Source organism: Curtobacterium sp. P97, from assembly GCF_023712445.1.
Lineage (GTDB): Bacteria > Actinomycetota > Actinomycetes > Actinomycetales > Microbacteriaceae > Curtobacterium.
Window position 1 is genome coordinate 1 of record NZ_JAMAYF010000014.1, and the last position, 56,727, is coordinate 56,727.

54 protein-coding genes and 2 tRNA genes (1 of these 56 only partly in view) are annotated in these 56,727 nt (G+C 72.4%); 15 read left to right on the forward strand and 41 right to left on the reverse strand.

Annotated features, from left to right (window positions below):
* Window positions 1-582: 582 nt before the first annotated feature.
* The 15 genes from tyrS to infC form a co-directional block, all read right to left on the reverse strand.
* Window positions 583-1,896: a tyrosine--tRNA ligase gene (gene tyrS, locus M3677_RS14310; protein ID WP_209685498.1), complete on the reverse strand. Its 1,314-nt coding sequence runs from the start codon at window positions 1,894-1,896 to the stop codon at window positions 583-585.
* Window positions 1,897-1,946: 50 nt separating this feature from the next.
* Window positions 1,947-2,642 carry a DNA-3-methyladenine glycosylase gene (locus M3677_RS14315; protein WP_251160880.1) on the reverse strand — a complete coding sequence of 232 codons (696 nt, stop codon included), beginning with the start codon at window positions 2,640-2,642 and terminating at the stop codon, window positions 1,947-1,949.
* Complete coding sequence (gene argH, locus M3677_RS14320) at window positions 2,639-4,087, reverse strand: argininosuccinate lyase (protein WP_066656404.1); 1,449 nt, start codon at window positions 4,085-4,087, stop codon at window positions 2,639-2,641. The genes M3677_RS14315 and argH overlap by 4 nt, the downstream gene beginning before the upstream one ends.
* A 111-nt stretch (window positions 4,088-4,198) precedes the next feature.
* Complete coding sequence (locus M3677_RS14325) at window positions 4,199-5,302, reverse strand: argininosuccinate synthase domain-containing protein (RefSeq protein ID WP_251160881.1); 1,104 nt, start codon at window positions 5,300-5,302, stop codon at window positions 4,199-4,201.
* A 20-nt stretch (window positions 5,303-5,322) separates the two neighbouring features.
* Window positions 5,323-6,267, reverse strand: coding sequence for an ornithine carbamoyltransferase (argF, locus tag M3677_RS14330; RefSeq protein WP_251160882.1), 945 nt, complete (start codon window positions 6,265-6,267; stop codon window positions 5,323-5,325).
* Entirely contained in the window at window positions 6,264-7,487 is a 1,224-nt protein-coding gene (locus M3677_RS14335) for an acetylornithine transaminase (protein WP_066656412.1), read from the reverse strand. Before M3677_RS14335 ends, argF begins: the two co-directional genes overlap by 4 nt.
* On the reverse strand, window positions 7,484-8,563 hold the full coding sequence (argB, locus tag M3677_RS14340) for an acetylglutamate kinase (RefSeq protein ID WP_251160883.1): 1,080 nt from the start codon (window positions 8,561-8,563) through the stop codon (window positions 7,484-7,486). The genes M3677_RS14335 and argB overlap by 4 nt, the downstream gene beginning before the upstream one ends.
* Window positions 8,563-9,762, reverse strand: coding sequence for a bifunctional glutamate N-acetyltransferase/amino-acid acetyltransferase ArgJ (gene argJ, locus M3677_RS14345; RefSeq protein ID WP_251155764.1), 1,200 nt, complete (start codon window positions 9,760-9,762; stop codon window positions 8,563-8,565). The genes argB and argJ overlap by 1 nt, the downstream gene beginning before the upstream one ends.
* The gene (locus M3677_RS14350) at window positions 9,759-10,856 is read right to left on the reverse strand and encodes an N-acetyl-gamma-glutamyl-phosphate reductase (protein WP_251155763.1); all 1,098 of its coding nucleotides are present in this window, start codon (window positions 10,854-10,856) and stop codon (window positions 9,759-9,761) included. The genes argJ and M3677_RS14350 overlap by 4 nt, the downstream gene beginning before the upstream one ends.
* 74 nt (window positions 10,857-10,930) lie before the next feature.
* A complete protein-coding gene (gene pheT / locus M3677_RS14355) occupies window positions 10,931-13,423 on the reverse strand; it encodes a phenylalanine--tRNA ligase subunit beta (protein WP_251155762.1) in 2,493 nt (830 codons plus the stop codon).
* On the reverse strand, window positions 13,423-14,463 hold the full coding sequence (pheS, locus tag M3677_RS14360) for a phenylalanine--tRNA ligase subunit alpha (RefSeq protein ID WP_251155761.1): 1,041 nt from the start codon (window positions 14,461-14,463) through the stop codon (window positions 13,423-13,425). The genes pheT and pheS overlap by 1 nt, the downstream gene beginning before the upstream one ends.
* A gap of 71 nt (window positions 14,464-14,534) precedes the next feature.
* Complete coding sequence (locus M3677_RS14365) at window positions 14,535-15,398, reverse strand: RNA methyltransferase (protein ID WP_251155760.1); 864 nt, start codon at window positions 15,396-15,398, stop codon at window positions 14,535-14,537.
* 71 nt (window positions 15,399-15,469) lie between these two features.
* Window positions 15,470-15,853, reverse strand: coding sequence for a 50S ribosomal protein L20 (gene rplT, locus M3677_RS14370; protein WP_066656427.1), 384 nt, complete (start codon window positions 15,851-15,853; stop codon window positions 15,470-15,472).
* Window positions 15,854-15,880: 27 nt separating this feature from the next.
* Entirely contained in the window at window positions 15,881-16,075 is a 195-nt protein-coding gene (gene rpmI, locus M3677_RS14375) for a 50S ribosomal protein L35 (RefSeq protein ID WP_022903519.1), read from the reverse strand.
* Window positions 16,076-16,137: 62 nt separating this feature from the next.
* Window positions 16,138-16,797, reverse strand: coding sequence for a translation initiation factor IF-3 (gene infC / locus M3677_RS14380; protein WP_081985092.1), 660 nt, complete (start codon window positions 16,795-16,797; stop codon window positions 16,138-16,140).
* A gap of 387 nt (window positions 16,798-17,184) precedes the next feature.
* On the opposite strand from infC, the gene M3677_RS14385 reads away from it, so the two are divergent.
* Window positions 17,185-17,487 carry a DUF1844 domain-containing protein gene (locus M3677_RS14385; protein WP_066658711.1) on the forward strand — a complete coding sequence of 101 codons (303 nt, stop codon included), beginning with the start codon at window positions 17,185-17,187 and terminating at the stop codon, window positions 17,485-17,487.
* A 98-nt stretch (window positions 17,488-17,585) separates the two neighbouring features.
* On the opposite strand, the gene M3677_RS14390 is transcribed toward M3677_RS14385, so the two are convergent.
* Window positions 17,586-18,854 (reverse strand): phosphotransferase, encoded by a 1,269-nt coding sequence (locus M3677_RS14390; protein WP_251160884.1) that lies wholly within the window; start codon window positions 18,852-18,854, stop codon window positions 17,586-17,588.
* Between the two features lie 117 nt (window positions 18,855-18,971).
* On the opposite strand from M3677_RS14390, the gene M3677_RS14395 reads away from it, so the two are divergent.
* On the forward strand, window positions 18,972-20,822 hold the full coding sequence (locus M3677_RS14395; RefSeq protein ID WP_251160885.1) for a glycoside hydrolase family 2 protein: 1,851 nt from the start codon (window positions 18,972-18,974) through the stop codon (window positions 20,820-20,822).
* A gap of 106 nt (window positions 20,823-20,928) precedes the next feature.
* On the opposite strand, the gene M3677_RS14400 is transcribed toward M3677_RS14395, so the two are convergent.
* Entirely contained in the window at window positions 20,929-21,780 is an 852-nt protein-coding gene (locus M3677_RS14400) for an alpha/beta fold hydrolase (protein ID WP_251160886.1), read from the reverse strand.
* A 121-nt stretch (window positions 21,781-21,901) separates the two neighbouring features.
* Here M3677_RS14400 and M3677_RS14405 point away from each other — a divergent pair, with 121 nt between their 5' ends.
* Window positions 21,902-23,137 carry a mannosyltransferase family protein gene (locus M3677_RS14405; RefSeq protein WP_251160887.1) on the forward strand — a complete coding sequence of 412 codons (1,236 nt, stop codon included), beginning with the start codon at window positions 21,902-21,904 and terminating at the stop codon, window positions 23,135-23,137.
* Window positions 23,138-23,426: 289 nt separating this feature from the next.
* On the opposite strand, the gene M3677_RS14410 is transcribed toward M3677_RS14405, so the two are convergent.
* Complete coding sequence (locus tag M3677_RS14410) at window positions 23,427-24,488, reverse strand: amidase domain-containing protein (protein WP_251160888.1); 1,062 nt, start codon at window positions 24,486-24,488, stop codon at window positions 23,427-23,429.
* Between the two features lie 74 nt (window positions 24,489-24,562).
* Between M3677_RS14410 and M3677_RS14415 the strand changes: the two genes are divergently transcribed.
* Window positions 24,563-24,946 carry a hypothetical protein gene (locus tag M3677_RS14415; RefSeq protein ID WP_209685475.1) on the forward strand — a complete coding sequence of 128 codons (384 nt, stop codon included), beginning with the start codon at window positions 24,563-24,565 and terminating at the stop codon, window positions 24,944-24,946.
* A 57-nt stretch (window positions 24,947-25,003) separates the two neighbouring features.
* On the opposite strand, the gene M3677_RS14420 is transcribed toward M3677_RS14415, so the two are convergent.
* The 4 genes from M3677_RS14420 to galU form a co-directional block, all read right to left on the reverse strand.
* A tRNA-Ala gene (locus tag M3677_RS14420) sits at window positions 25,004-25,079 on the reverse strand.
* An 82-nt stretch (window positions 25,080-25,161) separates the two neighbouring features.
* Entirely contained in the window at window positions 25,162-26,310 is a 1,149-nt protein-coding gene (locus M3677_RS14425; protein WP_251160889.1) for a hypothetical protein, read from the reverse strand.
* A gap of 128 nt (window positions 26,311-26,438) precedes the next feature.
* The gene (locus tag M3677_RS14430; protein ID WP_066656446.1) at window positions 26,439-27,098 is read right to left on the reverse strand and encodes a GNAT family N-acetyltransferase; all 660 of its coding nucleotides are present in this window, start codon (window positions 27,096-27,098) and stop codon (window positions 26,439-26,441) included.
* Between the two features lie 89 nt (window positions 27,099-27,187).
* The gene (gene galU / locus M3677_RS14435) at window positions 27,188-28,078 is read right to left on the reverse strand and encodes a UTP--glucose-1-phosphate uridylyltransferase GalU (protein ID WP_066656448.1); all 891 of its coding nucleotides are present in this window, start codon (window positions 28,076-28,078) and stop codon (window positions 27,188-27,190) included.
* 113 nt (window positions 28,079-28,191) lie between these two features.
* Here galU and M3677_RS14440 point away from each other — a divergent pair, with 113 nt between their 5' ends.
* From M3677_RS14440 to mscL, 3 genes are read left to right on the forward strand one after another with little or no spacing between them, the layout of a single operon-like run.
* A complete protein-coding gene (locus M3677_RS14440) occupies window positions 28,192-28,776 on the forward strand; it encodes a 5-formyltetrahydrofolate cyclo-ligase (protein ID WP_066656450.1) in 585 nt (194 codons plus the stop codon).
* Between the two features lies 1 nt (window position 28,777).
* On the forward strand, window positions 28,778-29,077 hold the full coding sequence (locus tag M3677_RS14445) for an FmdB family zinc ribbon protein (RefSeq protein ID WP_251160890.1): 300 nt from the start codon (window positions 28,778-28,780) through the stop codon (window positions 29,075-29,077).
* Window positions 29,078-29,133: 56 nt separating this feature from the next.
* A complete protein-coding gene (gene mscL, locus M3677_RS14450) occupies window positions 29,134-29,634 on the forward strand; it encodes a large conductance mechanosensitive channel protein MscL (RefSeq protein WP_251160891.1) in 501 nt (166 codons plus the stop codon).
* 123 nt (window positions 29,635-29,757) lie between these two features.
* Here mscL and M3677_RS14455 read toward each other — a convergent pair whose 3' ends face one another.
* Complete coding sequence (locus M3677_RS14455) at window positions 29,758-30,342, reverse strand: CDP-alcohol phosphatidyltransferase family protein (RefSeq protein ID WP_251160892.1); 585 nt, start codon at window positions 30,340-30,342, stop codon at window positions 29,758-29,760.
* A gap of 372 nt (window positions 30,343-30,714) precedes the next feature.
* Window positions 30,715-34,542, reverse strand: a complete 3,828-nt coding sequence (locus M3677_RS14460) for an AAA family ATPase (RefSeq protein WP_251160893.1) — start codon at window positions 34,540-34,542, stop codon at window positions 30,715-30,717.
* 112 nt (window positions 34,543-34,654) lie between these two features.
* Between M3677_RS14460 and M3677_RS14465 the strand changes: the two genes are divergently transcribed.
* The 3 genes from M3677_RS14465 (at window position 34,655) to M3677_RS14475 (ending at window position 37,045) form a co-directional block, all read left to right on the forward strand.
* Window positions 34,655-35,542, forward strand: coding sequence for a CoA ester lyase (locus tag M3677_RS14465; protein ID WP_200884115.1), 888 nt, complete (start codon window positions 34,655-34,657; stop codon window positions 35,540-35,542).
* A gap of 9 nt (window positions 35,543-35,551) precedes the next feature.
* Window positions 35,552-36,043: a DUF6264 family protein gene (locus tag M3677_RS14470; protein ID WP_209685471.1), complete on the forward strand. Its 492-nt coding sequence runs from the start codon at window positions 35,552-35,554 to the stop codon at window positions 36,041-36,043.
* A gap of 126 nt (window positions 36,044-36,169) precedes the next feature.
* A complete protein-coding gene (locus tag M3677_RS14475) occupies window positions 36,170-37,045 on the forward strand; it encodes an aldo/keto reductase (protein WP_251160894.1) in 876 nt (291 codons plus the stop codon).
* A gap of 71 nt (window positions 37,046-37,116) precedes the next feature.
* Here the strand turns inward: M3677_RS14475 and M3677_RS14480 are convergent, their stop codons facing one another.
* Entirely contained in the window at window positions 37,117-37,614 is a 498-nt protein-coding gene (locus tag M3677_RS14480; protein ID WP_251160895.1) for a hypothetical protein, read from the reverse strand.
* A 132-nt stretch (window positions 37,615-37,746) separates the two neighbouring features.
* Here M3677_RS14480 and M3677_RS14485 point away from each other — a divergent pair, with 132 nt between their 5' ends.
* Window positions 37,747-38,712, forward strand: coding sequence for an NAD(P)H-quinone oxidoreductase (locus M3677_RS14485; protein ID WP_251160896.1), 966 nt, complete (start codon window positions 37,747-37,749; stop codon window positions 38,710-38,712).
* 24 nt (window positions 38,713-38,736) lie between these two features.
* Here M3677_RS14485 and M3677_RS14490 read toward each other — a convergent pair whose 3' ends face one another.
* The 6 genes from M3677_RS14490 to M3677_RS14515 all read right to left on the reverse strand — a co-directional run bounded on the left by M3677_RS14490 (window position 38,737) and on the right by M3677_RS14515 (window position 44,907).
* Window positions 38,737-39,477, reverse strand: coding sequence for an amino acid ABC transporter ATP-binding protein (locus M3677_RS14490; RefSeq protein ID WP_066656477.1), 741 nt, complete (start codon window positions 39,475-39,477; stop codon window positions 38,737-38,739).
* Entirely contained in the window at window positions 39,474-40,352 is an 879-nt protein-coding gene (locus tag M3677_RS14495) for an amino acid ABC transporter permease (protein ID WP_066656480.1), read from the reverse strand. The genes M3677_RS14490 and M3677_RS14495 overlap by 4 nt, the downstream gene beginning before the upstream one ends.
* 4 nt (window positions 40,353-40,356) lie before the next feature.
* Entirely contained in the window at window positions 40,357-41,181 is an 825-nt protein-coding gene (locus tag M3677_RS14500; protein ID WP_066656483.1) for an ABC transporter substrate-binding protein, read from the reverse strand.
* Window positions 41,182-41,276: 95 nt separating this feature from the next.
* Window positions 41,277-41,801: a cupin domain-containing protein gene (locus M3677_RS14505; RefSeq protein ID WP_235426380.1), complete on the reverse strand. Its 525-nt coding sequence runs from the start codon at window positions 41,799-41,801 to the stop codon at window positions 41,277-41,279.
* A complete protein-coding gene (locus M3677_RS14510) occupies window positions 41,798-43,195 on the reverse strand; it encodes an amidohydrolase family protein (protein ID WP_308201985.1) in 1,398 nt (465 codons plus the stop codon). Before M3677_RS14510 ends, M3677_RS14505 begins: the two co-directional genes overlap by 4 nt.
* The gene (locus M3677_RS14515; RefSeq protein WP_251160897.1) at window positions 43,192-44,907 is read right to left on the reverse strand and encodes an adenosylhomocysteinase; all 1,716 of its coding nucleotides are present in this window, start codon (window positions 44,905-44,907) and stop codon (window positions 43,192-43,194) included. Before M3677_RS14515 ends, M3677_RS14510 begins: the two co-directional genes overlap by 4 nt.
* Before the next feature lie 134 nt (window positions 44,908-45,041).
* Between M3677_RS14515 and M3677_RS14520 the strand changes: the two genes are divergently transcribed.
* The 3 genes from M3677_RS14520 (at window position 45,042) to M3677_RS14530 (ending at window position 46,357) form a co-directional block, all read left to right on the forward strand.
* Window positions 45,042-45,305, forward strand: coding sequence for a glutaredoxin family protein (locus M3677_RS14520; protein ID WP_066656489.1), 264 nt, complete (start codon window positions 45,042-45,044; stop codon window positions 45,303-45,305).
* A 125-nt stretch (window positions 45,306-45,430) separates the two neighbouring features.
* On the forward strand, window positions 45,431-45,706 hold the full coding sequence (locus M3677_RS14525) for a GlsB/YeaQ/YmgE family stress response membrane protein (protein WP_066656492.1): 276 nt from the start codon (window positions 45,431-45,433) through the stop codon (window positions 45,704-45,706).
* A 168-nt stretch (window positions 45,707-45,874) separates the two neighbouring features.
* Window positions 45,875-46,357: a hypothetical protein gene (locus M3677_RS14530; RefSeq protein ID WP_251160898.1), complete on the forward strand. Its 483-nt coding sequence runs from the start codon at window positions 45,875-45,877 to the stop codon at window positions 46,355-46,357.
* Between the two features lie 32 nt (window positions 46,358-46,389).
* Here M3677_RS14530 and M3677_RS14535 read toward each other — a convergent pair whose 3' ends face one another.
* From M3677_RS14535 to M3677_RS18165, 4 genes are all read right to left on the reverse strand, one after another.
* The gene (locus M3677_RS14535; protein ID WP_066656505.1) at window positions 46,390-47,838 is read right to left on the reverse strand and encodes a flotillin family protein; all 1,449 of its coding nucleotides are present in this window, start codon (window positions 47,836-47,838) and stop codon (window positions 46,390-46,392) included.
* 235 nt (window positions 47,839-48,073) lie between these two features.
* Entirely contained in the window at window positions 48,074-48,901 is an 828-nt protein-coding gene (gene nadE, locus M3677_RS14540; protein WP_066656508.1) for an ammonia-dependent NAD(+) synthetase, read from the reverse strand.
* 76 nt (window positions 48,902-48,977) lie between these two features.
* Complete coding sequence (locus M3677_RS14545; protein WP_158407773.1) at window positions 48,978-49,145, reverse strand: hypothetical protein; 168 nt, start codon at window positions 49,143-49,145, stop codon at window positions 48,978-48,980.
* 114 nt (window positions 49,146-49,259) lie between these two features.
* Window positions 49,260-49,388 (reverse strand): hypothetical protein, encoded by a 129-nt coding sequence (locus M3677_RS18165; protein WP_268746754.1) that lies wholly within the window; start codon window positions 49,386-49,388, stop codon window positions 49,260-49,262.
* 409 nt (window positions 49,389-49,797) lie between these two features.
* Here M3677_RS18165 and M3677_RS14550 point away from each other — a divergent pair, with 409 nt between their 5' ends.
* Window positions 49,798-50,934, forward strand: coding sequence for an AI-2E family transporter (locus M3677_RS14550; protein ID WP_251160899.1), 1,137 nt, complete (start codon window positions 49,798-49,800; stop codon window positions 50,932-50,934).
* A 514-nt stretch (window positions 50,935-51,448) separates the two neighbouring features.
* Here the strand turns inward: M3677_RS14550 and argG are convergent.
* The 6 genes from argG to M3677_RS14580 form a co-directional block, all read right to left on the reverse strand.
* Window positions 51,449-52,888: an argininosuccinate synthase gene (gene argG, locus M3677_RS14555; RefSeq protein ID WP_209685453.1), complete on the reverse strand. Its 1,440-nt coding sequence runs from the start codon at window positions 52,886-52,888 to the stop codon at window positions 51,449-51,451.
* A gap of 130 nt (window positions 52,889-53,018) precedes the next feature.
* A tRNA-Arg gene (locus tag M3677_RS14560) sits at window positions 53,019-53,093 on the reverse strand.
* A gap of 13 nt (window positions 53,094-53,106) precedes the next feature.
* On the reverse strand, window positions 53,107-54,210 hold the full coding sequence (locus tag M3677_RS14565) for an epoxide hydrolase family protein (protein WP_251160900.1): 1,104 nt from the start codon (window positions 54,208-54,210) through the stop codon (window positions 53,107-53,109).
* A gap of 226 nt (window positions 54,211-54,436) precedes the next feature.
* Complete coding sequence (locus M3677_RS14570) at window positions 54,437-54,931, reverse strand: HNH endonuclease (RefSeq protein WP_066656516.1); 495 nt, start codon at window positions 54,929-54,931, stop codon at window positions 54,437-54,439.
* 377 nt (window positions 54,932-55,308) lie between these two features.
* Complete coding sequence (locus M3677_RS14575) at window positions 55,309-56,256, reverse strand: C40 family peptidase (RefSeq protein WP_251160901.1); 948 nt, start codon at window positions 56,254-56,256, stop codon at window positions 55,309-55,311.
* Window positions 56,257-56,546: 290 nt separating this feature from the next.
* Window positions 56,547-56,727 carry the 3' portion of a metal-dependent transcriptional regulator gene (locus tag M3677_RS14580; RefSeq protein ID WP_066656523.1) on the reverse strand. Its footprint extends 515 nt past the window's final position, so only the last 181 of its 696 coding nucleotides appear in the window; its start codon lies off the right edge, out of view; the stop codon is at window positions 56,547-56,549.

Genomic DNA, 56,727 nt, shown 5'->3' on the forward strand with positions numbered 1-56,727 from the left:
CTCTCCGTAAAAAATTACAGATCCGACACCCGAAAGCGCCGAACCGAGTTGATTCTGACTGTTGACTGTCTACTGACAATCTTCAATCCAAAAGGAATTGTCTCCGACGACCACAACCAAAGCTGCAGTCGCACGGGGTCAAAATAATTGGCATTGACAATGTGCACGCTGTTGAGTTCTCAAGGACCAGACGCACCCCCCACTCGACTCCACGAAGGAGCTCCGCCAGAGGGGCATTGTGTTCTCGGTACCACCGGCGTCGCGTCGGACCGAGGTCCTGTGGCTCATCCCGAGGGAGAGGGCCGGTGGAGTAGTCATCCTAAGCGTCGAAGCGATCGAGCACAAGGCTTGATCTGAACTTCGGTGGAGGATGGTCCCGCTTGAGGCCGGCAGGCTCTGGGCTCTCGCTCCAGCCGCTCCGCCGCACCTTTGGGGTGACGAGTAAGAACTCTACGCAGCGCTGGGCGGGAGCGCCAACCGCGCCCCACTCCCGGGCGTGTCGCACTGTGCAACTCCTCCGGACGCAGCGGTGCCCGGTCTCCGTCGGGAGACCGGGCACCGGGTGCACCGAGGGTGGATCGATCAGCCGAGCGTGACGCCCGCCAGGGTCTTCTTGCCGCGTCGGAGCACCACGACTCCGCCGGGCAGCGCGAGGCTCGCGAGCTGCGCGGTCGCGTCGTCGGCGCGGACGTTGTTCACGTACACGCCTCCCTGGTCGACCGCCCGGCGCGCTTCGCCGAGCGACTTCACGAGTCCGGTGTCGACGAGGGCGCGAGCGACGTCGGCCTCGCCCGGCAGCGACACCGTGCCGGGGAGCTCGGCGACCGCGGCACGCAGCGTCGCCTCGTCGAGCGCGGCCAGGTCGCCGTTGCCGAACAGCGCCGCCGAGGCGTCGATCGTCGCCCGGGTCGCCGCCGCTCCGTGCACCAGCGACGTGACCTCGAACGCCAGGGTCCGCTGGGCCTCGCGCCGGAACGGCTCGTCGGCGACCGCCTGCTCGAGTCGACCGATCTCCGCACGATCGAGGAACGTGAACTCGCGCAGCCGGGCGACCACGTCGGCGTCCGCCGTGTTGAGCCAGAACTGGTAGAAGGCGTACGGCGAGGTCATCTCGGCGTCGAGCCAGATCGCGTTGCCCTCGCTCTTGCCGAACTTCGTGCCGTCCGAGTTCGTGATGAGCGGGGTGCCGAGCGCGTGCACGGACACCCCCTCGGTGCGACGGATCAGGTCGGTGCCGGAGGTCAGGTTGCCCCATTGGTCCGAACCGCCGGTCTGCAGCGTGCAGCCGTACTGCCGGTAGAGCTCGCGGTAGTCCAGTCCCTGCAGGATCTGGTAGCTGAACTCGGTGTAGCTGATGCCCGCGTCGGAGTTCAGGCGTGCGGCGACGGCGTCCTTCTTCAGCATGGCGTTCACGCGGAAGTACTTGCCGATGTCGCGCAGGAAGTCGATCGCGGACAGCGGTGCCGTCCAGTCGAGGTTGTTGACGAGCCGCACGCCGTTCTCGCCGTCGGGGCTGAGGAACCGGGACACCTGCGCCTGCAGTCGGCTCACCCACTCGGCGACCGTCTCCGGGGTGTTCAGCGTGCGTTCCGCGGTGGGACGCGGGTCGCCGATCAGGCCGGTCGACCCACCGACGAGCGCCAGCGGCCGGTGCCCGGCGAGCTGCAGCCGGCGCATGGTGAGCAGCTGCAGCAGGTTGCCGCAGTGCAGCGAGGGTGCGGTCGGGTCGAAACCGCAGTAGTACGTGACGGTCCCGCCGTCGAGGGCCTCCTGGAGTGCCGTCTCGTCGGTGGAGACGTGCACCAGACCGCGCCAGCGCAGTTCGTCCCACACCGAGGCGAAGGTGGGGTCGTTCTGCTGGCGTGTCAGGACATCGGGATCGGTTGCGCTGGACACCCGACCATCGTAGCCACCGGGCGACGGCCGGGAGGATCGGCGCGGCCCCGTCAGTCGACCGCGCGCCGGTGCCGTCGGTACGGCGACACCGTCGGGTCACCGGTGCGCCAGGAGCGCCACGGGAAGGACGCGCCGCCGGCGACACCGGCGACGCCGGTGCGCGGTCCGCGCGAGATCCGCCGGACCGGAGCCGTCCCCGCGGGGCCGGCCACCGTCTCGGCGAGCAGCTCCGCGACCACGTCCGCCGGCTCGGCGGAGGCGAGCCGCGCCTCCAGGCCGGGTGCGAGCGCGAGCCGGAACGGTCCCGAGCCGTCGAGGAGCGACGTGCCGTCGTCCTCGCCGAGCACGGCACCGAGCGCCTGCCCGAGGTTGCCCGGACCGCGGGCCAGGGCGACGTCGGCGACCGACGGACCGCGGCGAGCCCGGGCGACCTCGATGCCGTCGACGACCTCGGCGGCGCGCAGGAGCGAGCCGGACGACGTGCCCTCCGGGCCGCTCACCACGTTCACGCAGGTGTGGATGCCGTACGAGCGGTACGCGTAGAGCGTGCCCGGCGGCCCGAAGAGGTGCCGGTTGCGCGGGGTCGGGCCGCGATGGCCGTGCGACCCCGGGTCGGTCGGGCCCCAGTAGGCCTCGACCTCGGTGATGCGCAGTGTCACACCACGCCCGGTGATCGTCGCGCCGAGCAGCGCCGGCGCGCACACCGGAGCCGGCTCGGCCAGGAGCGCGAGGAGCGCGTCGCTCATCGGGTGAAGGGCGCGCCCTCGGCCAGGTCGTGGACGCGACGGGTCAGGGCGGCGAGCTGCTCGGCGACGCGCTCCGGCGCCGTCCCGCCGACACCGGCGCGCGACGCGACGCTGCCCTCGATGGTCAGGACGCCGCGCACCTCGGGCGTGAGGTGCGCGGACACGGCGCGGTACTCGTCGTCGCCGGGCTCGTCGAGCTCGATCCCGCGCTCCTCGCAGTACCGGACCAGCGCCCCCGAGATCTCGTGCGCGTCGCGGAAGGGCACGCCCTGCCGGACCAGCCACTCCGCGACGTCGGTCGCGAGCGAGAAGCCCTGCGGCGCGAGCTCGGCCATCCGCTCCGTGTCGAAGGCGAGCGTGGCGACCATGCCGGTGAAGGCCGGCAGCAGCACCTCGAGCTGGGCGACCGAGTCGAAGACCGGCTCCTTGTCCTCCTGCAGGTCGCGGTTGTACGCGAGCGGCAGGCCCTTCAGGGTCGTGAGGAGGCCGGTGAGGTTGCCGACGAGCCGACCCGACTTGCCGCGCGCGAGCTCGGCGATGTCGGGGTTCTTCTTCTGCGGCATGATGCTCGACCCGGTCGAGAAGGCGTCGTGCAGCCGGACGAAACCGAACTCCTTGGTGTTCCAGAGGATGATCTCCTCGGCCAGACGGGACACGTCGATGCCCACCTGTGCGAGGACGAACGCGAACTCGGCGACGACGTCGCGGGCTGCCGTGGCGTCGATCGAGTTGTCGGCGGGGCGGGCGAAGCCGAGTTCGTGCGCGATCGCCGTCGGGTCGAGACCGAGCGAGCTGCCCGCGAGGGCGCCGGCCCCGTACGGGCTGACACTCGCACGGTCGGCCCAGTCGCGGAGCCGCTCGAGATCCCGGACGAGCGGCCACGCGTGCGCGAGCAGGTGGTGGGCGAGGAGCACCGGCTGGGCGTGCTGCAGGTGCGTGCGGCCGGGCATGATCGCCGCCGGGTGCTCGCTCGCCTGCTGCGAGATCGCGTCGACGAGGTCGATGACGAGGCGCCCGATCCGCCGGCCGTGGTCGAGCATGTGCATGCGGCCCAGGGTCGCGATCTGGTCGTTGCGGCTCCGGCCGGCGCGGAGCTTGCCGCCGAGTTCCGGGCCGAGGTCGGCGATGAGCAGGCGCTCGAGGGCGCCGTGGACGTCCTCGTCGCCGTCGTCCGGCTGCAGGGAGCCGTCGGCGTGGGCGGTCTCGAGGCGGTCGAGGCCGGCGGTCATGCGCCCGAGCTCGTCCTCGGTCAGGTAGCCGGCGGTGTGCAGGGCACGGGCGTGGGCGCGGGACCCGGCGATGTCGTAGGGGGCCAGCTGCCAGTCGAAGTGCGTCGACCGGGACAGCGCGGCGAGTTCGGCGCTGGGGCCGTCGGCGAAGCGGCCACCCCAGAGGGCGCCCGTGTTCGTGGCGTCGGTCTTGCTGGGCTGCGTCGCGTCGGTCATGTCGTCCTGCCTGGGGGTACGGGTCGGTCGTGCTCGGTTCGTGGGCGGTGCTTCGGGGGGTGGTACTGCGTGGTGCTGGTGGGGGCGGTGCTGCGTGGTGCCGGTGGGGCGTCAGTTCGCGCGGTCGCGCCGCGTGGCCGTCCGCGTCGGTCGGGCCCGGGCGCTCGCGAACGACACGCTCCCGGGGGCCGGTGCCCCGGCCAGCTCGAAGTCGAAGAGGCTCTGCTCCGACCGGCGCCCGGTGACACTCGCGACCCCGCCGTGCAACCGGAGCCGGACGTCACCGGAGACGTGCCGCTGCGTCTCCTCGATGAAGGCGTCGAGCGCGCGGCGGAGTCCGCTCGCCCAGCGACCCTCGTCGACCAGCTCCGCCCACTCGCGGTCCACGCCCTGCTTGCAGCGCAGGACCTCGCGTTCGAGGGTGATCCGTTCGAGGTCCTGGTGCGCGGCCACGAGCGCCGTCGCACCCGGTGTCTCCGCCACACGTCGGGCCTTGCGGCCGTCGAGCAGGTCGACGACCAGGTCGTGCCGACCGACCCCGTGACGGCCGGCGAGGGCGTCGAGCTCGCGCAGCAGCCGGAGGACCGGGAAGCGCTGCCCGTCGAGGGCGACCGGGACGCCGTGCTCGAAGGTCACGGTGACCTCGTCGGGCTCGGTGTCCGGCTGCGCGGAGACCTCCGCCGTGCGCGCCCAGTCCGCACGGTCGACCGCGGCCCACGGGTCCTCGAGGTCCGGCTCGGTGACGACACGGCCCCACACGTCGTGCTCGGTACCGCCGGCCGGCACGACGGCCGTCGGCACCGGGAGGACCCGGAGGTCGGGATCGTGCCCGGCGATCGTGGTCGTGAGGGCGACCTCGTCCGGGGCGCTCGTGAGGTGCGCGACGGCGACCGCGCCGAGCTGCCGGGCCGTGCGGACCAGGTGGTCGGCGACGATCGGCAGCCGCAGCGCCGGGACGAGCGGGCGACCCGGGCCGCCGGCGTTCGCCCGGACCGCCGCGACGACGTACCGGTCGGCGTACTCGGTCTTCGCGTCGACCACCACGGCGTCCACCGCACCGGCGGCCCGCATCCGGTTCCGCACGGCGTCGACCTCGCGGGACCGACCGCCGAGGTCGACCACCAGGGCCAGGACCTCGTGGTCGACGGCGAAGTGCTCGACGGCTGCCGCCGGGTCCACCCCGGCGGAGCAGGCGACGACGATGCGATCGGTCACGGGACTCCAGTCGAGCGGGGTCAGGCGGCCGGGCTGCCGGTCGCGTTCGCGGCCAGGAGCCAGGCGAGCAGGGCCTTCTGCGCGTGCAGCCGGTTCTCCGCCTCGTCCCAGATGATGCTGCGCGGCCCGTCGATGACCTCGGCGGTCACCTCGAACCCGCGGTCTGCCGGCAGGCAGTGCAGGAACACGGCGTCGTCGGCGGCGTGCCCCATCAGCTCGTCGTCCACCCGGTAGCCCGCGAAGGTGTCGAGTCGGGACTGCTTCTCGTCCTCCTTGCCCATCGACACCCACGTGTCGGTGACCACGACGTCGGCGCCGGCGACCGCCGCCACCGGGTCGGTGACGACCAGGACGGAGCCACCGGTCTCGGCCGCACGACGCTCGGCGTCGGCGACGACCGCGGCGTCCGGGCTGAACGCCGCCGGAGCGGCGACGCGGACGTGCATGCCCGCGGTCGCCCCCGCGAGCAGGTACGACTGCGCCATGTTGCTCGCGCCGTCGCCGATGAACGCGACGGTCTGCCCGGCGAGGGTGCCGCGGTGCTCGCGGATCGTGAGCAGGTCGGCGAGGAGCTGGCACGGGTGGAAGTCGTCCGACAGGGCGTTGACGACCGGGACGCGGGTGCCCGCCGCCATCTCCTCGAGTCCGGACTGGGCGTAGGTGCGCCAGACGATCGCCGACACCATGCGCTCGAGCACGCGGGCGGTGTCCGACGGGGTCTCCTTGCCGCCGAGCTGGCTGTTCGCCGTCGTGATCACGAGCGGGCTGCCGCCGAGGTCGGAGATCCCGACGTGGAAGGACACCCGGGTGCGGGTGGACGACTTGTCGAAGATCACCGCGACGGTCTGCGGCCCGGCGAGGGGCTTCTCGCCCCAGCGGTCACCCTTCATCTGGGCGGCGAGGTCGAGGATCGCGGACTGCTCGGCCTGGGTCAGGTCGTCGTCACGGAGGAAGTGGCGGGTCATGCGGAGGTCTCCTGCTCGGCGGCGACGGCCGCGAGGCTCTGGCCGAGGATCGACACGAACTCGTCGATCTCGGCGTCGGACACGATGAGCGGCGGCGCGATGCGCAGGCTCGACTCGTTCGGGGCGTTGATGATGAGGCCGCGCTCGAGGGCGGCGGCGTTGACGGCGGGGCCGACGGGCGCGGTCAGGCCGACGCCGACGAGCAGGCCCGTGCCCCGGACCTCCTGCACCAGCGGCGAACCGAGGGCCGCGATGCCGGCACGGATGCGCTCGCCCTTGGTGACCGCGCCGGCCACCAGGTCGGCGCGCTCGATCTCCTCGAGCACCGCGTTCGCGACGCGGGTGCCGAGCGGGTTGCCGCCGAAGGTCGAGCCGTGCTGGCCGGCCGAGAACAGCTCGGACGCCCAGCCGAAGGTCACGAGGGCGCCGATCGGGAACCCACCGGCGATGCCCTTCGCGATCGTGACGGCGTCCGGCGTGAACCCGTGGCCCTGGAAGGTGAACCAGTTGCCGGTGCGGCCGACCCCGGTCTGGATCTCGTCGAGGATGAACAGCGCGCCGTGCTCCTCGGTCAGGCGACGCGCGGCCTGCAGGAAGCCCTCGGGCAGGTCGACCACGCCGGCCTCGCCCTTGATCGGCTCGAGGATGAGCGCGGCGACGGTGTCGTCGACGGCCGCCTCGAGCGCCTCGACCGTCGAGTCGATGTGCTCGACGCCGGCGATCATCGGCAGGAAGTCCTCCTGCAGCGCGGGCTTGCCGGTGAGCGCGAGCGCACCCATCGTCCGGCCGTGGAAGCCCTGCTTCAGCGCGAGGATCCGGGTCTTGCGACCGTCCGCACCCTTGTTCAGCCGCGCGAGCTTGAACGCGGCCTCGTTCGCCTCGGCACCGGAGTTGCCGAAGTACACGCGGCCGGCGTCCCCCGCACCGGTGATGCGCTTGAGGCGCTCGGCGAGCTCGAGCTGCGGCGGCGTCGCGAAGTAGTTCGAGACGTGCACGAGCTTCGCCGCCTGGTCGGCGACGGCCTCGACGAGGGCCGGGTGGGCGTGGCCGAGGGAGTTCACCGCGATGCCGGCCAGGAAGTCGAGGTACTCGTTGCCGTCGACGTCCCACACGCGGCAGCCCTGACCGTGGTCGAGCATGATCTTCGGCGGGGTCAGGGATCGCATGAGCGACGCCCCGAACCGGTCGTTCCAGGTCTGGGTGTGCGTCTCGGTGCTCACTGCTCGTTCCCCTTCTGCGTCGTGGCGGTGTCGGTGACGGTGGTGTCGGTGACGGTGGTGTCGGTGACGGCGGCGTCGGTCGCCGCGTGTCGGCCCGGGTCCGCTGCGGACTCGGGCACCCGTCGGCCGACCTCGGCGTGGGTGTTCTGGTTCTCGGTGCGACGGCTCGGGTCCGGGATCACCTCGGTGCCCGCACCGCGCAGGGTGAAGACCTCGAGCAGGATCGAGTGCGGGATCCGCCCGTCGATGATCGTCGCGCCGCCGACCCCGCCGACCACGGCGTCGAGGCACGCGGTCATCTTCGGGATCATCCCCGACTCGAGGCTCGGCAGCAGCGCCCGGAGCTCGTCGACCGCGATCAGGTCGATGATCGAGTCGCGGTCCGGCCAGTTGCGGTAGAGGCCGGGGACGTCCGTCAGCATCATGAGCTTGGCGGCACCGAGCGCGATGGCCAGCGCACCGGCCGCGGCATCGGCGTTGACGTTCAGCGCCTGGTCCGGGTGGGCGTCGTCGATCGCGATGCTCGACACGATCGGGATGCGTCCGGCCTCGATCGCCGCGAGGACGCCGGACGGGTCGACGTGCGTGATGTCGCCGACGTGGCCGAGGTCGAAGTACTCGCCGTCGACGACGACGCCCTTCTTCTCACCGGTGAACAGCGAGCCGCCGTCGCCGGAGACGCCGACGGCCAGACCGTCACCGTGCTCGTTGACGAGGTCGACGATCTCGCGGTTGACCTCGCCGGCGAGCACGTCGCGGACGACCGTGATCGCCTCGGTCGTCGTCACGCGGTAGCCACCGCGGAACTCGGACGCGATGCCCTGTTCCTTCAGCGCCGCCGAGATCTGCGGCCCACCGCCGTGCACCACGACCGGGTGGAGTCCCGCGTAGCGCAGGTAGACCATGTCCTCGGCGAACGCCCGCTTGAGGTCGTCGTTCACCATGGCGTTGCCGCCGAACTTCACGACGACGGTCTTGCCCGAGAACCGCTTCAGCCACGGCAGGGACTCGATGAGCGTCGCGGCCTTGACGGCGGCGAGCTCGTGCTCTTCTTCCTTGGTCAGGTCGTCGCTCATCAGCTGGAGTACGCGCTGTTCTCGTGGACGTAGTCGTGCGTCAGGTCGTTCGTCAGGATCGTCGCCGCGTGCACGCCGACCCCGAGCTCGATCAGGACGTGGGTGTCGCGCGGCGTCAGGTCGACCTCGTCGATCGGCCGGTCCGGGGCGCCGGCGTGGCAGACGCGGACGCCGTTCATGCTGACGTCGACCGCGTACGGGTCGAACTCGGCGTCGGTGGTCCCGATCGCCGCCAGCACGCGGCCCCAGTTCGGGTCGTTGCCGAAGACCGCGGCCTTGAACAGGTTGTTCCGGGCGACACTGCGCCCCACCGTGACGGCCTCGTCCTCGGACACCGCGCCGGTGACCTCGATCGTGATGTCGTGGCTCGCGCCCTCGGCGTCCTGCTGGAGCTGCCGGGCGAGGTCCGCGCACACCGCGGTCAGTGCCTCCTGGAAGTCGCCGACCTCGGGGGTCACCCCGCTCGCACCGGAGGACAGCAGCACGACGGTGTCGTTGGTCGACATGCAGCCGTCCGAGTCGACGCGGTCGAAGGTCACGCGGGTCGCCGCGCGGAGCGCCTGGTCGAGCTGCTCCGCGGTCTGCACGGCGTCGGTCGTGATGACGACGAGCATCGTCGCGAGCCCGGGGGCCAGCATGCCGGCGCCCTTGGCCATGCCGCCGACCGTCCAGCCGTCCTCGGTCACGACGGACTGCTTCGGCGTCGTGTCCGTGGTCATGATCGCGACCGCAGCGTCGGGGCCGCCGTCGGCCGCCAGCGCGGCGCTGGCCAGGTCGACACCGCGCAGCACGCCGTCACGGAACGTCTGGTCACCGCGGCCGATCAGGCCCGTCGAGCAGACGACGACGTCGCCTGCACCGATGCCGAGCGCGGCACCCACCGCCTCCGCCGTCATGTGCGTGGTCTGGAAGCCGAAGGGTCCGGTGAAGCAGTTCGCGCCGCCGGAGTTGAGCACCACGGCCCGGGCGACACCGTCGCCGACGACCTGGCGCGACCAGATCACCGGGTGCGCCTGGGCGCGGTTGCTGGTGAACACGGCGGCCGCGGTCGCGTCGGGGCCGTCGTTCACCACGAGGGCGACGTCGGGCTTCCCGCTCGTCTTGAGTCCGGCGGTGACGCCGGCCGCGCGGAAGCCCGCAGCGGCGGTCACGCCCTGGAGGCCCGTGTCGGGCTGGTCCGTCGAGGTCTCGTCGGTCACGGTGCGACTCCGTCCACGCTGAGGCCGAGGGTCTCGGGGAAGCCCAGGGCGATGTTGGCCGACTGCACGGCCGCGCCGGCGGTGCCCTTGGCCAGGTTGTCGAGGGCGCTCACGGCGACCACCCGGCCCGCGGCCTCGTCCACGGCGATGCCGACGAGCGCGGTGTTCGCGCCGACGGTGTCCGCGGTGCGGGGGAACTCGCCCTCCGGGAGCAGGTGCACGAAGGGCTCGTCGGCGTAGGCCTGTTCCCAGGCGATCCGGACGTCGCGCGCGCTGACTCCGGGCGAGAGCCTGGCGGTCGTGGTCGCGAGGATGCCGCGCGACATCGGCACGAGCACGGGCGTGAACGAGATCCGGACGTCACCGGCCCCCGCTGTCACGAGGTTCTGCTGGATCTCCGGGATGTGCCGGTGGGTGCCGCCGACCGCGTAGGCGCTCGCGGAGCCCATGATCTCCGAGGCGAGGTAGGCCGTCGCGAGCTTCTTGCCGGCACCGCTCGGCCCGACGCTCAGCACCGCGACGAGGTCGTCCGTCTCGACGAGCCCGGCCTGGACACCGGGCTGGATGCCGAGCGTCACCGCCGTCACGTTGCAGCCCGGCACGGCGATCCGCTTCGTCGTCGCGAGCTCGGTGCGCTGCCGCCCGAGGCCCTCGATGTCGTCGACGTCCCGCCACTCCTCCGCCGTCCCGGGCGCCGGCGCGGCGTGCAGCAGCTCCGGCAGGCCGTAGGTCCACGCGCCGTGGTGCTCGCCGCCGTAGAACGCCTCCCACGCAGCCGGGTCCGTGAGCCGGTGGTCCGCGCCGCAGTCGACGACGAGGGTGTCGTCGTCGAGCTCGGCGGTGATCGCCCCGGACTGCCCGTGCGGCAGCGCGAGGAACACCACGTCGTGTCCGCGCAGGGTCGCCGCCGTCGTCTCGACCAGCGTCAGGTGTGCCAGCGACCGCAGGTGCGGCTGCGTCGCGATGAGCGGCTGCCCCGCGTTCGAGAAGGCCGTCACCGTCCTGACGTCGAACTCTGGGTGGGCGGCGAGCACGCGCAGGAGCTCTCCGCCCGCGTAGCCGGAGGCTCCCGCCACGGCGACGGATACGGACATGGGTTCCACCTTTGGTCGGACTGGTCGTCGAGAGAGTCGGAGGCGGCGGCCCCGGGCGGTGCTGATCCGGTGGATCAGTCGCGCAGGGTCGCCCCGAATCGCTCGCCGGCACGTCGGACGGCGCCGTCACGGGCCTCGGAGGCCTCGGCAGCGGTCAGCGTGCGGTCCGTGGCGCGGAAGCGCAGCGCGAACGTCAGGGACTTCTGTCCCTCGTCCACGCCCGTGCCCCGGTAGTCGTCCACGAGCCGAGCATACTCCAGCAGCTCTCCGGCGCCAGAGCGGACGACGTCCAGCACGTCACCCGCCGGGACGTCGACCGCGACCACGAGGGAGAGGTCCTGCGTCGCCGCCGGGTAGGACACGATCGGCGCCACCGACACGAGCTCCGGTGCCGCGGCGACCAGGGCGTCGAGGTCGAGCTCGACGACGGCGACGACGCGCGGCAGCACCGCGGCCTCGGTGAGGACGGGCAGCAGCTCACCGGCGACACCGACGACGGTGTCACCGACGAGCAGCGCGGCCGCACGCCCCGGGTGCAGGGACGGGTGGCTCGTCTGTGCGACCCGGAGCTCCACACCGACCGCCCAGGCGACGGCCCGGGCGACGTCGAGCGCGTCCGCGATGCCGTAGGGCTCCGGCTGCACGCCGGGCTGCTTCACGACGCGGTTGCCGGTCAGCAACGCCGAGACGTGGAACGGCTGCGGCGGGAGCGACGCGTCGAGCACACCGAGGGTGTCGGGGTCGGGCCGCTCGGCGCCGGCGGGCACGGCGTCGGTGCCGAGCTGCACGTCCGTCGTCGGCAGGAACACGCGCGAGGTCTCGTACAGGGCGACGTCGACGAGGCCGCGGGACACGTTGCGGCGGGCGGCGTCGACGAGCGCGGGGAGCCCGCTGCGACGGAGCAGCGACTGCTCGCTGTCCAGCGCGTTCGCGAGCACGACGCTCGGACCACCGTCGCCGTCGATGCCCGGGTAGGCGTCCTGCGTGGTCTGCGAGACGAACGGAGCGGTGACGACCTCGACGAGGCCGTCCGCTGCGAGGGCGGCGGACACGCGCCGACGGGCCTGCTGGTGCCGGGTCAGACCGCGTCCGGGCGGGGCGATCGGCAGCACGCTCGGGATGCGGTCGTAGCCGACGATGCGGGCCACTTCCTCGACCAGGGTGGTGTCGTCGGTCAGGTCCGGTCGCCAGGACGGCGGCGTGACGACGAGCACCTCGCCGTCGACGTCCACCGTCGCACCGATGGCGCGCAGCGTGTCGATGACCTCGGCGTCGGTGTACTCGACACCGACGAGGTCGGCCGGCCGCGACGCCCGCATCGTGATCGTCGGGCGGGGCTCGGCGTCGACGAGCGTGGAGCCGAGGGTGTCCGCCGTGCCGCCCGCGAGCTCGACGAGGAGCTCGACGGCACGGTTCGCAGCGGCCTCGGCCACGAGCGGGTCGACCCCGCGTTCGAAGCGCTTCGAGGCCTCGCTCGGCAGCTTGTGCCGGCGGGCCGTCCGGGCGATCGAGACCTGGTCGAAGCCGGCGGCCTCGATCAGCACGTCGGTCGTCGTGTCCGAGATCTCGGTGCGTGCACCGCCCATCACGCCGGCGAGACCGACGGGGCCGTCGTCGTCGGTGATGACGAGGTCCTCGGCGTCGAGCGTGCGGGTCGTGTCGTCGAGGGTGACGAGGGTCTCCCCCACCGCCGCGCGACGCACGCCGAGGCCACCGCGGACCTTCGCCAGGTCGTAGCCGTGCAGGGGCTGGCCGAGCTCGAACATGACGTAGTTCGTGATGTCGACGGGCAGCGAGATCGAGCGGACGCCGGCCAGCGCCAGGCGGGAGACCATCCACGCCGGGGTCGCCCGGGTCGGGTCGATGCCACGGACGACGCGGGTGACGAAGGTGTGCGCGCCGACACGGCCGCGGACCGGGGCCTGGTCGTCGATCGTGACGCGGAACCCCTCGCCCGAGCGGGGCGTCACACGCGCCGCCGGGTCGCGGAAGCCGGCACCGGTGGCGTGCGCGTACTCGCGGGCGACGCCGCGCATGCTCATCACGTACCCGCGGTCCGGCGTCACGTTGATCTCGACCGCGGCGTCGTCGAGGCCGAGCAGCGCGATCGCGTCGGCCCCGACCTCGGGGTCCATGCCGAGGTCGGCGAAGCGCAGGATGCCGTCGTGCTCGTCGCCGAGGCCGAGCTCACGGGCCGAGGCGATCATGCCGTCGGACACGTGGCCGTACGTCTTGCGCGCGGCGATCGGGAACGGCCCGGGCAGCACGGCGCCGGGCAGCGTCACGACGACGAGGTCGCCCACGTCGAAGTTGTGCGCACCGCAGACGATGCCGCGGGGCTCGGACTCGCCCACGTCGACCTGGCACCAGTTGATCGTCTTGCCGTTCTTCTGCGGCTCGGGCTCGCGCTCGAGCACGCGGCCGACGACGATCGGGCCGGTGAGGTCGTACGTGTGGACGTCCTCTTCCTCGAAGCCCACCGACACGAGGGCCGCGTGGACGTGCTCGAGGGAGACGTCGTCGGGCAGGTCGACGGACTCGCCGAGCCAACGGAGTGGGACGCGCATCAGACCACCGTTCCGAACTGCTGCGAGAAGCGGATGTCGCCCTCGAGGAAGTCACGCATGTCGTTCAGGCCGTTGCGGAACTGCAGGGTCCGCTCGATGCCCATCCCGAACGCGAAGCCCTGGTACTCGTCCGGGTCGATGCCGGCCGCACGCAGGACGTTGGGGTTCACCATGCCGCAGCCGCCCCACTCGACCCACCGCGCGCCGCCCTTGGCGTTCGGCTGCCAGACGTCCATCTCGGCGCTGGGCTCGGTGAACGGGAAGTAGTTCGGACGCAGGCGGATCTGCGCCCCGGCGCCGAAGACCTGGCGCGCGAAGTGCTCGAGCGTGCCGCGGAGGTGCGCCATCGTCAGGCCCTTGTCGATCGCGATGCCCTCGACCTGGGTGAACACCGGCAGGTGCGTGGCGTCGAGCTCGTCCGCGCGGTACACGCGCCCCGGGGCGATCACGTAGAGCGGCAGCTCCCGGGACAGCAGGGAGCGCACCTGCACCGGGGAGGTGTGCGTGCGCATGACCAGGTGCCGGTCGACCGGCTCGACGAAGATCGTGTCGGCCATCGCCCGTGCGGGGTGGTCCGGGTCGAAGTTCAGCGCGTCGAAGTTGAACCACTCGTGCTCGAGCTCGGGGCCCTCCGCCACCTCCCACCCCATGCCGACGAAGATGTCGGCGACGGTCTCGTTGAGGACCGAGAGCGGGTGGCGGGAGCCCGGCGTGCGACGGACCGGCAGTGCGGTGACGTCGACGCGCTCGGCCTCGAGCCGTGCGCGTTCCTCGGCCTCGGCGAGGACGGACTCCTGCTCGGCGACCGCCGCGTTGACCCGGCCGCGTGCCTGGCCGACGAGCTTGCCGGCCTCGGCCTTCTGCTCCTTCGGCACGCTGCGCATCGACGCGTTCATCCGCGCGAGCGTCGACTGCTCGCCGGTGTGCTCCGCCCTGGCCTGCTTCAGCTCGGCCACGGTCGTCGTCGCGCGGACCGCGGCGAGGGCCCGGTCGACCGCGTCGGCGACGGCCGCTTCGCTGATCTCGAGGTGTTCTGACACGAGGCCCAAGCCTACCGGCCCCCGGGATACCGCCGTCCTGCACTGGACGGACGGTGGAGGAGCAGGACGGGTCAGCGCGCTGTGGAGGAGGACGCCACCCGCTGCGCGAACGCCGACTCGTACAGGCAGACCGACGCGGCCGTCGCCAGGTTCATCGACTCGGCCCGACCGTAGATCGGGACCTTCACGGCCCGGTCGACGAGCGCCAGGTCCTCCGCCGTGAGCCCCCGGGCCTCGTTGCCGAAGACCCACGCGGTCGGCCCGTCGAGCATGCCGTCGGCGCGGACGTCCGGCAGGTCGTCGCCGGAGACGTCGGCCGCGAGGACCGTGTACCCGAGGGCCTTCGCGCGTGTGACGGCGTCGGCGAGCGTCACGCCCACCGAGACCGGCACGTGGAACAGCGAGCCCGTGGTGGACCGCACCACCTTCGGGTTGTAGGGGTCGACCGAACGACCGGTCAGCACGACCGCGTCAGCGCCCGCCGCGTCGGCGGCGCGGATGATCGTGCCGGCGTTCCCCGGGTCCCGGACCTGCTCGAGGATCGCGACCAGCCCGGGCAGCGTGCCGTCCGTGGCGGACGCGCCCTGCGCCTCCAGGCCGGGTCCGGCGTCCGGGAAGACGTCCTTCACCGACGTCGGGAACTGCTGGCACACCGCGACGACCCCCTGCGGCGTGACGGTGTCCGCCATCGTGTCGAGCACCTGCTCGGTGACGAACCACGTGTCGACCGGTGCGTCGTCGAGCCCGTACCGTGCGGCGGCGGTCGGCGTCACGTAGAGCTCGCGGAGCAGCTCCGGGCGGTACTCGATCGCCTCGCGCACGGCCTGCGGGCCCTCGAGCAGGAAGAGTCCGGTGTCGGCACGGACGTCCTTCTTGGCGAGTGCCGCGACGGCCTTGACGCGTCCGGACTTCGGGTTCTCGAGGAGATCGCTCACGCGTCAAGTGTCGCAGCATGCACGAAGCCCCCGCTCCGTGGACGGAACGGGGGCTTCGGGAGCTGGCGTGACTACGCGGCCTTGGGGGCCGAGGTGTCGGCCGGCAGGGCCTTCTTGGCGGTCTCGACGAGCGCCGCGAACGTCTCGGGGTTGTTCACCGCGAGGTCCGCGAGGATGCGACGGTCGACCTCGACGCCGGCCAGGGAGAGGCCCTGGATGAGGCGGTTGTAGGTCAGGCCGTTCGCACGCGACGCGGCGTTGATGCGCTGGATCCACAGGCGACGGAACTCGCCCTTCTTCGCGTGACGGTCACGGTACGCGTAGACGAGGGAGTGGGTGACCTGCTCCTTCGCCTTGCGGTACAGGCGCGAACGCTGGCCGCGGTAGCCCTCGGCGCGCTCGAGGATGACGCGACGCTTCTTGGCGGCGTTGACCGCTCTCTTGACACGTGCCATTGATCTGTTCCTTTACGTTCCGCCGGCTCAGTGGCCGAGAAGCTTCTTGACGTTCTTGGCGTCGGCCTTCGCGAGGACCTGGTCCTCGTTGAGGCGGGCCTTGCGCTTGGCGCTCTTGACCTCGAGGTTGTGACGCATACCGGCCTGCTGCTTCATGATCTTGCCGCTGCCGGTGACCTTGAAGCGCTTCTTCGACCCGGAGTGGGTCTTCTGCTTGGGCATCGTGGTGCCTTTCCGTGGGGTGGGTGGGGAGCCGCGTCGTCGCGGGGTGGTCCGGGGAGGACCTATTCGGCGGGAGCCTCGGCCGGCGCGGACTCGGTGGCCTCGTCGGCCTCCTTGCCCTTCGCCGCGTGCTCCGACGCACGACGCTCGGCCTTCTGCGCAGCACGCTTCGCGTTCTGCTCGCCCTTGACGTCGGACTTGTTCTTGAGGGGGGCGATGATCATCGTCATGTTGCGGCCGTCCTGGGTCGGACGCGACTCGACGACGCCGAACTCGGCGATCTCCTCGGCGAACTTCTGGAGGAGACGGACGCCCTGCTCCGGACGCGACTGCTCGCGCCCACGGAAGAGGATCATCGCCTTCACCTTGTCGCCGCCGAGGAGGAAGCCCTCGGCGCGCTTGCGCTTGGTCTCGTAGTCGTGCACGTCGATCTTCAGGCGGAACCGGACCTCCTTGAGGTCGGTGTTCACCTGGTTGCGGCGCGCTTCCTTGGCCTTCTGCGCTGCCTCGTACTTGAACTTGCCGTAGTCCATGATCTTGGCCACGGGCGGCTTCGAGTTCGGGGCGACCTCGACCAGATCCAGTTCGGCTTCCTGCGCGAGACGCAGAGCCATGGCGATCGGGACAACGCCGACCTGCTCACCCTGGGGGCCGACGAGTCGGACCTCGGGAACGCGGATTCGGTCGTTGGTGCGGGGATCGGTGATGCGGAGCTCCTTCAATCAAGTGGTGGCCGTCCGGCGCTGCTGCGCTGGACGACGGCACGAGAGAGGAGATCTGACGCACGGATCGGAACCCGTTCGGCAGCCGCCCGACACCGGCCCCGCGGGGCTGGCCTGCCGGGACGCGGTGCGGTCTGACGATCGCACTGCTGACCCGACGGAGCGGTTGGGACCCGGTAGCCTGTGGTGCACGGCCGCGGGTGGGAGAGACTCCTCTTCTACGACGCCGTCCGGGGCTCGGTCCGACTCCTGTGGAGACGATCTGGGCACACGGGCAGCATCTGCCGCCGATGAGCCTAGCAGAGGAGCACCGTGCCCGACACCCCCGAGAACGACACCCCGCAGGTCACGCAGGACGAGACCGCAGCCGGCGGCGAGGCCCGCGACATCGCCGAGGTGCCCGCGGTCGAGCTCATCAACACCGTCGCCGTGCACCTGCTCAGCGCAGCCGCCGTGAAGGTGGGGCTCGCCGACGACCCGCAGGAGCAGACCGACCTCGACGAGGCGCGGAAGCTCATCACGGCCCTCGCCGGGCTCGTGACGGCGGCGGCCACCGAGATCGGCGACCACCACGCCCGTCCGCTCCGCGACGGACTGCGCTCGGTCCAGCTCGCGTTCCGCGAGGCGTCGAGCATCCCGGACGCGCCGGGCAAGGGGCCGGGCGAGAAGTACACGGGCCCCGTCAACTGACGACGACGGTCGTCGTCACCACGTGACGGACGGGAGGCGCGGTGTCGGCCGGCACCGCGCCTCCCGTCCGTCAGCGGGTCACGCCGGGGGTCGGAGGATCAGGCCGCGCCGTCCGCCGCCAGCCGCGCGACCGCAGCCAGCGGGATGCCGGCCCAGTCGGGCCGGTTCCGCGTCTCGTAGACCACCTCGTACACGGCCTTGTCGAGCTCGAACGCGTCGAGCAGTGCGCGGTGGTCGGTCAGGTCGTCACCGGTCCCCCGGCGGTACCCGTCGAGGAACGCCTGCCGCGCCGCCTGCGCCCAGGCACCCGCGTCGACGAACTCGGCGTCGTGCGCGAGCGCGCCGGCGACGTAGTCGAAGGACCGGAGCATCCCGGCGACGTCGCGGAGCGTCGAGTCGGGCAGCGACCGCTCGGCGAGCGGGCGGAGCGGCTCGCCCTCGAAGTCGAGGAACACCCACCCGCGGGGCTCGGGCGCGGCGAGCACCTGCCCGAGGTGCAGGTCACCGTGGATGCGCTGCAGGTCCGGCCAGTGCGACGCGGCGGCACGGTCGTACACGGCACGGATCGCGTCGACGTGCGGCTCGACGGTCGGGGCCTCGCGCACGGCGGCGTCGAGCCGGCCGCGCATCGTCGCGATCGCAGCGTCCCGTCGTGCATCGTCGGCGGGCTCGGTCGACAGGGCGGTGGCGAGCGTGCGGTGCACCTCGGCGAGCGCCTCGCCGAGCGCGGCGGCCTGCTCGTCCCACGGGGTGCCGGTCCTGGCGTCGCGGAGGGCCACACGCCAGGCGTCCTCGAGGCCGGGCAGGAACTCCTGGGCGAACGCGAGGTGCCCGGTGGCCGTGCCGTCGGGGCGGCCGGGGTCGGGCCAGCTCGCCTGCTGGGCGCCGTACACGGTCGGCACGCGGGAGCTGCCCGCGGCGGAGAGTGCGAGCTGCGTGGTGACGTCGGGGTTGTCACCGTGGTGGAGCACCCGGAAGACCTTGGTGATGACCCGGTCGCCGGACGCGGTGTCGCAGATGACCGAGGTGTTCGACTGCTCGCCGGACAGCACCCGGGACGAGGTGACCTCGCCGATCGGCCGGAGGCTCGAGGGGTCGGCGTCGATGCGCGCCGCGAGCTGCTGCACCCAGACGGTGTCGGTGGTGGCGTCGACCGGGTCGACGGCTCCCCCGCCGGGGCCCGCGACGACCGGTACCTGGTAGAGGACGGGCCCGGTCGCGGCGTCGTCGAGGACCAACCGCGTGCCGTCGGTCTCGGCGATGGTGCGCAGCGCCGGGGTCCCACCCTTCGCGGCGTACCAGCGCTGGCGTGCGATCCAGCCCTCCAGCGTGCGGTCGTCGACGTGCTCGGGTGCCTCGGCGCTCATGCAGCGAACGGTACGCGCCGGTCCCGGGGCGCGCCCCGAGTCGTGGCGCACCGGTCGGCGCGCACCGGTTGGCGCGCGCCGCTTTACAACGATGTACGGAGCGGCCAGCATGGATGCATGACCTCGCTCGACGGCACCGTCGCCGCCCCATCGCACACGCTCCCTCGCGCCTCCGACCAGGACGGCTCGTACCCCCGACCGCAGATGCTGCGCGGCGCGTGGGCCGACCTCGACGGGACGTGGTCGTTCCGGAACACGGGCGACGACCCGACCTGGCGCTCCGGGTTCCCGGACGCCCGGGACATCACGGTGCCGTTCCCACCCGAGTCGCCGGCGTCGGGCATCGACGAGCCGGGGTTCCACCCCGTCGTCTGGTACGCCCGGACGATCACGCGCGCCGAGCTCGACGCCGCCGGGTACGGCGACGCGGCACCCCGGCTCCTGCTGCACTTCGGCGCCGTCGACCACCGCGCGCGGGTCTGGGTCGACGGGCAGTTCATCGGCGAGCACGAGGGCGGACACACCCCCTTCACGCTCGACGTGACCGAGGCGCTCGGCACCGAGCCGGACGCGACGCACACCCTGGTCGTCCGCGCCGAGGACGACCCCCACGACGTCACCCAGCCGCGCGGCAAGCAGGACTGGCACGAGCACCCGCACGCCATCTGGTACCGCCGCACGACCGGGATCTGGCAGACCGTCTGGCTCGAGGCCGTGCCGACCGCGTCGATCGGGGCCCTGCGCTGGACGAACGTCGACCACGCGACGGTGCGGCTGACCGTCCGGCTCGTCGGGGAGCGCCCCGCCGGCGCGCGGATCCGCGTCGCGGCGCACTGGTCCGAGGGCGACGAGGACCTGGCGACCGTCGAGACGGTCGTGCCCGTGGCCGCGCACGAGGTCGAGGTCGTCGTGCCCGTCGCCCGGCAGCAGAACGGTCAGGCCGAGGACGAGCTGGTGTGGTCCCCCGAGACCCCGCGCCTGGTCGACGCGGTCGTCACGCTGCTGCCGGCCGAGGGCGACGTGCCCCTGGACGCCGTGTCGTCGTACTTCGGCGTCCGCACCGTGGGCATCGACGGCGGCGCCTTCCTGCTGAACGGCCGCGCCTACGACGTCCGCAGCGTCCTCAACCAGGGCTACTGGCCGGAGTCGCACCTCGCAGCACCGTCACGGCAGGCCCTGCGCCGCGAGGTCGAGCTCATCAAGGAGCTCGGTTTCACCGCCGCGCGGAACCACCAGAAGATCGAGGACCCGCGGTTCCTGTACTGGGCGGACCGGCTGGGGCTGCTCGTCTGGGGCGAGGCACCCGGCGCGTACGCGTTCTCCCCGCTCGCCGTGCAGCGGCTCGTGCGGGAGTGGATGGACGCCGTCGAACGCGACGCCTCGCACCCGTCGATCGTCACCTGGGTGCCGGCGAACGAGAGCTGGGGCGTGCAGCACATCGCGACGGACCCGGCGCAGCAGGCATACGCCCGATCACTCGCCGACGTCACCCGGGCGCTCGACCCCACCCGGCCGGTGGTCTCGAACGACGGCTGGGAGCACACGAACTCCGACATCGTCACCGTGCACGACTACGAGGGCGACGGCCCCCGGCTCGCCGCGACCTACACCGACGACGCCGCACGGACCGCACTGCTCGGTGGGCGCGGGCCCGCTGATCGTCGGATCCTGGTGGGCGGCGCGACGGACCAGGGGCAGCCGGTCATGCTGACGGAGTTCGGCGGCGTGGACTTCCAGCCCGGGGCGAAGCGCGAGGACGGGTGGGGCTACACCTCGGCCGTCGACGGCGACGACTGGGTGGCGCGGATCACGGCGCTCTACGACGGCGTCCGGGCGAGCTCGTTCCTGGCCGGGTCGTGCTGGACGCAGCTGACGGACACGATGCAGGAGACGAACGGCCTGCTGAACGCCGACCGCACCCCGAAGGTCCCGATCGAGCGCATCCGCGCCGCGGTCACCGGGCGCTGAGGCCGCGGTCGGCACCCCGCGACCCGCGGAACGCAACGTGGGCGGTCCTGCGCAGCGGTACACCGCTGCGAGGAACCGCCCACGTTGCGTCTTGCGAAGCGGAGGGTCAGGACGCCAGGAAGCGCAGGACCGCCTCGTTCCACTCGTCCTTGTGCGAGGCGAGCACGCCGTGCGGGCCACCCTCGATGACGTGGGTCTGCGCGTTCGGGATGGCCGCCGCGGTGCGCTGACCGGACGCCTCGAACGGCACGATCCCGTCGGCGTCGCCGTGGATGACGAGCGTCGGGACGTCGACCTTCGTCAGGTCGTCGCGGAAGTCCGTCGTCGCGAACGCCGTGGTGCAGTCGAGCGTGCCCTTCGGCGAGGCGAGCTCGGCGATCGCCAGGTCGTAGGCGCGCTGGTCCTCGCTGACGAGCGGCTTCTTGAGCAGACCCGGCTCGCCGCCCGGCGTGTAGAACATGTCGACGAACTGGTGCAGGAACGCCGGACGGTCGCCCGTGATGCCGTTCGCGAACCAGTCGGCGAGGTCCTGGTCGACCGCGCCGTCCGGGTTGTCGTCCGACTTCCACAGGTACGGCGGCACCGCGCTGGCGAAGACGAGCTTCTTGATCTTCGCGGTGCCGTAGGTCGAGACGTAGCGCGCGAGCTCGCCGCCGCCCATCGAGAACCCGATGAGGGTGACGTTCGTCAGGTCGAGCTCGGTGATGAGCTTGTCGAGGTCCGCGGCGAACGTGTCGTAGTCGTAGCCGCCCCACGGCTGCGACGACTGCCCGAACCCGCGGCGGTCGTAGGCGATGACCCGGTGACCGGCCTCGACGAGTGCCGGGACCTGGCCCTCCCACGAGCGGCCGGACAGCGGCCAGCCGTGGATCAGGACGACCGGGTCGCCCGCGCCGAGGTCGTCGTAGTGGAGCTCGATGTCGTGGCCGTTCTCGGCGCCGACGGTGACGAAGGGCATGCTTCCTCCTGTTGGTGGTTTCCAGGGAACGCGCCCGATACAACGCCCGTCGCCCGGACGGATCCTGGAGGTGCGGTGACCGGACAGCGGGCGGCGGCTGCGGAGGTGGGAGACTCGGGCAGTGACCGACCTGGCGGAGACGACCCGTGCCTCCCGGCCGGGGCTGCCGTCCCGCGTCCGTCGTCTGCTCACGGTCGGCCTGGAGGGACGGCACGGCGGGTGGACCGCTCCGCTCGTCGTGTGGCTGGCTTCCCGCGTGGTCAGCACCGTCCTGCTGCTCACGGTCTGGCTGCTCGCCACCGCGCACGGGTGGCGGTTCGCGTCGGTCCGACGCGAGGGGACCTTCACGGCGTTCCTCGGGTCGTGGGACGCGTCGTTCTACCGGACCATCGCCGAGCACGGCTACCCGACGACGCTGCCCACCGACGCGGCGGGTCACGTGCTGCCGAACCCGTGGGCCTTCCTGCCGGTGTTCCCGGCGCTCGCACGGTTCGTCCAGCCGCTCGTCGGCGGGTCCTTCTGGGCCGCAGGCGTGCTCGTCGCCACGCTCGCGGGCGCCGGCACGTGCATCGTGCTCTGGCGTCTCGTACGCGCGGTGACCGACGACCGGCGGGCGACCCGGGCGACGGTGCTCTTCGCGTTCGCACCGACGGGGTTCCTGCTGCAGGTGGCGTACGCCGAGAGCACGTTCCTGCTCCTGCTCTTCAGCGCACTGCTCGCCCTGGTGCGCCGGCGGTACTGGCTCGTGCTGCCGCTCGGGCTCGTCGCGGCGTTCACGAAGCCGGGGGTGCTCGCGCTCGCGGTGGCCCTCGCGGTGCACCTGGTCGTGCGGGTCGTCCGGGAGCGCCGGGCGCTGCCGGTGCGGGATGCCGTGGCGATCGTCCTCGCGGGGCTCGGGGTCGCGGCGGCGGGGCTGGCGTGGCCCGTCGTGGCGACGGCGGCGACCGGACGGCCGGACGCGTACCTCGCGACCGAGCTGTCGTGGTGGGTCGGGTTCGTCGGCCGGCAGCACTTCGCGCCGCTCACGCCGTGGTTCACGATGGCCTCCACGTGGCTCGGCCCGCTCGGCGTCGTGCTCGTGGTCGTGGTCCTCGCCGGGGCGGTGTGGTCCTGGACCCGACCGGGCGTGCGGGCGCTCGGCGTCGACGTCGTGTCGTTCACCGCGGCGTACGCGCTGTACCTGGTGGCCGTGTTCCTGCCGCAGCAGAGCCTGCCGCGCCTGCTGATGCCGACGGCACCGCTGCTCGGGGCCGACGTGTTCACGGGATCACGGCGACGGACGACCGTGTGGCTGGTCGTCGGGGTGTGCCTGCAGCTCGTCGCGATCGTGCTGCTCTGGTTCCTCGGGTACCCCTGAGCGTCGGCGGGGCGGCCGGGGCGCGGCGGCAGCGGCCAGGGCGCGGCGCCGCGTCACGTCGCGTCGCGGCGGCCCGTCGGAACGCGGTGTCGGGTGCCGCCGCACAACGGCGAGCACCTCGCGCCACGTGATCACGTGGCGCGAGGTGCTCCCGGTTGTGCGCACGACCGGCGCCGGCGCGACGCGATCGGCCGGCATGACCGGCGCCGGCGCAACGCGATCGGCCCGCGGGACCGGCGCCGACCGGCGCCGACGGGGCGGCAGGGCGGGTGACCGCGCCGCGTCGCCGCTACGCGTCGAACGTGTGGAACCAGGCCGTGCCGCCGGGGTGCTGCACGGTGATCATCTCGTCCAGGTCGCGGTAGGGCCCGTCCTGGTTGTGGCTCGCCGACTTGATGCGGACCGTGCCGTCGGGCTCCGTGAACACCTCGGACACGATCGTCACGTGGTCGGGCGATCGGTTGTCGTTCCAGTCGTAGAACACGATGTCGCCGACCTTGACCTTGCTGCGCTCGTCGAGGGAGCGTCGAGTCAACCCGAAGGTCGCCGCGTTCGCCGTCATCCACGGGTCCATCGCCGGGCAGTACGTCCACGTGGCGCTGTGCTGCGCGCCGCCGGACCGGCTGTACCAGTCGTCGCGCTGTTCCCACCCACGGGCGATCAGCGTCTGGCTGACGTAGTTCGCGCAGTCCCCGCCGATCGGGTTCATCGTGCCGTACTCGGCGAGGTTGTAGTCCGCCCAGTACCGCATCGCGTACTCGAGCTGCCGGTCGACGTCCGTCAGTGCCGCGTAGGCCACCGAGGTCGTCGCGACCGCGGTCGAGGCGTCCGGGACCGGCGCGGCCGTCGGGGTGGGCGTCGCGGTGGCCTGGTCCTGCGTGGCGCCGGCCTGCCCGTCGTTGGCGGCACTGCCGTTGCCGTCCGACGACCGGTTCACCGACGGGCTCGGCTCGATCGCCGACGTGAAGAGCGCGACGTCAGCCGACCCCGCCGTGTACATCGCCTGGTGCGGCGCCGTGAAGGTCACGGTCGTCGCCGAGGCCTGCACGTCCCGCGCCGCGACCCCGCCGACCGTGACCCCCTGCACCGCGGCGAGCCCGGTCCCCGTGACCGTCACCGTGACACCACCGGCGAGCGGCACCTGCGCCGGCTCGACCGCGGTCGCCGCGGGGCGGGCGCTCGACGAGCCGGAGGACGACGGCCCGGGCGACGCGCCGCTCGGCCCGTCGGCGGCGCGGGTGGTCGCGCCCGACGACGCGTCGTCGGCGCGGGAGCAGGCCGCGACGGCGACCCCGATGCCGGCGACGCCGGCGAGCGACAGCAGGGAACGGCGCGTGAACGAGGCAGTCATGACCCGACCAGGGTAGGCGACGGTACGGCAGGATCGCTGGCAGCACACCATCCACCGGAAGGATCGACCCGCACATGCCCGAGAGCCACGACTTCTTCGTCGCCGCCGACCCCGAGTCCACCCGCACGATCGTCCGTGACGCCCTCGTCCGCGAGGGCTACACGATCACCGACGGCGACCAGGGCACGCTGCTGGGCACCCGCGGCAGCCTGGGCCTCACCCTGCTCGTCGGCGGTCTCCTGAACGACCGGACGTTCCACACCCGGCTCGACGTGCAGCTGATGGTCGCGCCCGACGGCCGGACCGTCGCACGACTGCTCCGCGGCTCGGGCCGGTCCGCGGTCAAGGGCGGCGCGCTCGGCGTGGCCCGCGGCAACCGGGCGTTCGAGCAGGCCGCGAACGCGATCCACGCGTCGCTCGCGCAGGCCGGCGTCCTGACGGACAGCGTGCCGAGCTGACGCGCTCGCGGAGGAACGACGAAGGGCCACCCGATCGGGTGGCCCTTCGCTGCTGCTTGGTGGAGCTAAGGGGATTCGAACCCCTGACCTTCTCATTGCGAACGAGACGCGCTACCAACTGCGCCATAGCCCCAAGTGCTCGACCACACTAGCACCATCGGGAGCGCGAACCGAAATCGGCCCGCCACGTCCGGGCGTGCCGCGCGTGGACGGTGTCAGACCGCGCGGCGTCGACGCATGACCGCGTCGAGGTCGGTCTGCCGGTACGCCTCGTCGTCGATGACCCCCATGCCGGCCCAGCGGCTCGGCGTCGCCGGCTGCTCGGGCTCGGCGGCGACGGGCTCGGCGGCGACGGCGGGCTCGGCGGTAGGCGATCCGGCGGCAGGCGATCCGGCGGGGCGGGACGGCGCCGCCTCCCCGGCCGGGGCACGGAGCCCGAGTCGCTCCGCCAGACGACCCTGGTCGTGGGCGGAGAGCGACGCGGCGGCTTCCTCGACGTCGGACCGCATCCGGGACACCCGCGCGAGCGTCGGGTCGGTCTCCCCCGCCCGGATGGCAGCCGCCTCGGCCTCGGCCTCGGCCTTCGCCTCGGCCACGCGCTCGCGCAGCCGGGCAGCGAGCTCGGCGGACGACTCCGGCGACGGCGCGGGCGCCGCGGGGCGCTCGACGTACAGGGGCTTCGGCACGCTGGCCGGCGTCCAGCTCCGGTCGCGCGTCGGCTCGGCGGGCTGCTCGGTGGACAGCGGCGGTGCCGGGTCCGTCCACGCGGTCGACGGCCGGGAGGCACGGGTCACCGCCGCAGCGCCCGCCGCGGCACGCGCCTTCCGCGCCTGGGCGACCTGGTGCAGCTGCGCCAGGACCGCCGCGGACCCACCGGCGGCGACGAGCCCGGCGACACCGACGAGCCAGGCGCCCGGGGCCGCGACGAAGACGACCGCCGCGACGAGGACACCGAGCGCGCCGAAGAGGGTCGCACCGAGCCGGGAGCGGCGCATCCGCATGGCCGTGAGTGCGGGGACGGACGACACCCGCTCGAGCTGGGGCTGCTGCTCCGCGAGGCGCCGGGTGATCTCACGCTGCCGCGCGGCCTCGTGCGCTCGGCCGATCGCGGCCCGCTTCGCCTCCTCCGACCGGGCGACGCGCTGCGCCTCGGCCAGGGACTTCGCGTTCATCTCGACCCGGACCTCGTCGGGGAGCTCGGCGGTCTGCGCGAGGATGCGCAGCGTCTGCTGCAGCCGGATCGCGTTCCGCTCGGTGGCGAGGTACTGCCGACGAGCCGCCCACGACGGCATGAGGTAGACGACCCAGAGCACGGCCGCGATGAGCAGGACGATGCCGCCGCCCCAGGAGCCGATACCTGCCATGGGGACACGGTAGGGGTGCGCGTTCCCCGGACCGCCCATTGCCGGACGCGTGTTGCGCGAGTCGCGACCGAATCCGTGGGACGCGGGTCGCGCCTCCAGGCCGACGTGACAGGACGACGGGACGACCGTCAGATGCGCGGTCGGGTGTCGAGCGGGGTCGCCGCCTCCTCACGGGCGGAGGCCGGGACGCTGCCCGCTCCGTGCGGGACGCGACCGGCGACCCAGCGGTCGAGGACGCCCTCGCGCACCTCCTCGGCGACGAGGGCGAAGCAGAAGTGGTCGCGCCAGTCGCCGTTGATGTGGATGTACCGGCGGCGCAGGCCCTCGAACCGGAAGCCGAGCTTCTCGACGACCCGCAGGCTCGGCGCGTTCTCCGGACGGATGCAGATCTCGATGCGGTGGATGCCGACGACCCGGAAGCAGTGGTCGACCGCCATCGCGACCGCGATCGGCGTGACGTTGTGCCCGGCCGCCCCCTCGACGACCCAGTAGCCGATGGACGCACTGGCGAGCGAGCCGTAGGTGATGCCGGACACGTTGAGCTGGCCGACGAAGCGACCGTCGAGCTCCATCGCGAACGGCAGACCGAGCCCGGCGCGGGCGTTGGCCTGCAGCGCCCGGATGCTGCCGCGGACGTCGGTGGAGACGTGTCCGGAGGGGTTGGTGGCCTCCCACGTCCGCAGCCACGAGCGGTTGGTGGCGAGGGCGACGTCGAGGTCACGGGTGTCGCGGAGCCGGAGGGGCCGGATCGTGACCCGCCCGTGGGACAGGGTCGGGATCGTCGTCATCGCTGTGGTTCCTCCGGTGCCCGGTGCTCGACCGGGTGGACGCACGAACGGGCCCGGGGCGGACCCCGGACCCGTTCGTGACGGGGTGGCTACTCTCCCGCGTTGAAGTCCTTCAGCCAGGCCTTGAGGTCGGGGCCGAGGTCGTCGCGGTCCGAGGCGAGCTGCACGATCGCCTTGATGTAGTCCAGCTTGTCACCGGTGTCGTACCGGCGTCCACGGAACACGACGCCGTACACGCCGCCGGTCCACTCCTCGGCGCCCGCCATCTTCATGAGCGCGTCGGTGAGCTGGATCTCGCCGCCCTTGCCCGGCTCCTGCTTCTCGAGGACGTCGAAGACCTCGGGGCGGATGACGTAGCGACCGATGATGGCCAGGTTCGAGGGGGCTTCGCCCTGCGGGGGCTTCTCGACCAGGCCGGTGATCTTCACGACGTCGTCGGTGTCGGTCTCCTCGACCGTGGCGATGCCGTACATGTGGGTCTGCGACTCGGGGACCTCGAGCAGGGCGACGACCGTGGCGTTCTTCTCGCCCTGGACCTCGATCATGCGCTTGAGCAGCGGGTCGCGGGCGTCGATGATGTCGTCGCCGAGCAGCACGGCGAACGGCTCGCGGCCGACGTGCATCTTCGCGCGGAGCACGGCGTGGCCGAGGCCGAGCGGGTCGCCCTGACGGACGTAGTGCATGTCGGCGAGGTCGGTCGACTGGTTGACCTTCTGCAGCTTCTCGTGGTCGCCCTTCTTCTTGAGGGTCTCCTCGAGCTCGGCCACGTGGTCGAAGTGGTTCTCGAGCGCGTTCTTGTTGCGCCCGGTGATCATGAGCACGTCGGTCAGCCCGGCGCCCACGGCCTCCTCGACCACGTACTGGATCGCCGGCTTGTCGACGACCGGGAGCATCTCCTTCGGCATCGCCTTGGTCGCGGGGAGGAAGCGCGTGCCCAGGCCTGCGGCCGGGATCACCGCCTTCGAAATCTGGAAGCCCATGTCAGCGAACGTACCGGACGCCCACTGGGTCCCGGCATGGGCACTTCGGGGGACACGGCATCCCGCGCCCCACGGCGGGAAGCCGCAAACCCGCGCTCGGTAGACTCCCCGCCATGACCGCCGACCTCGGGAACGAGAAGCGCGCCCTGCGAGCCGAGCTCCGGCAGCGGCGGCGCACCCGGACCACGACGGAGCGCGACACCGACACGACCGCCCTGACGTCGACGCTGCAGCGCTTCGTGGAGGAACGGCAGCTGCGCTCGCTCGCGCTCTACCTGTCGGCGCCCGACGAGCCGGACGTCCGGCCCTTCCTGCGCTGGGCGCAGGAGCACGGCGTCCGGGTGCTGCTCCCGATCACCCGCGAGGACGGCCTGCTCGACTGGGCGGTCGACGACGGGGTCTCCGAACACGAGGGCCTGCACGGCATGCCCGAGGTCGTCGGCGAGGTGCTCTCCCCGCTCGCGCTCGGGGACGTCGACGCGATCCTCACCCCGGCGGCGGCGGTCGGGCACGACGGATGCCGGATGGGCTGGGGCCGCGGCTACTACGACAAGACCCTCGGGTCGATGGCGAACCGGCCGCCCGTCTATGCTGTGATCTTCGACGCGGAGTACCTCGACGAGGTCCCGCGCGAGGCCCACGACGAACCCGTCGACGGCATCATCACGCCGTCGCGCATCATCACCTTCCGGAGCTAGGGTGCCCACCTACTCGTACCGCTGCACCGAGTGCGACAACGCCTTCGACGTCAAGCAGTCGTTCTCCGACGCCACCCTGACCGAGTGCCCCGTCTGCGGCGGTGCGCTGCGCAAGGTGTTCTCGCCGGTCGGCGTCACCTTCAACGGCGGCGGCTTCTACCGCACCGACTCGCGGTCGACGCCGAAGGCCGAGGGGTCGTCGGGGTCGTCCTCGTCGTCCTCCTCGTCGTCGTCGAGCACGCCGGCGAAGGCGGAGCCGAAGAAGACCGAGTCGAAGCCGGCCGCGCCCAGCGCCTCCTGACGAGGGCTCGTCTCCGTCGGTACGGTGGGGTCTCCTCGACACGGAAGGAGGCTCACGTGAAGGGCTTCAAGGAGTTCCTGCTCCGCGGGAACGTCATCGACCTGGCCGTCGCGGTCGTCATCGGTGCGGCGTTCACCGCGATCGTCACCGCGATCGTGAACTCGCTCATCAACCCCCTGATCGGCGCGGTCTTCAACGCGTCGAGCCTGGACAAGGCGCTCGTCGTGTCGATCCCCACCGTCTCCGGGGACTCGGCGGACATCCTGTTCGGCGCGATCATCGGCGCGGTCCTGAACTTCGTCATCGTCGCGGCGGTGGTGTACTTCGCCCTGGTGGTCCCGGTCAACCGGCTCAAGAAGCTCGCCTTCGAGCGGGTGAAGAACGACGAGCAGCAGACGCCGCAGGACGTCCCGCCGACCGACGTCGAGGTGCTGCTCGAGATCCGCGACCTGCTCCGCACGCAGAACGGCGACCCGGTGGCGTCGGGCGGCGGCGCGCACGTCGCCCCGTCGACCGCTCCCGAGGGACCGGGGATCAGCGGCTCGACGAAGCTCTAGCCGCGGGCATCCCGAACCACGGAACCGACATCGAACCAGCCTCCGGGGTCGATTCGACGTCGGTTTCCTGGTTCGACGGGGCAGGAGGGCGCCGGCCGGACCCCCGCGCCGCACGCGTCCGCGTCAGGCGGTGCGGGCCGTCGCGCGGTGCTTCGCGGCGAGGGCCCGGGCGTACTGCACACCGGCGACGACGTGACCGATCGTGCCCGCCCAGACGAAGACGAGCGCGAGCACCCGGATCCAGTCGTGCTGCGATGCCCACGACGTCGACGAGAACAGCAGCAGCGGCAGACCGACGAAGAGCAGCGCGGATCGGACCTTGCCGGTCCACGTGACGTCGAGGTCCGGGTTGCCGCGGAACCACAGGCCGGACAGCAGCGCGAGCACCGCGTCCACGAGGACGATGATCGCGACGCTCGGCCACGGCAGCAGGCCGACGAGCACGAGCGACAGCACGATGGCGATGATCGCCAGGCGGTCGGCGATCGGGTCGAGCGCCTTGCCGAGCTTCGAGCCCTGGTCGAACCGACGCGCGATGAAGCCGTCCGCCCAGTCGCTGACGCCGAGGACGACGAGCGTGACGAGCGCCCAGCCGGGGTGACCGGCCACGACGAAGCCGATGAACACCGGGATGAGCAGGAAGCGCACCAGCGTGATCAGGTTCGGCCACGTCTGCCAGTCGGGTCGCCGTCGCGCGGTGTCAGTCATCGACCCCAGGCTACCCGTCACCAGTGTGGGGGCACGTCGCGCAGCAGCTGGGCGTCGTTCTCCCCGTCGCGGTGGCGGGCCGGTTCCGGCGGCGCGGCCGGGTCGTAGCCCGGCACCGGCACGGTGGTGACGCGCCTGGTGCGGCGGGGCGTGCCTCCCGGCCGGTCGGTCGTGTCGGTGCCGGTTCCGCCACCGTCATCTGCGGAACGAACGGGAGGCTCGACCTCCGGCACGTCGTCGGCCCGCGTCCACGAGCCCACCAGCTGGTCCGTCCCCGCCGTCACCGGACCGGCCGCGCGGGACGCGCGCCGGGACCCGCTCACCGGCGAGCGGTGCCCGGAGCGGGCACGCGGGGATGCGTCTCCGACCGGGTCATCGGCGTGCGGGGATCGGAGGGATCGAGATCTCCTGGGTCGCTCCGCGGTCGACGCCGAGCACCGACGCCACGGTGTCCGCGACGCGGTCCGGGTCGGAGAACAGCTGGAACGCGTGCACCCGCACGTAGTGCCACCCGAGTCGGCGGAGCACCTCGGGACGGAGCCGCAGCGACTCGCGGAGCGAACCCCGGACGAGCGACGCGTCGGTCTCGATCGTGACGCAGACGCCGCCGTGCGCCGCCACCAGGCCGAGCTTGCCCCGGTGGCCGAGCGCGACGGGGATGCCGCGCATCTCGAGTCGTCGGGCGAGGTCGACGAGCAGCGGGTCGGAGTCGTCGGGCACGTACTCGGCGGCGGTGCGCGCGCGGACCTCGGCGAGGATCTCGGCCAGCGCGACGGTGCCGTGGCCCATCCGCTCGGCCTCGATGTCCGACGGCTGGAAGCACGTGACGATGACCATCGACCGGCGCGCGCGGGTCATCGCGACGGCGAGCAGACGCTCCCCACCGGGCTTGCCGAGCGGACCGAAGTCGCGCAGCACGCGGCCGTGCGGGGTCCGGCCGTACCCGATCGAGAACACGACGCGGTCGCGGCTCTGTGCCACGGACTGCTCGAGCGTCGCGACGATGAACGGCTCGGCGCGGTCGCCGATGACGAACTCGGTGAGGTCCTTGTGGCCCTGCGCCGCGGTCAGGACGGCCTGCTCGACGCGCACCGCGTGCTTCGCCGACGCCGTGATCACCATGAGCGACTCGGTCGGGCGGGTGCGGGCGTGCTCGGTGACGAGCCGGACCACGCGGTCCACCTCGGCGTCGACGCTCTCGACCGCCCCGGACTCGGGGTCCGGCACGGCCTTGCCGTCGCTGACGTAGTCGATCGCGATGGAGCCGTGGCCGAGGAACGAACCGGCCCACGGCAGCGACTCGATGCGGCCGCCGTAGAAGCGGCGGTTGACGAGCTCGGCGAGGTCCTCGCCGCCGGCACGGTACGACCGCGTGAGCGACAGGGTCGGCAGGAGCGTCGACAGCTTCGCGAGCGCGGAGTCGGCGTGCAGGGCGTCGAGCGTGCCCTCGTCCACCTGCAGCGCCCGGTGGTCGGGGTCGACCGCGATCCGGAACGGCGACGGGGTCTGCGTCACCGGGTCGCCGAACACGACGGTCTGGCGGGCGCGACGGACGGCGCCGACGGTCTCGGCGATGGTGACGGCACCGGCGTCGACGAGGATCACCGTGTCGAACGGCATCGTGTCGGCGATCTCGGGGACCTCGTACGGCGAGGCGAGCCAGACCGGCGCGATCGACCGTGACAGGTGCGGCGCGGAGTCCTGCAGCAGGCGCGAGGTGATAGCGCCCTCCTTGAGCTGCGTCTTCAGCGACGTCGCCTCGTCCGGCCAGTCGACCAGTCCGACCTTCCAGTTCTCGGCGAGCTGCCACGCCAGGCCCTGGGAGACCCCGGCCGCGTGGGCGTCGTCGACGAGCCGGAAGTCGGCCTCGACCCGGTCGAGCATGTCGGTGTTGCCGCCGAGCAGCGCCCGGTCGGACTCGAGCATCGTCTCGAGCGCGGACTGCCACCAGGCGAGCTCGAGCTCGGCCGGCACCTGGGTGTCCGGCACGTGGCGGTGTGCCAGGTCGGTGATGAGCGGCTCGAGCTGCAGGTCCCGCAGGGTCTGCATGAGCTCGGTGCGCTCCTGCAGGTTGTGCAGGACGTCGGACTCCTCGGCCAGGCGGGCGACCGTCGGGACGAGCTCGTCGATCGGCAGGTTCGCGAGCTGGCGGTCCCGCTCGGTCCGGCCGAGGGGCTCGTCGAGTCGGGCGAGGTCCTGCACGACGTTCGAGAAGAGCACCTGCACGTCCCCGATGCCCGTGGGCACCTCGGGGTTCACGCCGGCCGCGACGTAGCGCTGCCAGAGCACGCGCTGCTGCTGCACACGGGTCAGCGCCTCGTGCAGGTCGGACACGTGCACGCCCGGTCGGACGTACTCACGCGCGAGCTTCTTCAGCCGACGACGGTTGGTCGACGACATCGGGGCGCCCTCGCCACGAGGGGCCGTCGCGGCGACGAGCTCCGACACCGACCGGTCGAAGACGACGGGCAGGAAGCGGTCGAGGGTGTCCCGGATCTCGGTGAGCAGGCGGAGGTAGATGCCGAGCTCGTTGATCGTCGTGAACTGCCGCATGTGGGTCGACGCCACGAGGTCGTGCGCACGGCGCAGCAGCGTCGGCAGGCCGTCGGCGTCGAGGTCCTTCGCGGTCTTGTGCGCCCGCTGCGCGCCGTCGCTCGAACCGAACTTGGCGCCGTACCAGGGCGAGTCGTCCGGGCCGTAGCGGAACTCGCCGAGGTTGGCCGCGCTGACCATGGTCTCGGCGACGCGCGAACGGCCCTCGACCATGCTCGTCACGGACCGCTTCGACAGTCGGGCGGTCGTCGACGGCGGCACCGGCAGGAGCGACAGCCGGGACAGCTCGACCAGGCAGTCGAGCACCGAGACGCCGAAGTCCGGGTCGACGCGGGTCAGCGAGCCGCGGTAGTCGGTGAGGACCTTGCGGAGCCGGACCAGGGCGTCGTCGACCTCGCGGAGGTTCGGACGCGCGGCCTTCTCGTTGCGCGCGATGCCCCGGACGACGTCACGGCGCAGGGTGCCCGGGGTGACGGCGACGCCCGGCAGCTGGACCTCGGCGAAGCGTGCGGCGATGCCCCGCAGGGTCGCCCGCCGCGGGCTCACGACGAGGACGCGCTTGTTCGCCGCGACGAGGCCGCCGAGCGCGTTGACGATCGTCTGCGTCCCGCCGGTGCCCGGCAGGGTCTTCACGACGATCGAGTTGCCCGCCGTGATCTGCGCGATCACGTTCTCCTGCTCGTCGTCGGCGTCGAGCAGCAGCGTGTCGGTCTCCGGGCTGCGCTCGTCCGACGGGGTCTGCTCGACCGGGTGGTAGGACTGCTCGACCTGCCACTTCGCGCTCGGGTTGCCGGCGAGCGCGTCGAGCACCGGGTGGGACAGGTCGCCGGTGTCCTCGACCATGCCGCTGGCGACCTCGGCGAAGGTCGAGACGACCAGGCGCGCGTGCACCGAGAAGCCGGGGATGTGCGCGGTCAGCCCGCGGAGCCGGTCGATGACGGGGTTCGGGGTGAACGAACCGTCCTGCTGCGCGAGCGCGACGAAGGACTGGGCGTCGAGGATGACGCCGTACTGCTCGTGCAGCGCGTCGGCCAGCCCGGGGTTGAGCACCGGCTCGCCGAGCAGGCGCACCTCGAAGTCGCGGCCGTGCCGACGGATCGCGAGCGGGCGGAGGAGCACCGGGCCGCGGAAGTGCTCGTCGCCGTGCTGCCAGTCGGCCATGCCGATGCCGAGCTTCACGGCGTCGATCCCGCGCACGGTCGCGAGCTCGGTGCCCTTCGCCTCGACCTGGGCGGCGGCGACACGCGCGGCGCGCAGCGCGACCTCGTCGCGGATCAGGCTCGAGAGCAGCGTCGTCTTGCCGGTGATGAACTGCGCGAGTCCGCCGGGGTGCGTGGTGGACAGCTCGATCCGGGCACGCGGGTGGTCGCTGAAGTGCGTGAGGGGGCTCGTCCCGCCGACACCGGTCAGCTGCGACCGCCAGGCGTCCCACGTGGGCTCGGCGGCGTTGCCGGCCTGGAGGCGCGGGTCGCCCAGGCTGATCGCCTGCGGGCTCGTGAGCTGCAGTTCCGGCCGCAGCGTGCGGTCCGGCTCGTCGCTCCGGTCGCCCTCCCGCTGCTCGCGCCCGTCCTCGGGCGCGTCGGCGCCCTGGACGGGGACGTCGTCATCCGCGTCGTCCGCGCCGTCGGTCACCCTGTCTCGCCACACATCCGACACTGTAGGCGGAAGCGGGCGGCCTCCCTGGCAATGACCCGACGTTTCCGGCTTTCCGTGCGGGCCCGGTACGGGGTCCGACGGGCCGGTGTGGTAGCAACGTGGCATGGCCATCGACGACCGCACCGCCCCGTCCGCCCCCGCACCCTCGTCGGCCCGGCCGGACCGGCGTCGGTCGGTCCCCGCCGAGATCTCCCGGTCGTGGCTCCTCGTGCCCGGCACCGCCGCCGACCGGTTCGAGCGGGCACAGCGGTCGCGCGCCGACCAGATCATCCTCGACGTCGAGGACGCCGTCGACCCCGCCGCGAAGCCGGGTGCCCGCACGACCGTGGCCTCGTGGCTCGCGGGCGGCGGTGAGGCCTGGGTCCGGATCAACGACGTCACGACGGACTTCTGGGCGGACGACGTCGAGGAGCTCCGCGGCCTCCCGGGCCTGCAGGGCGTGATGCTCGCGAAGACCGAGTCCCCCGCGCAGGTCACCGACACGTGGCACCGGCTCGGCGGCCACACCCCGGTGATCGCCCTGGTCGAGTCGGCGCTCGGCATCGAGGAGGCGACGTCGATCGCGAAGGCACAGGGCGCCTTCCGCCTGGCCTTCGGCTCGGGTGACTACCGCCGCGACACCGGCACCTCGGCCGACACGCTCGCCATGGCCTACCCGCGCTCCCGGCTCGTCGTCGCCTCGCGCGTGGGCGACCTGCCGGGTCCGATCGACGGCCCGACGGTCGGCTCGGCGCACGCGATCCTCCGCGAGCAGTCCCAGGTGGCGGTGTCGCTCGGCCTGACCGGCAAGCTCTGCCTGGACACCGAGCAGCTGCCGGTCATCAACGAGGTCATCTCCCCCACGCCGACCGACGTCGCCTGGGCGCAGGACTTCCTCGACGACTTCGACGCCCGCGGGCAGGTCATCCGCGACGGCTCCGACCTGCCGCGACTCGGCCGCGCGCAGAAGATCCAGCGGCTCGCCCGGGCGTTCGGCGTCGAGGCACGGTAGACCGGTCGCATGACCTGGTCGCACCCGTCCGGCGGTCCGCCGCAGTCCTCACCCTCGGGTCCGTCCCAGTCCGGCCCGGGCAGCACCGAACGCGCCGCGTGGGCGCGTGGCGGCACGACGCTGTTCCCCGCGGGCCGGGTCGCCGACCGGGTGTCGACCGTCCTCCTGCTCGCAGCCGGTGCCCTCCTGACGCTCCTCACCCTGGTGGTCGGGATCATCGCGGTCGTCTCGGCCACCGCGGGCTGCGACGCGGCCACGGGGTGCTCGCCGGGCCGCTTCCTCGGCGGCGCCGCGATCGCGGTCGGCGGGTCCTTCGTCATCGGGGTCGCGACGGTCGTGCTCGCGGTCGGCGCCTGGGTGCGTCGTCGTTCGTCGTGGTGGATCGCCGCGCTCGGGTTCGTCCTGGCGATCGTGGTCGTCACCTGGGGCGGGGTCGTGTTCGCGCAGGCGACCGACCCGGCGACGGGGGCCGGCCAGGTGACCGCACTGCAGCTCCCCTAGCGCGGCGTCCGCCGGACGGGAGGCGCGTGGCGGGGCCGCCACGGGCCTCCCGTCCGGCGGTCCCGTCGGCCTGTCCCGTCCGCGCACGCTGGGCGTCGCCCCGGTCGACCGGCGCAAGCTGGGCGCATGAAGCAACGAGTCATCGGAGACGTGTCGGTCAGCGCGATCGGACTGGGCGGGATGCCCATGTCGATCGAGGGGCGGCCCGACGAGCGACAGGCGATCGCGACCATCCACGCCGCCCTCGAGGCGGGCGTCACCCTCATCGACACCGCGGACGCCTACCACCAGGCGGCCAAGGACGAGGTCGGCCACAACGAGGAGCTCATCGCGAAGGCGATCCGCGAGTTCCACGGCGACACCGACGCGGTGCTCGTCGCCACGAAGGGCGGCCACCTGCGGCCGGAACCGGGCGCGTGGGCGCAGGACGGCCGACCGGAGTACCTCAAGGAGGCCGCGAAGGCCTCGGCGAAGCGCCTCGGTGTCGACGCCGTCGGCCTGTACCAGTTCCACCGGCCGGACCCGTCGGTGCCCTACGCGGACTCGATCGGGGCACTCGCGGAGCTCCTCGACGAGGGCGTCATCCGCATGGCGGGCATCTCGAACGCCGACCCCGACCAGATCCGTGAGGCGAACCAGGTCCTGGGCGGCCGCCTCGTCTCGGTGCAGAACCAGTTCTCACCGGCGTTCCGGTCGAGCGAGCCGGAGCTCGAGCTGTGCGACGAGCTCGGCATCGCGTTCCTGCCGTGGAGCCCCCTCGGTGGCATCGCGAAGGCCGCCGACCTGGGGACCGCGTACGAGGACTTCGCCGTCATCGCCCGCGAGCGCGACGTGTCGCCGCAGGTCGTGGCGCTGGCGTGGGAGCTGCAGAAGAGCGACGTGGTGATCCCGATCCCGGGTGCGTCGCGGCCGCAGTCGATCCTGGACTCGGTGGTCGCGGCGACGGTGAAGCTCCGCGACGAGGACGTCGCTCGCTTGGACGCTGCTCGACCGGCGGCCTGACGGGCCGGAGCACCCGCACGACGACGCCCCGTCCACCGATCGGTGGACGGGGCGTCGTCGTGCTGCGGCGGTCAGGACGTGCAGGCCTGCTGGAAGTCGGTCCCCGCGTCCTGGACCTTCTGCGTGGTGTCCGAGAACGCCGACAGGTCCGCCGACTGCGGGTCCGCCGTGATCGCCTTGATCTGCGTCAGCATGTCGGTGTACGCCGACCGGAACGCCTCGGCCTTCGGCTTGACGTCGGCGTTCTGCACCGCGTCGACGCCGTCGGACAGCGACTGGTCGAACTCCTCGAGCTTCGCGACGGCTGCCTGCGGGTCCGACTGCAGCTCGGTGACCTGCGACTGCAGGCCCTTCGCGGCGTCCTCGACCTTCGACTGGAACGCGTTGCACGCCTCGGCCTTGCTCTGGGACGCGGCCTGCGGCGCCGCGGAGCTCGGGGCCGAGGAGGCTGCCGAGGTCGACGAACCGGAGCCCTCGGCGCCGCCGTTCCCGGAGCCCCCGTTCGAGCAGCCGGCGAGCAGTGCGACGGCGAGTGCCGCGGTCGCGACGGCGATGGTCTTCCTGGACATGGACGTCCCCCCCTGGTCGTGCCCGCGCGACGGAGCGGCGCGGATCGGCACCGACGGTACACGGCGTCCGTCGGGCCCGCCGTGCCACGAGCCGTGCCGGTCTGCCCTGCCGCGGGGCGTACGGTCGAGGGCATGCAGGCGATCACGGCACACGACGGCGGACTCCGACTCGACGAGCACCCGGACCCGGTCGTCGGGCCGGGCGAGGTCCTCGTCGAGGTGGCAGCGGCCGGGGTGAACAACGCCGACCTGCAGCAGGTCGCGGGCAACTACCCGCCGCCGCCCGGCGCGTCCGAGGTCCTGGGCCTCGAGGTCTCCGGGACGGTCCGCGCGCTCGGCGACGGCGTGGACGGGTTCGCGGTCGGTGACCGGGTGTGCGCGCTGCTGTCGGGTGGCGGCTACGCGACCCTCGTGGCCGTGCCCGCGGCCCAGGTGCTGCCGGTGCCCGACGGCGTGGACCTGGTCGAGGCCGCGGGACTGCCCGAGGCCGCGTGCACGGTGTACTCGAACGTGGGGATGATCGCGGGGCTCCGGCCCGGGCAGACCCTGCTGGTGCACGGCGGCACGGGCGGCATGGGATCGCACGCGGTCGTGTGGGCGAAGGCGCTCGGTGCCCGGGTGATCGCGACGAGCGGCGGGGAGCGCAAGGTGCGTGCTTCGAGGGAGCTCGGCGCCGATCTCGTGGTGGACCACCGCACCGAGGACTTCGTCGAGCGTGCCCGCGACTTCACCGACGGCCGCGGGGTCGACGTCGTGCTGGACGTCGTCGGGGCGGACTACCTCGCGAAGCACCTCGAGGTGCTCGCCCCGAACGGGCACATCGCCGTGATCGCCGCCGGCAGCGGGCAGAAGGGCGAGCTCGACTTCGGCGCGATGATGCGGAAGCGCGCGACCATCAGCGCGACGACGCTCCGTGCCCGGCCACTCGACGAGAAGGCCGCGATCGTGGCCGCCGTCCGCGAGCACGTCTGGCCGCTCGTCGCCGACGGCAGCCTCCGACCGATCGTCGACTCGGTGGTCCCGCTCGCCGAGGCAGCGGAGGCACACCGCCGGGTCCGCGACGGCGAGGTCATCGGCAAGGTGCTGCTCGCCGTGTGACCCGGGTCAGGCGTGGACGCGGGGTCAGGCGTGGACGCGGGACAGGAACTCGACGAGCGCCGGGTGCTGCGGTCGGTCGAGCACGTCCGCCGGTGCGCCCTGCTCGACCACCTCGCCCTGGTGCAGGAACACGATGCGGTCGGCGACGTTCCGGGCGAACGACATCTCGTGCGTGGTCATCAGGATCGTGGCGCCCTGCTCCTTGAGCTCGCGGACGAGGTCGAGCACCTCGCCGACGAGCTGCGGGTCGAGGGCACTCGTCACCTCGTCGAGCAGGAGCAGCTCCGGCGACGTCGCGATCGCCCGCACCACGGCGACACGCTGCTGCTGCCCGCCGGAGAGCCGGTCCGGGTACGCCCCGGCGAAGTCGCCCAGGCCGATCCGGTCGAGCAGTCGGCGGGCGGTCGCCTCCGCCTCGGCCCGGGCGATGCCGTGCACCCGACGGGACGCGAGCGTGACGTTGTCGAGCACCCGCATGTGCGGGAACAGGTTGAACTGCTGGAAGACCACGCCGATCCGGGCGCGGGTGGCGTCGACGTCGGTGCGGGGGTCGGCGATGTCCGTCCCCTGGAGCAGGATCTCGCCGTCGTCGATGCCCTCGAGCAGGTTCACCGTCTTCAGCAGTGTCGACTTGCCGGAGCCGGACGCCCCGATGACGCAGATGACCTCGTGGCGGTGCACGGTCAGGTCGATCCCCCGCAGGACCTCGTGCTCGCCGAACGTCTTGCGCAGTCCGCGCAGTTCCAGGACCACCGACTCGCTCACACCGTCCCCCCGATCTGCTCGCGACGCTGCTGCCGTCGAGCGATGGCATCCGTCACCCGGATGAGCGGGAGGCTGATCACGACGAACAGCAGCCCCGCGACGAGGTACGGCGTGAAGTTGTAGGTCTCGGCCTGTGCGATCTGGGCGCTCCGCACCGCGTCGACGGCGCCGAGGATCGACACCAGGCCGACGTCCTTCTGCATCGAGACGAAGTCGTTCATGAGCGCCGGGGTGACCTTGCGGATCGCCTGGGGCAGCACGACCAGCCGCAGCGTCCCGGCGTGGGACAGGCCGAGCGACCGGGCTGCGAGGCGCTGGGACGGGTGCACGGCCTCCATGCCGGCGCGGAGCACCTCGGCGACGTAGGACGAGTACGTGAGCACGATCGCGATGGTGCCCCAGACCTCCGGGGGTTGCCGCGGGAAGATGCCGAGCCCCGGGATGCCGAAGCCGACCAGGTAGAGCACGATGATGAGCGGCAGACCCCGGAACAGGTCGGTGTACGCGGTGGCGAGCATCCGCAGTGGGAAGAACACCGGGTTCCGCAGCCCCCGCACGACGGCGAGCAGGGTGCCGAGCACGGCGACGCCGATCGCGCTGAAGAACAGGATCCGGATGTTCAGCCACAGCCCGAGCAGGACGGCCGGGAAGGTGTCGATCGCCGTCTGCGGGTCGAAGAACGACTGCTGCACCGCGGCCCAGCCGGGCGTGTTCACGACGCCGAGCCAGACGACCGCGATCACGACGAGCGTCGAGACGACCGAGACGACGACCGAGCGGCGGCCGCGCTGCCGACGGTAGAGCCGTCGTTCGAGCTCGACCTGGCTCGGCGCTGGAGCGGTCACCGGGGTGCCGGCACCTGCTGGGGCGGTCACCGGACTACTTCAGGACGGGGGTGTTCGTCTCCGAGGAGAGCCACTTCGTCTGCAGGTCGGCGAGCGTGCCGTCGCTCTCCAGGGCCTCGAGAGCCTTGTCGACCTTGCTCGTCAGCGCGGAGCCCTTCGGCAGCACGAAGCCGAACTGGTCGCCGGAGCCGTCCTCGGGGAACTGCGCCGAGACCGTGCCGTCGTCGAGCTGTGCGGCGGCCATGTAGAACGCCGTCGGCAGGTCGGTCACGATCGCGTCGATCTGCCCCGACTTCAGCGCCAGCACGGCGTCGTCGTTCGAGTTGAACACCTGCGGGGTGACGCCGAGCACGTCCTTCACGGAGCTGATGCTCGTGGAGCCCGAGGCGACACCGATCGTGTCGCCCTTCAGTGCGGCGACGGTGGTGTCCTTCGCAGCCTTCGACCCCGACGTCGTCACGACGGCCTGCGTGGTCGTGTAGTACGGCGTGGACATGTCGACGGCCTTCTTGCGCTTCGCGTCGATCGAGAACTGCTGGACGTTGAGGTCCCAGTCCTTCGGGCCGGGGGCGATGGCGCTGTCGAAGGTGCTGCGCTTCCAGACGACGTCGCCCTTCGCGTAGCCCATCTCCTTCGCGACCGCGTAGGCCACGGCGGACTCGAAGCCCTTGCCGGACTGCGGGTCGTCGTCCTCCACCCAGGGCGAGTAGGCCGGCTGGCCGGTCGCGATCGTGAGCTTGCCGTCCGTGACGGTGCCGTCGCTCCCGGCGCTGCTCCCACCGGCGGAGCAGGCGGCGAGCGCGAGGGCGGCGACCGTGGCGGTGGCGACGGCGAGGGACAGACGGCGGGTGCGGGTCACGGGAGGGCCTTCGTCAGCGGGACAGAGCGGGGTGGAGCGGGCAGGAGGCAGTGTACCGGCGCGTGGGATACCACCGCGACGCGGATGACCGTCGACTACGCGGTCGCGGCGTCGCCGTCGGTGTCGCCCGCCATCGTGAAGTCGTCGAACGAGAACCCGGGCGACACCATGCAGCTGAGGAGCACCTCGCCGTCGCCGGGCAGGGTGCGCTGCCAGACCCCACCGCGCACGAAGGCCTGGGCGTCGTGCAGCCGGTGCCGGCCGGCGTCCGGGCCGAGGGTGATCCGGTCCCCGGGCTCGGGCCGGTCGCCGGAGCCGCCGAGCTCGAGCACGACGGTGTCCGGCCCGTGCCACATCCAGATCTCGTCGCTCGTGACACGGTGCCAGGCCGAGGCCTCGCCCGGGGGCAGCAGGAAGTGGATGAGGGTCGCGGCGGGACGCTCGCCGGCCGGGGTCTCGACGGTCGAGGGCGAGGTCCACGTGCGCACGTACCAACCGCCCTCCGGGTGCGGCTCCATGCCGAGGGCGGCCGCGCGCTGCGGGACGTCGAGCCACTCGATCAGCTCGCCGCCGACGGTGCGGCGGGCGACCATGCCGGGGCGGGGTGCGGTGTCGGTCATCGTTCCTCCTGGGGACGGACGTGGTGGGGGACGGGGCCCCGGGTGGGGGCTGTCTCGGGCTCGAGCGGGTGCACGGTGCCGTCGGTGGCCCGCACGACGCCGCGGACGATCGTCGCGACGGCGCGGCCGGCACCGTCCTCGACGAGTTCGGCGAGTGCGTCGGGCACGGTCCGGGCGTCGACGTCGAACACGGCCAGGTCGGCTCGTGCCCCGACGGCGAGGTGTCCGACGCGGTCCGGCCCGACCGCCGTCCCCATCGCGTGCGCGCCACCGAGGGTCGCCGCCGCCAGCAGCCGCTCGTGCAGGTCGCGGTGCGCGTACCCCTGGGCGCGGGCGATGCGGTGCAGTGCGGTGACGTCGGCCATCGGGTCGAGGGACGGCGACGACGACAGGGAGTCGGTGCCGATCGCGATCGGGCTGCCCTCGCGCAGGTAGTCCGCGACGGGCGGCGGGTCGAGGCCGATGACGGCGTTCGACCGGGGGCAGAGCGCGACCGTGGTCCCGCGTGCCCGCAGGAGGGCTCGGTCGGACGCGGTCACGTACACGCCGTGCGCGATGTGGCAGTCGGGGCCCAGCACGCCCAGCCGGTCGACGAACGCGGTGGCACTGGCGCCGAAGCCGAGCGCCCGCATGGCCCGGAAGGACGGCACGTTCGCCAGGTGCCAGTCCGCGGTGTGCCCGACGCCGTCGACGCCCTCGAGCCCCGGGACCGGCCCGAGCGAGACCCGCTCCCCCTCGAACGCCGCCTCGCCCAGGTGCAGGTGCAGCCGGAGCCCCCGCTGGCGCACGATGTCCGGCAGTTCGAGCAGCGGTGCCACGTCGAGGGAGTACGGCGCGTGCGGCGACAGCCCCGCCCCGGGCGTGGTCGGGATCCGTGCGAGCTCGTCGAGCACCTGGTCGCGCCCGTGGGACTCCCACGCCGCGTTCTCCCAGTCCATGACCTCCCAGTAGGCGATCCCGCCGAGGCGGTGCTGCTCCAGGACGTCGGCCGCCTCGATGTCGGTCACCACGTCCGCGATGCTCGTGACGCCCGCCGCGATCGATGCGACGGCGCCCGCGGACGCCTCCGCCCGCCAGTCGTGCGGGAGCGCGTAGTCCACGTTGAACGCAGCCGCCCAGTCCTCGAAACCCGCGTACTGCCGTTGACCGACACCGGACATGCCGGTGTACTGCAGGTGCGTGTGCGCGTTGACGAGACCCGGCAGGAGCGCGCCCCGCCAGCGCCGCTCCGTGCACGTGCGCCCGGCGGCGTCGAGCTGGTCGACCACCCACGACCGGTCGCCGACGTGCAGGATCCGTCCGTCCTGCACCGCGACCGCCCCGTCGGCGATCGGCGGTGCCGTCATCGGCACGACGACGCGCGCCGAGTGCACCACGACCGGCGACGCGGTCACCGGGATGTCCCGAACCGGTGCGTCCGCACGTCCGGCTCGCGGTCGGCGGGCTGCTCGGCGATCCGGACGGGAGGAGCGACCCGGCTCCCCCACGCGGCGAGCGCGACGCGGGCGGTCGCCTCGTCCACCGCGGGGTCGACCGGCACGACGGCGCGCGGGAGTTCGTCGCCGCGCTCGAGCAGCATCCGGAGGGCGCCGAGCTGCACCGCGAAGGACAGGTCCATGATCTCGACGGGGTTGCCCTCGGCGGCGCTCGTGTTCACCCCGTTGCCCCCGGCGAGGACGAGCACCTGGTGGCCGTCCGGCCAGGTCAGGCGCTCCACGTGCTGCGCCACGGCCGTCCGGACCGCACCGGCGGAGGCCGCCGCGGACAGGGCGACCTCGTCGTCGACGCCCCCCGCGACGGACACGACCGCACCGACCGCGCACGCGCGCAGGACCGTGTGGTCCACGGTGTCCGCCACCCCGGAGGCACTCACCACGAGGTCGGCGTCGCGCACCGCGTCGACGAACGGTGCGACCGCGTGCCCGGCGAAGCGCGCCTGCAGGGCGCGGACCGGGTCGACCTCGGCGACCGTGACCCGGAAGCCGAGCGCGACGAGGACCTGGGCGACCCCCTCGCCGACGGGACCGAAGCCGGCGACGACCGCCGTGCCTCCCGGCCGGACCCGGTGCACGGCGGACGGGAGCGGGTCGACCAGGTCGAGCGTCGCGAACACCGTGGACTGGCCGGTGCCGAAGCGGTTGTCGAAGCAGGTCTTGGCGCGGGCGTCGTTGACGGCGACCACGGGGATGCCGAGCTCGCCGCGCTCGGCCATGACGCGGAGGGGTCGGAGGCCGCTCGTCGTCTCCTCCGCGGCGCCGAGCATGGTCGGCAGCAGCTCGGGCCGCTCCTGGTGCGCGAGGCGGATCAGGTGCGAGCCGTCGTCGAGGAGCACGTGCGGACGCGTGTCGAGCATCGCCAGGGCGAGACGGTGCTGCTCGGCGAGCGAGGCCGTGCTGTCCGCGTGGACCGGCATCTCGGCGCGGCGGAGCACGTCGGCGACCGCGTCGTCCGTCTCGTCGGCGTGCGCGTACACGACGACCTCGGCGCCCGCGTCGCGCAGGAGCAGGCTGAGCACGGCCGTCTTCGGCTCGAGCACCATCGCGACGCCGATCCGGGTACCGCGGAGCAGCCCGCCGTCACGGAGCTCCGCGGCGACGGCACGGGCGACCGGCATCGACCTGCGCGCCCAGCGGATGCGGTCCTCGGCGGCGGGGTCGTCCTCGGGCTCCCGACCGGTGGAGACGAGGAACACGTCGTCGGAGAGCGTCGGGACGGCGAGCACCCCGGGGCGGGCCGGGGCGACCGGGCCGAAGGCGTCCTCGTCGACCGCGGGGGAGTACCGGCCGGCGTCCACCACCACGAGGGTGGCGCCGCGGGGCCGGTCGGTCTCGCGCTCGACGGCAGCGGTCGACTCGTCCGGGTCGCCGAGGCACCAGAGCTGGTCGATCGGCTCGTCGTCGACCGGCTCGTGGTCCGCGGGGGCGGGGTCCGCCGCGGTGCGTGCACCGAGCCCGGTGAGCAGTGCGACGAGCGCCGCGGCGTCACGCGGGTCGCCGCCGAGCACACGGACGGTGCGGCCGGCGACGAGGAGGTTGGTCGCCGCGGCGAAGCGTCGGACGGCTGCCGCGGCCCATGCGGCCCGCTCGGGGTCGGGTCGCTGCGGCATGGGGCCATCGTAGGGCGTGCGGGTCGGCGCGGAGTCGCGCGGGCTGACGGTCACGCGGTCACGCGGTCACGCGTCGTCGGGGCGTGGGCGGTGACGCGGGAATGTCCCGCGGCCGTCGGACGTACTGTGAGGACATGACTGATGCGACGTTCGACAAGGTGACGATGTTCGGCGCGGACTGGTGCCGCGACTGCCGACGCTCGAAGGCGCTCCTCGACCGCCTCGGGGTCGACTACGACTACGTGGACGTCGAGGCGGACCTGTCCGCCGCCGACCGGGCCGAGGCCATCAGCGGCCGCAAGAACATCCCCGTCGTGGTGCTGCCGAACGGCAAGCACTTCGTGGAGCCCTCGGACACCGAGCTGCAGGCGGAGCTGGAGTCGTCCGGAGCGGTGTGACCCTCGCCCGTACCTGCGCCTCCATGCAGGCTGTGAACATGCTGGGGAAGAGCGGTGTTCAATCGGGGCCGACCCAGATCGCGGACACCCCCGGACCGCGACAGGTCTGACCCAAGGAGGACACCGTGCTCGGTCTCATCATCAGCCTCATCATCATCGGCCTCATCGCCGGCGCCCTCGCCCGGCTGATCATCCCCGGCAAGCAGCACATGTCGATCCTCATGACGATCGTGCTCGGCATCATCGGCTCGTTCGTCGGCGGCTTCCTCGGGTTCCTCATCTTCCAGCACGACCCGATGGACGGCTTCTTCCAGCCGGCCGGCATCATCGGCTCGATCATCGGTGCCGTCATCGTGCTGTTCCTCTACACGCGCTTCGCGGGTCGCGGCGCGCGCCGCTGACCACCGGCAGGCGCCACTGACCGACATGGGGGTGTCGGAGCGGCACCACGAAGGACCCCGGACCGTGACGGTCCGGGGTCCTTCGTCGTCCCGTGCGACCGGTCGACCCCGAGCGGGGGGGACAGGGTGCTGACGGCCGTACATCGGCCGGGGCGTAGCGTCCCCGCCATGACCGACGAGAACGAACGCCCCCGTCCCGAGGACGACGCCGCACGGCTCGGACTCGTCGTCGTCGGCGAGGCCGCCGCACTGCACGCCGGGGACGACGCCTCGCTCGACGCCAGCGAGGCGAACATCCGCGAGACCGTGGACAGCATGGTCGACGAACCCCTCACGCCCCGGCAGGAGGAGGTCATGGAACGCCTCGCTGCCGCTGGCGGTACCCTCACCGCGGGCCTGAGCGGCGCACTCGCAGCGAAGACCGGCGGGCAGGTCGAGGACGTGCTCGAGGGCGCCGCCCGCAGCGTCGTCTGGCAGCAGCGTCTGGCCGCCGAGCGGGACGCGCTGCAGGGACGGCCGCAGGAGTCGACCGACGGCGACCCGGTCACCGACGGCGACCCGGCCACCGACAGCGACCCGGTTGAGGACCAGCGCGAGGACGCCGGCGGCCAGCAGCGACACCGGGACGACGACGGGCGCGACCGGGGCTGACCCGACCGCGCCCGTGCGCACGACCGTGCCCGTCAGTCGACCGGCGCGGCGTCCTGTTCACGCGCGACCGCCCGGGCAGCGGCCTGGCCGGTCGTCGTGCTCTTCACGATGTCGCTCAGCGTGAAGCCGGCCGTGGTGCCGAGCAGCGCGTCGACCTCGCTGAACTGGCTCACGACGCTCTTCGACAGGGCGCCTGCGCCGTCCGAGGACACGACCGTCAGCTTGTCGATGTTGCCCATCGGCGCCGCGAGCTCGCGGGCGATGCTCGGCAGCGTCTCGAGCGCCTTCACCCGGAGCACGGCCTCGGAGTGCTGTGCGAGCGCGTCGGCCTGGGCCTTCGTCGCGTCGGCCTCGGCCTGACCCTTCGCACGGATGGCGTCGGCCGCGGCCTCACCCTCCGCACGTGAGGCGTCGGCGGCGAGCTTGCGGGCGGCAGCCTCGGCCTGGGCCTCGGCGGCGACCGCCTCGGCCGAGATGCGTCGGGCCTCGGCCTGCGCACGGGCCGTCTCGACCTGGGCAGCCGCAGCAGCCTCGGCCTCCACCCGGGTCTTGCGCGCGTTCGCCTCGGCGACCGCGCTCACCTCGGACTCGAGCTCGGCACGACGGAGCTCGGCGCGCTTCTGCGCCGTGATCTGCTCCTGTTCGACGACGCCCTGCGACGCGCGAGCCTGCGCGAGCGGACCGGCCGCTGCGGCCTCGGCCGAAGCCCGGTCGGCGTCGAGCTGCAGCGCCGCACGACGGATGGCGAGGGTGTTCTCGGCCTCGGCGATCGCCTGGTCGGCGGTGGCCCGGGCCTCGCGTGCCTCGCGGTCGGCCTGGGCTTCGGCGTTCTCCGCCTCGAGCCGGACGCGGGCGCGCTCGGCACGACCGAGGTCGCTGATGTAGTCGTTGCGGTCCGAGATGCCCTTGATCTCGAACGAGTCGACGTCGAGACCCTGGCTGTGCAGGGCGTCCTTGGCGACGTCGAGGACCGCCACCGTGAGCTGGTCGCGGTTGCGGATGATCGTCGACACGTCGGTCGCGCCGATCGACGCGCGGAGCGAACCGGACAGGACCTCGCGCGCGAAGTCGTCGATCTTCTTCTCCTGGCCGAGGAAGCGCTGCGCAGCAGCACGGATCGATGCATCGGCCTCGCCCACCTTGACGAGCGCCACGGCCTCGACGTCGATCGTGACGCCGCGGGAGTCCTGCGCGTTCACGTTGATGTCGATCGCACGCGAGGACAGCGAGATCTTCGCCACCCGCTCGAAGAACGGTCGGACGAGCACACCCGCACCGAGGACGACCTTGATGCCGGACTCGACGGTCTCGGTGCCGTCGGGGTTCTTGACCTTCCGCGACCGCTTCCCGGTGATGATGATCGCCTCGTCCGCACCGGCGTTGCGGTAGACGAGCTTGGCGTACACGAGCGCGATCACGGCGAGGACGATGATCCCCACGATGACGAGCGGGACGGCGCCGAGTGCGAGCAGGACTTCCATGATTCCCCCCAGCGGCTCCGGCACGGTCGGTCGTGACCGGGATTCCGCATCTGTTGTTCCGTTGCGCCCATCCTAGGAGCGCGGGGACCGCAGCGGCAGGACGGAGACCTGAGCTGTGGAGAACCGGACGGTCATCAGGTCCGACCGGCCACGCGACACGGTCGCACGCACGACGGGAGGCGCGGTGCAGGTCGGGACCTGCACCGCGCCTCCCGTCCGGTCCAGCGCTGTGGCGCTACGCGCCCTGCTGCCACCAGCTGTCGAAGGGCGTCGCGGGCACGCGACGCTTGTGCTCGGTCGCTCGGTAGCGCGACTCGATCGCCTCGGCGACCTCGTCGGGGACGTCGTGCCCCTGCAGGTACGCGTCGATCTCGACGTAGGTCAGGCCGAGGTTGGCCTCGTCGGTCTGCCCGGGCAGGTCGTCGAGCAGGTCCGCGGTCGGCGCCTTCTCGTACAGGCGAGCCGGCGCCCCCAGGTGCTCGAGGAGCTGCCGCCCCTGGCTCTTCGTCAGCCCGGTCAGCGGGGTGAGGTCGACGCCGCCGTCGCCGTACTTCGTGAAGAAGCCCGTCACGGCCTCGGCCGCGTGGTCCGTGCCGACGACCAGCAGTCCGCGCTGCCCGGCCACGGCGTACTGGGCGACCATGCGCATGCGCGCCTTGACGTTGCCCTTCACGAAGTCGCTGAGCGCGACGCCGGACGCCGCGGTGTCCTGCACCACGCCGTCGACGCCGTGCTCGATGTTCACCACGATGCCGGGGTCGGCGGCGATGAACTGCAGCGCGAGCTGCGCGTCGTCCTCGTCGGCCTGAACCCGGTACGGCATGCGGACGGTGACGAACTCGGCCTCGCGTCCCTCCGCGCGGAGGGACTCGACGGCGAGCTGGGTGAGCCGCCCCGCGAGCGTGGAGTCCTGCCCGCCGCTGACGGCGAGGACGAACCCCTTCGCGCCGGTCGTGGTCAGGTAGTCACGCAGGAACGCGACACGGCGGGCGACCTCCTGCTCGGGGTCGATGGTCGGCTGGACGTCGAGGTCCGCAGCGATGGTGGCTTGGAGTTCACGCACCCGACCAGTATCCCGCCGCACCGTCGCGCACGACCGGATTCACCGGAGGCACGCGGCTGGTGTTCACCCGTTCGACTCAGGCGACCGTCGGGGCAGCGGGGTGCCGGATGGTGTTGTCGTGGTCGGCACCGATCGCGCACGTGCAGACCACGCGGAGCATCTCGTCGGTCCGGGTGAGCCGGAAGCGTTCGACGTGCGGCGGACCGACGTGACGGTCGAACGGATGGGTGTCGTGGTCGTGCACGTCGGGTCCTCCCTGATCCGGGTCCCGCTGGTGAGACGGGACGGGCCACACGGCCCCTGCCGAGGATCATCCGCGCGCAGGCAGGACGGCGCGAGCCCCCGTCCGGGGGCCGCGTCAGACCTGCTCGCCGAGGAAGTCCGCGTACGAGGGTTCGTCGTGCTCGGGACCGGCGGGCACGGAGGCGTCCGAGGTGCCACCGACACGGTCGGCGATCAGCTCGGCGACCTCCTCGGGCGAGCGCATGCCGTGACGGTGCCAGTCCTCGACGGGACGGGGCGTCACGAGAGCACCTGCAGGGTCGTGGCGGCGAAGGTGGAGACGGGGGTGCGGGTGTGCCCCGCCGGGAAGTCGAGGTGCGCGGAGCACGCGTACGTGGCGGTCATGAGGACCAGCCCTTCATCGAGGTGTTGCTCACCTCGGATCCGACCGGGCCGTCCCGCTGTGCCAGACCCCGCGGACCGCGAGGGCATCGTGACGACGGGACCCTGTGAGTGAACCCGGTGACCCCAGCGTAGAAGCGGGACAGGAGCGCGTCCAGGTCGATGCGCTTAGCGGCGTCCCCGGACGTCCCCGGCCGCGGGTCGGCTGCGTCGGGACCGCGGGTCGGCTGCGTCGGTAGCGTGGAGGCTCCGCACCACCACCGAGGAGCCTCATGCCCCTGTTCGGCAACCACCCCGCCACGTCCGACGCGACAACGGGTCCACTCGCCCGCAAGTGGACCGACGGGTTCGGCAGTCTCGCGACCCGGTGCCTGCAGGTGATCGTCGTGCTCGTGATCGCGATCGGCATCGTGTACGCCGCCGCGACCCTGAGCGTCGTGACGATCCCGGTGCTCCTCGCCCTGATCATCGCGTCCGCCATGCACCCGGTCGTGTCCTGGCTCCGACGGCACAAGGTGCCCTCGGTGCTCGCGACCCTCGCGGTCCTGCTCGGCGTCCTCGTCGTGCTCGGCCTCGTCGGTTGGCTGATCGTCGTCGCGGTCATCTCGCAGTGGCCCGACCTGCAGAAGTCGGCGATCAGCGGGTTCCAGCAGCTGCAGGACACCGTCGCACACCTGCCGTTCTCGATCTCCGACCAGCAGGTCGACCAGGTGGTGAACGGCGTCCAGGACTTCCTGACCAGCTCGCAGTTCGGGTCGGGCGCCCTGGCCGGGGCGTCGGCCACCGCGAACTTCCTGACCGGCCTGGTGCTGATGATCGTCGTGCTGTTCTTCTTCCTCAAGGACGGGCCGGCGATCTGGGAGTTCCTGCTCCGTCCGTTCACCGGCGCCCGGTACGAGCGTGCACGCCGCGTCGGTGACCGCGTCGTGCAGACCCTCGGCGGCTACGTCCGCGGCACGGCGAGCGTCGCGGCGGTCGACGCGATCGGCATCGGCGTCGGGCTGGCGATCGTCGGGGTGCCGCTCGCGCTCCCCCTCGCCGTCGTCGTGTTCATCACCGCGTTCATCCCGATCGTCGGCGCCACCGCCGCGGGCATCCTCGCCGCGCTCGTCGCCCTCGTCGCGAACGGCCCCGTGGCCGCGCTGATCGTCGTGGGCATCGTGGTGCTCGTCAACCAGCTCGAGGGCAACCTGCTGCAGCCGGTGCTGATGGGCAAGACGCTCAAGCTGCACGGCCTGGTGATCCTGATCGGCCTGACCGCGGGCACCGTGCTCGCGGGCATCACCGGCGCGATCATCTCGGTGCCGCTCCTCGCGGCGGCCTGGGGCGCCGTGCAGGTGTGGGGCGGTCCGGACCGGCCGGCGGAGCCGTGGCGCCAGAAGCGGCCGGAGACCGCCGAGCGGCGGTAGCGGGTCCCACGGGACGGACGGGAGGCGCGGTGCCGGTCGGTACCGCGCCTCCCGTCCGTCGTGTGGGTGCGTCCGCGCTGCCGATGTGCCGACAGCTGCGTCTGCGCCCGTCCGGGTCGCGGCAGCGTGGCGCTGTCGTACGACGCGGCCGCTGTCGCACGACGACGGACAAGTCGCACGAACCGACCTCGCTCGTGCCAGAGCGGCCGAAACGACACCGCCGCTGTCGCACGACGACGATGATGTCGCACGACCCGACCCCTCCTCCCGATGCAGGGGACGTCCCGCGCCGAAGCACCCGTCGATCGACCCGCGCGATGTCGGTCGATGCACCCGCAACCGATGCAGGCGCACAGGACGACACCGCGCTCGTCGTTCGACGCGCGCAACGTCGAAGTACGTGTGTGCACGCGGCTCGGAGGAGCCACACGCCCTCTCCCGACGCACGCCACGGACGACGAACGGGAGCCCCCGCGCGCGGCAGGGGCTCCCGTTCGTGTCGGTGCGGTGTGTGTCAGTCGGTACCGGAGTCGAAGGCGGCGCCCTCGGACGCGGCGTCCGTCGCGCGACCGAGTGCCTCGTCCTCGCTGGACACGACGGCTCCACCGAGGATCTCCTCGGCCTCGCCCGACTGCAGCTCGCCGACGAGTTCGCCCGTCGCGCCGCCGATCAGCCCGGCCGCCGCGTACTGCTCGAGGCGCGAGCGCGAGTCCGCGATGTCGAGGTTGCGCATCGTGAGCTGCCCGATGCGGTCGTCCGGGCCGAACGCTGCGTCGCCGACGCGCTCCATCGAGAGCTTGTCCGGGTGGTACGACAGCGCCGGACCCGTGGTGTCGAGGATCGTGTAGTCGTCACCGCGCCGCAGGCGCAGCGTGACCTCACCGGTGACGGCGGAGGCGACCCAGCGCTGCAGCGACTCGCGCAGCATGAGGGACTGCGGGTCGAGCCACCGGCCCTCGTACATCAGGCGACCGAGACGACGACCCTCGTTGTGGTACGCCGCGACGGTGTCCTCGTTGTGGATCGCGTTGAGCAGACGCTCGTAGGCGATGTGCAGCAGTGCCATGCCCGGCGCCTCGTAGATGCCGCGGCTCTTGGCCTCGATGATGCGGTTCTCGATCTGGTCGCTCGCGCCGAGGCCGTGGCGACCACCGATGGCGTTCGCCTCGTACACGAGCGCGACGGCGTCGGCGTACTCGACGCCGTTGATCGCGACCGGGCGGCCGGCCTCGAAGCGGACCGAGACCTCTTCGGTGGCGACCTCGACGTCGTCACGCCAGGCGGCGACCCCCATGATCGGCTCGACGATGTCCAGACCGCTCGAGAGCTCCTCGAGGCTCTTCGCCTCGTGCGTCGCTCCCCAGATGTTCGCGTCGGTCGAGTAGGCCTTCTCGGTGGAGTCGCGGTACGGGAACCCACGGGCGACGAGCCACTCGCTCATCTCCTTGCGGCCGCCGAGCTCCTCGACGAACTCGGTGTCGAGCCACGGCTTGTAGACGCGCAGCCGCGGGTTGGCCATCAGGCCGTAGCGGTAGAACCGCTCGATGTCGTTGCCCTTGTAGGTGGAGCCGTCGCCCCAGATGTCGACCCCGTCCTCCTTCATGGCGCGGACGAGCATCGTGCCCGTCACCGCGCGGCCGAGCGGCGTCGTGTTGAAGTAGGTCTTGCCGCCGGAGCGGATGTGGAAGGCACCGGTCTGCAGGGCGACGAGGCCCTCTTCGACCAGGGCGCTCTTCGCGTCGACGATGCGGGCGATCTCGGCGCCGTACTCCTTCGCGCGACCCGGGACGGCGTCGATGTCCGGCTCGTCGTACTGGCCGATGTCGGCCGTGTACGTGCAGGGCACCGCTCCCTTCTCGCGCATCCAGGCGACCGCGCAGGAGGTGTCGAGACCTCCGGAGAACGCGATGCCGACTCGTTCGCCGACGGGGAGACTGCTCAGGACCTTGGACACGGGGTCAATCGTACGGGGCGCTGGGCCCGGGCTACCGTCCAGGGCGACGGTTGTGGAGAACCCGTTCCGGCCCAGACGACGGCCGGTGCCCCCGGACGAGCACCGCAGGGACGCGAACCCCGACTCGACGTGGTGCCCCTGGAGGGACTCGAACCCCCAACCGTTTCCTTAGGACGGAACTGCTCTTCCATTGAGCTACAGAGGCTGGCCCGTCCACTCTAGCGGCGGTACGGCTCCAGGAACGCGCAGACCTCGTCCACGAACAGCTCCGGCTGCTCGAACGGCGCGAAGTGCCCACCCCGGTCGAGTTCGTGATGGTGCACGAGGTTCGTCGTGCGCTCGAGCCACTCCCGCGGAGCCCGCACGATGTCGCCCGGGAACACCGAGAACCCCGACGGCACCTCCACCCGTCGACGCAGTTGCGCAGCGGGGATCGCCGCATTCGCGTGGTACATCCGCATGGAGGACCCGATCGTCGCCGTCGCCCAGTACTCGGTCAGCAGCGCCAGGACCTCGTCCTGCGTGTACACCGACCACAGGTCGCCGCCGCAGTCACTCCACGACCGGAGCTTCTCGACGATCCACGCAGCGAGACCCGCGGGTGAGTCGGTCAGCCCGACGGCGGCGGTCTGCGGTTTCGTGCGGTGCATCATCGCGTAGGCGCCCTCGGCGGTCCGCCACCGCTCGGTCTCCTGCACGAAGGCCCGCTCCGCCGGGGACAGCTCCGTGGTGTCGATCCCGGGCCACGCCAGCCCACCGTCGATCCGGTGCACGGCGACCACACGGTCGGGGTGGTCGAGTGCGAGGTACCGGACGACGTGCGTCCCGATGTCCCCGCCGGAGGCCGCGAACCGGTCGTACCCGAGGTCGGTCATCAGTGTCGCCCACATGCCGGCCACCTCGCGGGCATCGAGCACGCGCGGTGGCGCGTCCGAGAACCCGTACCCGGGCATGTCCGGCACGACGACGTCGAACCCGGCCTCGACGAGCATCGGCAGGACCTTGCGGTACCGCCACCCGGAGTCCGGCCACCCGTGGGCGAGCAGCAGCGGGAGGGCGTCGGGACGGCCGGATCGCGCATGGAGCACGTGCACCCGGACGCCGTCGACGACGTGCCGCTCGGACGGCAGCGCGGCGAGCTGCTCCCGGTGCCCGTCGAAGTCGAACCCGTCGGCCCAGTACTCGACCAGCGGCCGGAGCTCGTCCACGTCGACGCCGAGCGACCACCCGGTGCCGGCGGGGGCGTCCGGCCAGCGGGTGGCGCGGAGTCGGACACGGAGGTCCCCGATCGTGGCGTCGTCGATCACGGGCGTCTCGCTCATGGCTCGCACGCTACGCCTGCCCGCTCCTTCCCATCACTCGCGCGATGGGAGGACGTTCCGCGCATCGGAGGCTCGGAGGAACGTCACCCCACGAGCGGATCGGTCTCCCACGCGTGGGACGGTCCATGCAAGCAACCGTGCGCACGCCAGTGCGACCACGCGACGGACGGGAGGCACGGGGCGGCCCCGCCACGCGCCTCCCGTCCGTCGCGACGCCGAGCCGGCGCTACGCGGCCACCAGGTACTCGTCCCACTCCGACTGCGGGCGCTCGATCCCCCGCACCACCCAGGATGCACCGTGCGGCGCCTTCGGCCGGAAGCGCAGCCGCCACCCCATCTCCTGCGGGGTGCGGTCGCCCTTCGTGTTGTTGCAGGCCAGGCAGCAGGCGACGAGGTTCTCCCACGAGTCCTGGCCGCCGCGCGACCGGGGCTGCACGTGGTCGATCGTGGTGGCGTGCCGGTCGCAGTAGGCACAGCGGTTGGCGTCACGCCGCAGGACCCCGCGTCGCGAGACCGGCACGAGTCTCGCGTGCGGGATCCGCACGTAGCGGGTCAGGATGATGACGGACGGACGATCGAAGCTCGCGGAGGACCCCGAGACCGGGTGGTCGAGGTCGGCGGCGATGACGGCGGCCTTCTGGTTCATGACCAGCACGAGGGCCCGTCGGTCCGAGATCACCGCGAGGGGCTCGTAACCGGCGTTGAGGACGAGAGTGCGCATGGGTTCCCTTCCGACGGTGCCTGGACGGCTTCCAGGCGCTGCGGGTGCGTCGGGTCGATCGACGTCGACAGGGGACCGCGACCTGTGACCACGCCCTGAACCACGAAGAGCACCACCCGGATGGGCAGTGCTCTCGTCAGACAGGGGCGTGATGGTGCACGCAGGGGGCGGTCGACCGTATGTCCACGAGCGCGCGCCGACCCGTGGTGCGGGTCGTGCGGAACGCTGACATGAGGTCTCCCGTGTTCGGGCCGGATCGGACCGGTGCAGCACCAGGGTACGTCGGAAACCGGCCCGACACGAGGGTGTGCGGACCGGTTTCCGGGAGTGTTCACGGGAACGACACCAGGGTCGTCACCGTCGTGCGGGTGCTCGGGTCAGATGCCGAAGCGCACGATGTGGTAGCTGCTCGTCCAGATCGGGCGGATCGAGACGGAGCCACCGGGCTTCGGCGCGTCCATGATCATGCCGTTGCCCATGTAGAAGCCGTCGTGCGAACCGTCGTTGAAGATGACGACGTCGCCCGGCTGCGCCTGGGACTCGGGGATCGTGGTGCCCGCGGCGTCCTGCAGCGGGACCGAGTGCGGCAGGCTGATGCCGTACTGCGCATAGACGTACATGATGTAGCCCGAGCAGTCGAAGCCGGACGGGTCCGCGCCGCCGAAGACGTACGGGGTGCCGATGTACTGCTTCGCGGTGGCGACGACGGCCGGCAGCGAGAACGGGGTGTTCGCGGCGGCCGCCGTGGTGGCGATCTCGTTCGCGGAGGGGCCGCTGTACGACGAGTACTGCTTCGCGGTCTGCGCGCGCGCCGCCTGGGTCGCTGCGGCCTGGGCCTGCGCAGCCGCGGTCTGCTCGGCGGCGGCCTTCTGCGCGGCCTCGGCGTCGAGGGTGGACTGGGCGGTCGCGCCGTAGCCGTCACGCGACGTCCCGGCGAGGGCCACGGCGTCGGACACCGAGAACTGCTGTGCCTGGGTCGTGCGGACCTGGCGCTGCGCGTCGGCGGCGGTCGAACCGGTCTGCTGCGTCGCGGCGAAGGCCGGGGCGACGGCCACGGTGCCGAACATGCCGGCGGCGACCGTCAGCACGACGGGGGCGAGGAACCGGCGCTTGCGGGCCGAGCTGCTCGCCTTGGCGGTCTCGGCGGCGCGGGCGGCCTGCGCAGCGCGACGGCCGCCGGGGAGCGGTGCGTCGCGGACGGGGGTGATGCGACGGGCGGGGGCTTCGGTCTGGCGCGCGGCCCGCCGGGTGAGCGGGGCGTCGTTCGCGGTGTTCGTCGGGTTGGCGGGCGTCTGGTCGTCCGCGGCGGAACCGGTCTGCGTCAAGGGTGGTGTCTCCGGCGTCTCGTCACCGTCTCCGCCTGGGTCAGGGCGGAGGGGCGGACCCCATCCGTTCGTCATCGTTTCCGATCGAGGCAGGAGACGGGTTCGAGACGTCCTGCCACGGGTCCTGGGCCTCGTGGGCGGCCCGGGGACTCGACGAGTGTACGTGGGGGCCGTTACCTTGTCGAGATGAAACGACGGTTCGGTAACGGAACGATCACGAACCCCTGATCAGCGGCGATCGACCCTCGTGACCTTGTGCCGATTCTCAGGCTCGGACGGCGCCCCGACGGTCAGTCCCGCTCGATGTAGACGTGCTGCGCGACCTCGGTCGGCAGCTCGATGCCGGCGTCCTCGCCGTCCACCCGGACCGCGACGTACGCACCGGCGCGCTGCACCCGGGCGACACGGCCGGGCATGACGCCGGCGGTGCGCAGCTGGTGCAGCAGCTCGGGCTCGAACTGCACCGGTTCG

What these genes read in the sequence shown, in the direction of transcription:
- M3677_RS18165 (WP_268746754.1), bottom strand. Translation starts at nt 49,388, where the DNA reads ATGCGCTCGCCCGAGGAGGTCGCCGAGCTGATCGCCGACCGTGTCGGT.
- M3677_RS14425 (WP_251160889.1), bottom strand. Translation starts at nt 26,310, where the DNA reads ATGGCAGGTATCGGCTCCTGGGGCGGCGGCATCGTCCTGCTCATCGCG.
- M3677_RS14390 (WP_251160884.1), bottom strand. Translation starts at nt 18,854, where the DNA reads ATGAGCGCCGAGGCACCCGAGCACGTCGACGACCGCACGCTGGAGGGC.
- M3677_RS14400 (WP_251160886.1), bottom strand. Translation starts at nt 21,780, where the DNA reads ATGCCCTTCGTCACCGTCGGCGCCGAGAACGGCCACGACATCGAGCTC.
- M3677_RS14485 (WP_251160896.1), top strand. Translation starts at nt 37,747, where the DNA reads ATGCAGGCGATCACGGCACACGACGGCGGACTCCGACTCGACGAGCAC.
- M3677_RS14535 (WP_066656505.1), bottom strand. Translation starts at nt 47,838, where the DNA reads ATGGAAGTCCTGCTCGCACTCGGCGCCGTCCCGCTCGTCATCGTGGGG.
- rplT (WP_066656427.1), bottom strand. Translation starts at nt 15,853, where the DNA reads ATGGCACGTGTCAAGAGAGCGGTCAACGCCGCCAAGAAGCGTCGCGTC.
- M3677_RS14505 (WP_235426380.1), bottom strand. Translation starts at nt 41,801, where the DNA reads ATGACCGACACCGCACCCCGCCCCGGCATGGTCGCCCGCCGCACCGTC.
- argF (WP_251160882.1), bottom strand. Translation starts at nt 6,267, where the DNA reads ATGACCCGCCACTTCCTCCGTGACGACGACCTGACCCAGGCCGAGCAG.
- M3677_RS14480 (WP_251160895.1), bottom strand. Translation starts at nt 37,614, where the DNA reads ATGTCCAGGAAGACCATCGCCGTCGCGACCGCGGCACTCGCCGTCGCA.
- M3677_RS14395 (WP_251160885.1), top strand. Translation starts at nt 18,972, where the DNA reads ATGACCTCGCTCGACGGCACCGTCGCCGCCCCATCGCACACGCTCCCT.
- argB (WP_251160883.1), bottom strand. Translation starts at nt 8,563, where the DNA reads ATGAGCGACGACCTGACCAAGGAAGAAGAGCACGAGCTCGCCGCCGTC.
- M3677_RS14455 (WP_251160892.1), bottom strand. Translation starts at nt 30,342, where the DNA reads ATGACTGACACCGCGCGACGGCGACCCGACTGGCAGACGTGGCCGAAC.
- pheT (WP_251155762.1), bottom strand. Translation starts at nt 13,423, where the DNA reads ATGCGCGTCCCACTCCGTTGGCTCGGCGAGTCCGTCGACCTGCCCGAC.
- M3677_RS14565 (WP_251160900.1), bottom strand. Translation starts at nt 54,210, where the DNA reads ATGAGCGAGACGCCCGTGATCGACGACGCCACGATCGGGGACCTCCGT.
- M3677_RS14470 (WP_209685471.1), top strand. Translation starts at nt 35,552, where the DNA reads ATGACCTGGTCGCACCCGTCCGGCGGTCCGCCGCAGTCCTCACCCTCG.
- M3677_RS14475 (WP_251160894.1), top strand. Translation starts at nt 36,170, where the DNA reads ATGAAGCAACGAGTCATCGGAGACGTGTCGGTCAGCGCGATCGGACTG.
- M3677_RS14410 (WP_251160888.1), bottom strand. Translation starts at nt 24,488, where the DNA reads ATGACTGCCTCGTTCACGCGCCGTTCCCTGCTGTCGCTCGCCGGCGTC.
- M3677_RS14570 (WP_066656516.1), bottom strand. Translation starts at nt 54,931, where the DNA reads ATGCGCACTCTCGTCCTCAACGCCGGTTACGAGCCCCTCGCGGTGATC.
- M3677_RS14415 (WP_209685475.1), top strand. Translation starts at nt 24,563, where the DNA reads ATGCCCGAGAGCCACGACTTCTTCGTCGCCGCCGACCCCGAGTCCACC.
- M3677_RS14515 (WP_251160897.1), bottom strand. Translation starts at nt 44,907, where the DNA reads ATGCCGCAGCGACCCGACCCCGAGCGGGCCGCATGGGCCGCGGCAGCC.
- M3677_RS14530 (WP_251160898.1), top strand. Translation starts at nt 45,875, where the DNA reads ATGACCGACGAGAACGAACGCCCCCGTCCCGAGGACGACGCCGCACGG.
- M3677_RS14350 (WP_251155763.1), bottom strand. Translation starts at nt 10,856, where the DNA reads ATGTCCGTATCCGTCGCCGTGGCGGGAGCCTCCGGCTACGCGGGCGGA.
- galU (WP_066656448.1), bottom strand. Translation starts at nt 28,078, where the DNA reads ATGGGCTTCCAGATTTCGAAGGCGGTGATCCCGGCCGCAGGCCTGGGC.
- M3677_RS14440 (WP_066656450.1), top strand. Translation starts at nt 28,192, where the DNA reads ATGACCGCCGACCTCGGGAACGAGAAGCGCGCCCTGCGAGCCGAGCTC.
- M3677_RS14430 (WP_066656446.1), bottom strand. Translation starts at nt 27,098, where the DNA reads ATGACGACGATCCCGACCCTGTCCCACGGGCGGGTCACGATCCGGCCC.
- argH (WP_066656404.1), bottom strand. Translation starts at nt 4,087, where the DNA reads ATGACCGACGCGACGCAGCCCAGCAAGACCGACGCCACGAACACGGGC.
- M3677_RS14520 (WP_066656489.1), top strand. Translation starts at nt 45,042, where the DNA reads ATGACTGATGCGACGTTCGACAAGGTGACGATGTTCGGCGCGGACTGG.
- rpmI (WP_022903519.1), bottom strand. Translation starts at nt 16,075, where the DNA reads ATGCCCAAGCAGAAGACCCACTCCGGGTCGAAGAAGCGCTTCAAGGTC.
- M3677_RS14550 (WP_251160899.1), top strand. Translation starts at nt 49,798, where the DNA reads ATGCCCCTGTTCGGCAACCACCCCGCCACGTCCGACGCGACAACGGGT.
- M3677_RS14315 (WP_251160880.1), bottom strand. Translation starts at nt 2,642, where the DNA reads ATGAGCGACGCGCTCCTCGCGCTCCTGGCCGAGCCGGCTCCGGTGTGC.
- M3677_RS14465 (WP_200884115.1), top strand. Translation starts at nt 34,655, where the DNA reads ATGGCCATCGACGACCGCACCGCCCCGTCCGCCCCCGCACCCTCGTCG.